This window comes from Micromonospora sp. R311 (assembly GCF_056780015.1).
In genome coordinates, this window is record NZ_JBSWCE010000041.1 from 1 (window position 1) to 55546 (window position 55546).

The following is a 55546-nucleotide window of genomic DNA, read 5'->3' on the forward strand; positions in this document are numbered from 1 at the left end:
CCGCGACGTCTTCGCCACCTACGGCATCTAACAAACCATGATCAAACCGGACACACCCGAACAACGCCGGGGCCGTGGGTATACGCCCACCGGAGGAGTTTCGTCCACCAGTTTCGCCTCGCCCTCGCGGACTACGAGGCCCTCGACCGAGCGGAGCAGTTTCTGAGGGATGCGGGTATCGAGACCACCCGCTGCTCCTTTGGACAAGTCCGCCCCAACCGCCGGGCGATGGAAGCCATCCGCGCGTCGACGAAACAAAAGGTGGATGCCGTCACGGAGTTGATCCAGTGGCCGCTGAAACCCACGGACGACTGGCGGCGAGGGTTCCTCGCCGGCATCTTCGATGCCGAGGGCAGCTGCAGTCGCGGCATCCTGAGAATCGCGAACTGCAACGATCAGATCCTCACCCACACAATGGAGGCGCTGTATGCCTTCGGCTTTGCAGCCGCCCTTGAGGACCGGGAACGGACGAACCGGCTGCGCTATGCCCGTCTGACCGGTGGCCTCGCAGAACGGCTGCGTTTCTTCCACCTGACCGATCCCGCGATCAGTCGGAAGCGGTCGATCGAGGGAAGGGCACTGAAGTGCCAGGCGGCGTTGCGGGTGGTAAGCGTCGAGCCGCTCGGGTTGGAGCTGCCGCTGTGGGACATCACCACCGGCACCGGCGACTTCATCGCCAACGGCGTGGTGAGCCACAACTGCTTCGCCCGCAACACCCACACCTATCTCGACCTCGACGCGGGGGCGGACTTCGACCGGAAGGTGATCGTCAAGGTCAACGCCGGTGAGCTGGTCCGGCGGGAGCTGGCCGCGCCGCGCTGGCGGGGCGCGCACATCGCGATGGGCACCAACGTCGACTGCTACCAGCGGGCCGAGGGGCGCTACCGGCTGATGCCGCAGATCATCGCGGCGCTGCGGGACTTCGCCAACCCGTTCTCGATCCTCACCAAGGGCACGCTGATCCTGCGGGACCTGCCCCTGCTGCGGCAGGCCGCCGAGGTGACCCGGGTCGGTGTCTCCTACTCGGTCGGCTCCGTCGACGAGCGGCTCTGGCGGGCCGTGGAGCCGGGCACGCCCAGCCCGCGCCGCCGGCTGGACGCGGTCCGGGCGCTCACCGACGCGGGCTTCGAGGTGGGCGTGCTGATGGCGCCGATCCTGCCCGGGCTCAGCGACGACGACGAGTCGATCGAGGCGACCGTCTCGGCGATCGCCGCGGCGGGCGCGGCCAGCGTCACCCCACTGGCGCTGCACCTGCGCCCCGGCGCCCGCGAGTGGTACGCCCGCTGGCTCGGGCGGGAGTTCCCGCACCTGGTCCCCCGCTACCGCGAGCTCTACCGCTCCGGCGCCTACGCGCCCCAGTCCTATCAGCGGGAACTGACCGCGCGGGTGCGGATCGCGGCCCGGCGGCACGGCCTGCACCGGGCCGAGCGCGGCGACAACCGCCGCCTGCCCGACCCGCCCCCGGCCGCCGAGCAACTGACCCTGCTGTGAGGCGCCACCTGTTGCCGGCCGCGCGGCGACGGCCCCGTCCCCGGCAGAGTTAGAGTCGGCGGGTGCGCTCCGCTCAGCAGATCCTCGCCGACTCCGCCGTGATCGCCGTCGTGGGCGCGTCCCGCGACCCCCGCAAGGCCGCGCACGGCGTGCCGTTGCAGATGCAGCGGTACGGCTGGCGGATCATCCCGGTCAACCCGACCGTCGACGAACTCTTCGGCGAGCGGGCCTACCGTTCGCTCTCCGACATCCCGCACCCGGTCGACCTGGTCGACGTGTTCCGGCCGGCCGAGGACGCCGTCGAGGTGGTCCGGGAGGCGGTGGCGATCGGCGCGCCGGCGGTCTGGTTGCAGCTCGGCATCGTCTCGCCGGAGGCGCGGCGGATCGCCGAGGAGGCCGGCGTCGACTACGTCGAGGACCGCTGCCTGATCGTGGAACGGGCCGCCGCCGGCCTCACCCGGCTGAGCTGAGCAGGCGGCGGGGCCGCCCACCGTCAGAGCTTGTACTCCTTGAGCAGGCCGCGGGAGATGATGGTCTTCTGGATCTCCGAGGTGCCCTCGCCGATGAGCAGGAACGGGGCCTCCCGCATCAGCCGCTCGATCTCGTACTCCTTGGAGTAGCCGTAGCCGCCGTGGATGCGGAACGCCTCCTGCACCACCTCGGCGCAGTACTCCGAGGCGAGCAGCTTGGCCATGCCGGCCTCGACGTCGTTGCGCTGGCCGGCGTCCTTGAGCCGGGCGGCGTTGACCATCAGGGCGTGCGCCGCCTCGATCTTCGTGCCCATCTCGGCGAGCTTGAACGCGACCGCCTGGTGCTTGGCGAGCGGCTGGCCGAAGGTGCGGCGCTGCTGGGCGTACGCGACGGCGAGTTCGAAGGCCCGGATGGAGATACCGCAGGCGCGGGCGGCCACGTTGACCCGGCCGACCTCGATGCCGTCCATCATCTGGTAGAAGCCGCGGCCGACCTTCTCCTCGCCGCCGAGCACGGCCGAGGCGGGCACGGTCACCCCGTCGAGGACCATCTCGGTGGTCTCGACGCCCTTGTAGCCCATCTTGTCGATCTTGCCGGGGATGGTCAGGCCGGGCGCGGTCTCGCCGAAGCCGGGCTCCTTCTCCAGCAGGAAGGTGCTCATGTTGCCGTAGACCGAGTCCGCGCCGGTGTCGGTCTTGACCAGGGTGGCCACCACCGACGAGTAGGCCCCGTTGGTCAGCCACATCTTCTGGCCGTTGAGGACGTAGTTGTCGCCGTCCCGGACCGCCTTCGACTTGATCGCCGAGACGTCCGACCCGCACTCCGGCTCGGACATGGAGAAGGCGCCGCGCACCTCGCCGGTGGCCATCCTCGGCAGCAGCCGGGCCTTCTGCTCGGCCGAGCCGTGCTGGGAGACCAGGTACGCCACGATGAAGTGGGTGTTGACGATGCCGGAGATCGACATCCAGCCCCGGGACAGTTCCTCGACCACCAGGGCGTAGGTCAGCAGGGACTCGCCCAGGCCGCCGTACTCCTCGGCGATGGTCAGGCCGAACAGCCCCATCTCGCGCATCCCGTCGAGGATGTCGGTCGGGTACTCGTCGGCGTGCTCGAGCCGCTGGGCGTGCGGGATGATCTCCTTGTCGGCGAACTCCCGGACGGTTTCCAGGATCGACCGCTGCTCGTCGGTCAGGCCGGGCGTCTGGGCGAGTCGAGCCATCTCAGCCTCCGGGGGGATCGGCGCCTTACTCATGGGTAACTGAACGCTCGGTCAGTATCGGCCGCGCGGCCGGCGACGCCAAGGTGACCAGTCCACACAACCGCTGTGAAAAGGTTCACCGCTACCGGTAGCGTCCGGCAAGAGGGGCGCGATCCGCCACCGGCAGGAGGAGGTCATCCGTGAGCCAGCCACCGCCGCCGGGCCCGCCGGATCCGGACCGGCCGCCCTCGCCCTGGGAGCCACCGCCCGGGCAGGAGCCGTCGTCGGGCTACGGGCCACCGTCGTACGAGCAGCAGCCGGCGTACGGACAGCCGTCGTACGAGCAGCCCGGCCAACCACCGCACGCGCCGCAGTGGGGGCAGCAGCCCCCGTACGCCCCGCAGGGGCCCTACGGCCAGTACGGCCCGCCGTCCCCCGGCGGACCCCGCCCGGGTGGCGGCACGAACGTGCTGGCCATCCTCTCGCTGGTCTTCGCGTTCGTGTTCGCGCCCGCCGGCATCGTCCTCGGTCACCTGGCCAAGCGGCAGCTGCGCACCAGCGGCGAGGATGGCGACCAGCTGGCCACCTGGGGGCTGATCCTCAGCTACGTCTTCACCGGGCTGGGCCTGCTCATCTGCTGCGGCTGGATCGCGCTGGTCGCCTTCGCCGGCATCGACGGCACCACCTACTGACGGAACTGCGCCTCGCGGACGCTGTTCCCGCCGTCCACCACCAGCATCTGGCCGGTGATGTAGGAGGCGGCCGGCGAGCAGAGGAACGCGATCGCCGCGGCCACCTCGTCCGGCGTGCCGGGCCGGCCCACCGGCGTACCGAGGCCCTGCTTGATCTCGGCCATGGTGGACGCCGCGGTGTAGATGGTGCCGGGCGCGACCGCGTTCACGGTCACCCCGTCGGCGATCATCTCCATCGCCAGCGCCCGGGTCAGCCCGACCACGCCCGCCTTGGCCGCCGCGTACGCCGCCTCGGTGGGCAGCGCGTTGACCGGCCCGGACGTCGCGGCGAGGTTCACGATCCGCCCCCAGCCGCGCTCGGCCATCCCGCCGATGAACGCCCGGCTGCACAGGAACGCGGTGGTCAGGTTGCGGTCGATCTCGCCGCGCCACTCGTCGTAGCTCAGCTGGGCGACCGGGCGCAGCACCTCGGGACTGGCCCGGCTGGCCAGACCGGCGTTGTTGACCAGCACCTCCACGTCGCCGAGCTGCTCCGCCACGGCGTCGGCGAGCGCGCCGACCTCCGCCTCGTCGGTGAGGTCGGCGACGAACCCGGTCACCCCCAGCTCACTGGCCCGTTCGTGGATGCGCCGGGTGGTGGAGACGATGGCCACCCGCGCGCCCAGGTCGGCGAGCCGGCGCGCGGTCGCGTACCCGATGCCGTCCGCGCTGCCGGCCCCGGTCACCAGGGCGACCCGCCCGTCGAGCCGCATGGTCACCGGCTCCGGCAGCGGCGCCGGTTCGTCCTGTCCGGGGGTGGCGGCAACGGCCGCCCGGCTGCGTCGGGCCAGGCCGGGACGGCTCACGTCCCGTCTCGGTCGGCTGCCGGAGCGATCCGCCGCTCGCGCGTCAAACACCATGCCAGGATCCTGCCCGGTCGCGGTCCCCCGGGCAACGCGGCACCCGGTGCGGACCACGCGGTTTGCCCACCGGTGACTACCCTGACGGCGCACCCGCACCCTACGGAGTAGACGAATGACTTATCCCCCGCCGTCCGGCGGCTGGCACGACCCGGCGTGGTCGGGCCAGCAGTCGGGCCCACCGGCCGATCCGACCCTGCCGATCAGCGGTCAGCCCGTGCCCACCCAACCCGCCGCCGCCGAGCCGTATCCGGGCGGCGACCCGTACGCCGCGATGAAGTCGCCCGGCCAGCCCGGCGACCCGTACGCCGCCCCCGGCTACCCGCCGCCCGCCTACCCGGGCTACGGCTACGGCTACCCGCCCCAGCAGAAGACCAACGGCCTGGCGATCGCCGCCCTGGTGCTCTCCCTGGTCGGCGTCGCGTCCTGCATCACCGCTCCGGTCGGGGCCATCATGGGGCACGTCGCCCAGAAGCAGATCCGGCAGACCGGCGAGGGCGGCGAGGGCATGGCGAAGGCCGCCATCATCGTCGGCTGGATCCTCACCGGCCTGCTGGTGCTGCTGATCCTCTTCTACGTGGTGGCCATCGTCTTCGCCATCACCCAGGCCGACTCCGGCAGCAGCAGCTACTGAAGACGCACCGTGCCGCCCCGGTGTGGCCGGGGCGGCACGGGAAGAACCAGTTCCTACTCCGCCGGCGGGGTGAAGCTGGACGTCCGGGACATCCCGGCCGCCCGCCCCTTGGCGGCGATCACCAGCGCCATCTTCCGGGACGCCTCGTCGATCATCTCGTCGCCGAGCATCACGGCGCCCAGCCTGCCGCCCGCCTCCGAGGTGTAGTGCTCGTACGCGTCGAGGATCAGCTCGGCGTGGTCGTAGTCGGCCTGGGCCGGCGAGTAGACCTCGTTCGCGGCGTCGATCTGCCCCGGGTGCAGCACCCACTTGCCGTCGAAGCCCAGCGCGGCCGAGCGCTTGGCCACCTCGCGGAACCCGTCCACGTCGCGGATCTGCAGGAACGGGCCGTCGATCGCCTGCTTGTCGTGCATCCGCGCGGCCATCAGGATCCGCATCAGGATGTAGTGGTAGGGGTCGCCCGGGTAGTCCGGGATCAGCGCGCCGACCACCAGCGACTTCATGTTGATCGAGGCCATGAAGTCGGCCGGGCCGAAGATGATGGTCTCGACCCGGGGCGAGGCGGCGGCGATCGCGTCGACGTTGACCAGGCCGGCGGCGTTCTCGATCTGCGCCTCGATGCCGATCCGGCCGACCTGGAGGCCGAGGGTCTTCTCCAGCTGGGTGAGCGTCAGGTCGAGCCACTGCACCTGGGCCGCGTTCTGCACCTTCGGCAGCATGATGCAGTCGAGGTTGGCGCCGGCCCCCTCGACGACGTCGACGACGTCGCGGTAGGTCCACGGGGTGGTGAGGTCGTTGACCCGGACCACCCGGGTCTTGCCGGACCAGTCGCCCTCGTTGAGCGCGGCCACGATGTTCTTCCGGGCGTCCGGCTTGGCCAGCGGGGCGACCGCGTCCTCCAGGTCGAGGAAGACCTGGTCGGCCGGGAGGCCCTGGGCCTTGCCGAGCATCTTGACGCTGGAGCCGGGTACGGCGAGGCAGGACCGGCGGGGTCGCCCAACTGCGGCCATCGATTGCGCTCCTTCCAGCGTGCGGCGGGCACGCCGACGCCAGCTGACGAGAATCCGGGAACTTAACGATCCCAAAGGTCTTTGTGACGCCACGGTAACCTCGCGCCATGACCGGGGTGAATGGACCTGTGGAAGATGTCACTGGGCGCCGACTCGTGGTGGTGACCGGCGCCAGTTCGGGCATCGGGCTGGCGGCCGCGGTGGACCTGGCGCGCCGCGGTGACCAGGTGGTACTGGTCGGACGCGACCCGGCGCGGTTGCAGCTGGCGGCCGAGCAGGTGCGGGAGACCTCCGGGGAACGGCCCGAGCTGTTCCGGGCCGACTTCGCGGTGCTCGACGACGTCCGCCGGCTGGCCGGGAAGCTGCGGGCCGCGTACGACCGGATCGACGTGCTGGCCAACAACGCCGGCGCGATCGTGCTCCAGCCGCTCACCACGGTGGACGGGTTCGAACTGTCGATCCAGGCCAACCACCTGGCCCCGTTCCTGCTCAGCAACCTGCTGCGGGACCGGGTCGGCCGGATGGTGGTGACCGCCTCCGGCGCGCACCGCAGCGGCGCCCTGAACCCGGACGACCTGAACGCCCCGCTGCGCCGCTACCGGCCGATGACCGCGTACGGCACCAGCAAGCAGGCGAACATCCTGTTCACCGCCGAGGCGGCCCGGCGCTGGCCGCAGCTGCGGTCGTACTGCTTCCACCCCGGCATCGTGCGCACCCGGTTCGGCACCGACAGCCGGCTGGTCGCGCTGGGCATGCGGGTGCTGCCGTTCCGCAGCCCGGAGAAGGGCGCGGAGACGCTGGTCTGGCTGGCCAATCAGGACCCGACCCGGCTGCGCGACGGCGGCTACTACGCCGACCGGCAACTGCGCCGGCCGCTGCGCAAGGCGGCCGACCCCGGACTGGCCGCCCGGCTCTGGACGGCCAGCGCCAAGGCGGTCGGCATCGCCGAGTAGCAGCGCGCCGGGCCGCCGGCGGCCCTGCCATACTCCGCCGCATGACGACGGGGAACGACACCGCGACCACACCGCCCACCGGCCCCGACGGACCGGCCGGGCAGGACGGCCGCCGGCCGGGCTCGGGCGACACGTTGACGGTGCTCGCGACGGCCGACCCGGAACTGGCCGGCCGGCTGGACCGGGAACTCACCGCGTTCAACAACCGGGCGACCGGCGCGCACGACGAGGCGGAACTCAACGTCCGGGTCAGCGCCGCCGACGGCGACCTGGTGGCGGGGTTGACCGGCTGGACCTGGGGCGGCTGCGCCGGGATCACCATGGTCTGGGTACGCGAGGACCGCCGGGCCGAGGGCTGGGGCGGCCGGCTGCTGCGGGCGTTCGAACAGGAGGCCCGCCGGCGGGGCTGCACGGAGGTCTCGGTCTCGTCGTTCTCGTTCCAGGCGCCCGATTTCTACCGCCGCAACGGCTACCTGGACACCGGACGCCGGGAGGGCATCCCGGGCGGTCACGTCGACCACCACTTCTGGAAGTCACTGGTCACCGACCCGGCCGCCGCGGTGCGCCTGGTGGCACTGGTGGAGTTCCCCGGCGACGCGGTCGAGGCCGGCCAGCGGTACGAGGACGCGGTGCTCGGCCTGCTCGGGCGGCACGGCGGGCGGGTGGAGCGCCGGTTGCGCACCGGCGACGGGGGCACCGAGGTGCACCTGATCCGGTTCGACACCCGCGACGGCTACGACGCCTTCCTGGCCGACCCGGAGCGGGCGGGCCTGCGTGCGGCCCTCGGCGAGGCCGCCCCGACCACCCGCGTGCTCGAGGTGCGGGAGGTCTAGCGGCCGGTGCCCGCCCGGCGCGGGACGCGGCTGCCGGGGCGGGGCCGTCCGGGCGGGTCAGTCGGACAGCGGGGTGGCGTCCGCGGGGAGGGCGGTGGGCACGGGCGGGGTGCGGCGGGCGCGGGCGCCGCCGAGCACCACCACGGCGACGCCGACCAGCAGCAGCGCGAGCCCGGGCAGCGCGGTGGCGCGGGGCAGTTGCCCCAGCCAGGCCCAGCCGATCAGCGCCGCGCCCGGAGCCTCCAGCAGGACCAGCACGCTGATCGTGGTGGCCGAGACCCGCCGCAGCGCGTAGTTGAACATCGAGTGGCCGAGCAGTTGGGCGCCCGCGACCAGAGCCAGGATCGCCAGCCAGGTGCCGGTGTCGAAGCCGCCCAGCGGCACCCCGCCGACCAGGCAGACCACCAGCAGGATCAGCGTGCAGACGCCGTAGCAGACGGTGGTGTACGTGGTGGTGCTGACGGTGGCCCGGGCCCGCTCGCCGAACGCGGTGTACACGGCGGCGAACACCCCGCCGGCCACCGCGAGCAGGTCACCGGCGAAGGCCCGGCCGGAGGCGGCGAAGTCCGCCCCGCTGGCCAGCACCGCCCCGCCGACCGCCACCCCGATCCCGGCCCAGACCACCGGCGGCAGCCGCCGGCCCTGCCCCCGGGCGATCAGCCCCTGCCAGACCGGCTGGGTGGCCCCGAGCGCCGTCGCGGCGGCCACCGAGGTGAGCTGGGCGCTGGGCATCCAGGTGGCGAAGTGGGCGGCCAGCGCGACGCCGGAGAGCACGCAGGCCCAACCGGCGCGCCGGCCGGCGCCGACGGTCAGCGACCTCAGTTCCGCCCGGCGGCGGGTCAGCGACACCGGACCGAGCACGGCGACCGAGAGCAGGTTGCGCCAGAACGCGACGGCCAGGGCGGGCGCGGCCGCGAACGCGACGAGCGGCGCGGACGACGACACGGCGACCACGGCGAGGGCGAGCGCGCCGGTGGTCAGCGGGTCGAGCGGCGGGCGGTGTTCGGAGGGCACGGGGGGCAATCCTCACACGATCCGGGCCACCACGGACGGTCAGCACTCGGTTACGATCATGCGCGTTCCGCCGGCGACCCCCTCGACCGCCCGGAGGCGCTCCCCCATGCCGACCTACCAGGCGGTGCTCTTCGACTTCTTCGGCACGCTCACCCGCTCGGTGCAGCGCGGCGCGGCCCACCGGTGCACCGCCGACCTGCTCGGCTGCCCGGCCGACACGCTGGTCGAGGTGCTCGACCGCACCTTCTACCAGCGCGCCAGCGGGCGGCTCGGCAACGCCGAGGCGACCCTGCGCTGGGTCTGCGAGCAGGCCGGCGTACACCCGTCGGACGGTGCGGTGCGGGCCGCGGTGGCCTCCCGGCACCGGGCGGTACGCGCGGACACCCGGCTGCGCGACGACGCGGCGCCGGTGCTGGCCGCGCTGCGCCAGTCGGGGCTGCGGACCGGCCTGATCAGCGACTGCACCCACGAACTGCCGGCGTTCCTGCCGCAACTGGCGATCGCCCCGCTGCTCGACGTGCGCGTCTTCTCGGTGCAGGTCGGCTGCTGCAAGCCCGACCCGACGCTCTACCTGGCGGCGTGCCGCCGGCTCGGCCTGGCGCCGGCGGACTGCCTCTACGTCGGCGACGGCGGCAGCCAGGAACTGACCGGCGCGGAACGGGCCGGGATGACCGCGGTGCGGCTGGCCGCGCCGGACCTGGCCGAGCACATGGTGTTCAACGCCGACACCTGGGAGGGGCCGGTGCTGCGCTCGCTGAGCGAGGTGCTCGACCTGGTCGACCCGGCGGCGGTGCCGGCGTGACCCAGCGGCCGTGACCGGATGACCGGGCTCGGGCGCGGGTTCAGCGGCGGCGGACGCGGTGCAGCCGGAACGGCTTGCGGGTCGCCCGGACCACCGCCGCCGCCCGGGGCTCCTCGGCCAGCGACCCGGCGGGCAGCCCGGGCCCGGCGACCGGCTCCCCGGCCGGGGTCAGCCGGCTCAGCGCGCAGCCCTCGGCGGCCCAGCGGGCGATCTGGTCGGCGGCGCTGCCCCGGCCGTTCAACCGCTTGCCGGCGACCGACGGCGCCGCGGTCTCCCAGGTCTCGCTGCCCGGCGCCACCCGCTCCACCCGGGCCGGCCAGGTGACGATCCGGCCGCCGTGGTCGCCGCGCAGCGTCACCCACGCCTCGGTCGCCTCGGCCAGCCCCGGCGCGGACTGCTCACCCGGCCCGCTCACCAGGAAGAGCGCGCCCTCCAGCGGTACGCACCAGAGCGCGAGCGCCGGGCCGCCGGGCACGGTGACCCAGGCCACCGAAGCCTTCTTCATCGCCTCGTCGACCAGGGGCGTGCTGCTGCGCTCGTGCTCGTCGGTCACACCGGCATCCTCCCGTACCCGGCCGGTCGGCGTCAGCCGACGAACGGCGGCACCATGATCTCGCCCCGGGCCACCGGCATCACCTGGCCGGCGACGGTGGCGCCGACGGCCACGCCACCGGCGGCCGTCACCGTGCAGGCCAGCGCGGACGGGCGCTTGATCTCCAGGCCCTGGAGCACGTCGTACGACGAGCGGCCCTCGCCGGGCAGCAGGCCGCTGGCGACCAGCCAGACCCCGAGACCGAGCGCGGCCGACCCGGTGGCCGGGTCCTCCGGCACGCCGAGCCCCGGCACGAAGACCCGGGCGTGCGCGGTTTCTGAGTCGGCGTCCCAGGAGAAGACGCTGACGTGCTCCACCCCGTACCGCTGTGCCGCCGCCGCGTTCACCCGGGCGCGGGCCACCGCGTCCGGACGCACCGGCAGGTAGGGGAACTCCAGCCCGCAGCCGGCCACCCGGGGCGGCGGGCCGAGGTGGTCGTCCGCGCGGAGCCCGGCCATCTCCAGCAGCGGCTCCGGGTCGAGCTCGGGGCCGAGGGTGGGGGTGCCGCCGGTCAGCGTGGCCCCGGTCGCGGTCACCTCGATCGGCAGCACCCCGGCGCCACATTCCTGGGTGACCTGCCCCACACCGAACATGCCCCGGCGGCTGGCCGTCACCGCCGCGCCGACGCTCGGGTGCCCGGCGAACGGCAGTTCCTCGGCCGGGGTGAAGATCCGGGCGCGGTAGGTGGCGCCGACCTGGGTGGGCGGAAGCACGAACACCGTCTCGGAGAGGTTGAACTCCAGCGCGAGCGCCTGCATCTGCTCGGTGGCCAGCCCTTCGGCGCCGAACACCACGGCCAGCGGGTTGCCGGCGAACGGGCGGTCGGTGAAGACGTCCACGATCTCGTAGGCCAAGGTCGACATGTTGATAAACACTAGGCGCTTAGGCTGGTGCCCGTGAGCACGCCGACCCGGGTCTACATCGCTCGTCTTGCCGGCGTCGCCGTCTTCGATCCCAACGGCGACCAGGTGGGGCGGGTACGCGACGCCGTGGCCCGGTTGCGCCCGACCCAGCGCCCGCCCGAGGTGGTGGGCCTGGTCGCCGAGATGCCGATGCGCCGGCGGATCTTCCTCTCCATCAACCGGATCACCTCGATCGACGGGGACGCGGTGGTGCTCGGCACCGGCACGCTCAACCTGCGCCGCTTCGAGAAGCGCCCGAACGAGCTGCTGGTGCTCCAGGAACTGCTCGACCGGCGGGTGCAGATGGACCCGAGCGGCCAGGCCGGCACGGTGGTGGACGTGGCGATGGAGTGCAGCCGCGGCGGCGAGTGGTCGCTGACCCGGGTGGCCGTACGCGAGCAGACCGGCCGGTTGAGCCGTCGCGGCCACCTGCACCAGGTGGAGTGGGAGCGGGTCCGCGGGTTGAGCGGCATCGCCGACACCCGGGGCACCGCCAACCTGCTCTCCGTGCTGGAGGACATGCGCCCCGCCGACCTGGCCAACGCGTTGCAGGACCTGCCCGACGCGCGGCGCAACGAGATCGCCGCCGCCCTGGACGACGAGCGGCTGGCCGACGTGCTCAGCGAACTGCCCGAGCACGACCAGGTGGAGATCCTGGCCGCGCTGGACCGGGAACGGGCCGCCGACGTGCTGGAGGAGATGGACCCGGACGACGCCGCCGACCTGCTCAGCGAGCTCTCCCCGCCCGAGCAGGACGTGCTGCTCGACCTGATGCAGCCGGACGAGGCGGATCCCGTCCGCCAGCTGCTGAAGTACACCCCGGGCACGGCGGGCAGCGTGATGACCTCGGAGCCGGTGATCCTGCCTCCGGACGCCACGGTGGCCGAGGCCCTGGCCCGGATCCGCGAACCGCAGCTCTCCCCGGCAATCGCCGCGCAGGTCTTCGTGACCCGCGCGCCGATGACCACGCCGACCGGCCGCTACCTCGGGATGGTGCACTTCCAGCGGCTGCTCCGGGAACCGCCGGCCGACCTGCTCGGCGGGGTGGTGGTCAACGACATCGACCCGCTGCGGCCGACCACCCCGCTGCCGGAGATCACCCGTCGGATGGCCACCTACGACCTGGTCGCCATGCCGGTGATCGACCGGAACAACCGGCTGGTCGGCGCGGTCACCGTCGACGACGTGCTGGACCATTCACTGCCCCGGGACTGGCGCGAGCGCGACCCGGTGACCGCGCCGGCCACCTCCAACGCGGTGCTGGACGAGGCGGATGGTTGAGCGACGGCCGGAGCGCCTGGACCAGCCGCGCGAGTCCCGGGGCCTGAAGCTGCCCCGGTTCGACCCGGAGGCCTTCGGCCGGTGGTCCGAGGCGATCGCCCGGGGCATGGGGACCGCGCACTTCATCGTCTACATGACGGTGGTGATCACCAGTTGGTTCCTCTGGAACACGCTGGCCCCGGCGAACCTGCGCTTCGACCCGTACACCTTCACCTTCCTGACCCTGATGCTGTCGTTGCAGGCCAGCTACGCCGCCCCGCTGATTCTGCTGGCGCAGAACCGGCAGGCGGACCGGGACCGGTTGGCGCTGGAGGAGGACCGCCGCCGGGCGGCGCTGCAGAAGGCCGACACCGAGTACCTGGCCCGGGAGATCGCCGCGCTGCGGATCGCGATGGGCGAGGTGGCCACCCGGGACTTCCTCCGCTCCGAGCTGGCCCGGCTGGCCGAGGAGCTGGACGAGGCGGGGCAGCGGCGGCAGCGGCTGGAGCGCCGCCAGCAGGAGCGGGCCGCCCAGCGGCCGGCCGGCGGTGGCGACGGCCTGGACGAGCCCCGCGACGAGCTGGACGGCGACTGGGCCCGGGACGGCCGCCCGGAGGGGTGAGCGGCCGGTCGGCACGCCCGGCGCCCGACCCCGGGACGTCAGAACGCCGCGCGCCTCAAGGGGCCAGGCGAGCGGCGTTCGCCTCGATCGTCCCACTTCGTGCGGTACGCGTCCAGACCCCGGCGGCGCCGGTGGGCGTCATCGAATCGCTCACACCGACCCCCGCTGACGGCGGCGAGGGATCGCTCCCGACGTAGCATTGCGGGCATGTCAGCACCCGTCAGCACCGTCTCCGACGCGGTCCAGGCCGCGCTGGCCACCGTCAACGACCCGGAGATCCGCCGGCCGATCACCGACCTCGGCATGGTCCGCTCCGCCACGGTCGGCGACGACGGTGTGGTCCGGGTCGAGCTGCTGCTCACCGTCGCCGGCTGCCCCATGCGGGACACCCTGAACACCGACATCACGGCGGCGGTCGGCGCGGTGCCCGGCGTGACCGGCGTGGAGATCGAATTCGGCGTGATGACCCCCGAGCAGCGCCAGGGGCTGCAGGCGAAGCTGCGCGGCGGGGGCGCCACCCAGGAGCCGGTCATCCCGTTCGCCCAGCCCGGCTCCCGCACCCGGGTCTACGCGGTCGCCAGCGGCAAGGGCGGCGTCGGCAAGTCCAGCGTGACGGTCAACCTGGCCGCGGCGCTGGCCGCCCGCGGGCTCTCCGTCGGCGTGGTCGACGCGGACATCTACGGCCACTCGGTGCCCCGGATGCTCGGCGCCGACGGCCGGCCCACCCGCGTCGAGGACATGATCATGCCGCCGCAGTCGCACGGCGTGAAGGTGATCTCGATCGGCATGTTCACCGCCGGCAACGCCGCCGTGGTGTGGCGCGGCCCGATGCTGCACCGGGCGCTCCAGCAGTTCCTCGCCGACGTCTACTGGGGCGACCTCGACGTGCTCCTGCTCGACCTGCCCCCGGGCACCGGCGACGTGGCCATCTCGCTGGCCCAGCTGCTGCCCAACTCCGAGATCCTGGTGGTCACCACGCCGCAGGCCGCGGCCGCCGAGGTGGCCGAGCGGGCCGGCGCGATCGCCCTGCAGACCCACCAGCGGGTGGTCGGCGTCATCGAGAACATGTCCTGGCTGGAGCTGCCGGACGGCTCCCGGATGGAGATCTTCGGCGCCGGTGGCGGCGCGACCGTCGCCGAGTCGCTGAGCCGGACGATCGGCGCCCAGGTGCCGCTGCTCGGCCAGATCCCGCTGGACACCCGGGTCCGGGAGGCCGGCGACGAGGGCAACCCGATCGTGCTGGCCGAGCCGGAGTCGCCGGCCGCGGTCGCACTGGGCCAGGTCGCCGACCGGCTCGCCGTCCGGCGCGAGTCGCTGCTCGGCAAGCCGCTGGGCCTCAAGCCCGCCGGCCGCTGACCCACCCGCCGACGCCGGGCGCTTCAGGGGGTCGGCCGGGGTACCGGGGCGTGCGGTGGAGCTGATGTTCCGAACGACTCAGCTCCACAGCAGCCGAGCGGCATCTGCCCGGACGCGTCGGCCGTCCCGGTTCGCGCGCTGCCGGCGGCTCAGGTGGCGTCGTCGTAGCTGACCCGCGGGGCGGGGGCCGGGGCGTTGCCGGTGGCGGTGGCCGGCCGGCTGCCGTTCGACCGGAGGTCGGTGGCGTTGGCCACGTCCTTCAGCTCGTCGTGCACGCCGGTGACGTCCGCCCGCAGGTTGTCGTAGACGCCCTGCAGCGGCTTCCGGATCGCCTGCTCGTCCTCCTCGCTGAGCAGATGCTTGCGGATGAACGCCTTGGGGTGCAGATCCTCCAGCTGGATGTCGGTGCCCAGCTCCTTGCTCAGGTCGGTGGTGGCGTTGCGGGCCATGTTGCGCAGGTTGCGCACCATCCGCAGACCGTCTGTGATCACCGCGGGCAGCCGGTCGCCGAAGATCAGCAGCGCCAGGAGCAGCAGCCCACCGATCTCCCACATGTTCAGGTTGTCGAGCACTGCGGGCCCCCTCTCGGCGTCAGCAGCAAGACTACGCACGCCGGGCGCCGGACCGGGAGGGGGTGACCGCCCGCTACTTCGCGTCTGCGGCGAGGGTCACGGAGGCGTTCAGCCGGTCCGAGCCGCGCCGGTACTCCACGGTCACCACCGAGCCGGGCGCGAACTTGCGGACCAGGGCGATCAGGTCGGTCGGTTCGGTCATCGGCCGCCCGTTCAGCTTCAAAATCACGTCGCCGGCCTTGAGCCCGGCGCCGGCCGCCGGCCCGGACGGCTCCACGGTCACCAGCCGTACCCCGCCGCCGCTGGCCGCGCCGGGGCCGCCCACCTGGGCGCCGATCACCGTACGCCGGGCCTTGCCGGTGCCGATGATGTCCTGGGTGATCCGCTTCGCCTGGTTGATCGGGATGGCGAAGGCGAGGCCGATGTTGCCCGCCTCCTGCCCGTCGGCGACCAGCGACTTGATGGTCGAGTTCACCCCGACCACCCGGCCGGCGCCGTCCACCAGCGGGCCGCCCGAGTTGCCGTGGTTGACCGCCGCGTCGGTCTGGATGGCCGCGTAGTAGCGCACCGGGCCGCCCGGCTCACCCGCCTGCATGGTCCGGTCGAGCGCGCTGACGATGCCCGCGGTGACCGTGTTCGCCAACGAGAGCGGCGAGCCGATGGCCAGCACGGGGTCGCCCACGGCGAGCGACTCGGAGTCGCCGAACTCCACCGGCCGCAGCCCGGTGCGGGCGACCTTGATCACCGCGATGTCGGACTCCGGATCCTGCCCGACCACGGTGGCCGGGGACGAACTGCCGTCGTTGAAGATCACCGAAGCCTTGCCGCTCCCGCCCGCGACCACGTGGTCGTTGGTGATCACGTGGCCGTCCGCGCTGGCGATGAAGCCGGAACCCTCGCTCGTGCCGCCGAGGCTGCTCACCCGCACGGTCACCACGCTGGGCAGCACCCGTTCGGCGACGCCGGCCAGCGACTCGGGCTTGCGCTGGGCCAGCCCCGGCGGCTGCGGGTCGGCGCCGAGCACCGTACCCGGGCCGGCGCCGCCACGGACCGCGAAGGCGTAGCCGAGCGCGCCGCCGAGGCTGCCCGCGAGCAGCGCGGTGATCAGCGGGATGAGCAGCAGTTGCCGCAGTGCCGGCCGGCCCGGGGCGTCCGGGTCGGTCACCGGTTCCGGTTCCGTGCCGGGGCTCGGCGCGGCCGGGAGCACCACCGCCACCGGGGCGGCCGGGTCACGCCACGGATCGGCGAGCGCGTCGGACCACCAGGGCGAGGTGGTGCCGGTGCCGTGCGGTGCCGTCGGCGCAGGCGGCGGATACGCCGGCGCCGGCGGTCCCGCCGGCGTCGGGCTCCCTCCGGGCTGGCGCCAGTCCCAGCCGTCGGTCACGTCGGTCCTCCCAGTCGTCCCCGGATCCCGCGTGCGACGACCCGGCGACGGGTCGGGCCCGGTCGCGACCGGCGGGATACCGTCTCCAGGATTGCACGGATGCCACGGGTGGAGTCAGCGGTTGCCCCCCGTGATCGTCGGCGGCGGGACGCGCGGCTGCGTCCGTTCGGGGCCGCCTCTACGCTCACAGTGCCAACCCGCCCCCCGCACCACTCGCGCCGCCCGGAGGTGTCCCATCGCCACGGTCGCCGGTTCCGGCAGTTCGACGGCCCAGGCTCTGCAGTTCGCCGAGTCGTACGTCACCGAGGATCTCGTGCTGCGCACCGCCCGCAGCCTGGCCCGCGAGGTCGGTCTCGACGCGGTGACGCCCGGCGCGGGCGCCGCGCTGCGGCTGCTCGCCGCCGCCGGCAACGCCCGGGCGGTGGTGGAGATCGGCACCGGCACCGGGGTCAGCGGGGTGTGGCTGCTGCGCGGCATGCGCGCCGACGGCGTCCTCACCACCATCGACGTCGAGGTGGAGCACCAGCGGATCGCCCGGCGGATCTTCGCCGAGGCGGGCTTCGCCGCGGGCCGGACCCGGATCATCACCGGCCGGGCGCTGGACGTGCTGCCCCGGCTGGCCGACGGCGCGTACGACCTGGTCTTCGTGGACGCCGAGTCGACCGGCTTCAACGCCTGCGTGGACGCCGCGCTGCGGCTGCTCCGCCCGGGCGGGGTGCTCGCGCTCAACGGCACGCTGGCCGGCGGCCGGATCGGCGACCCGGCCGCCCGGGACGTGGAGACGGTGACCATCCGGGAGACGATCAAGGCGATCCGCGAGTCGGAGCACTGGATCCCGGCGCTGCTGCCGCTCGGGCACGGGCTGCTCGCCGCGGTGAAGTGCTGACCGGCGGCGAGCACGCGGCCCGCCGGGGGCGGGCGCCGTCCGCCGGTCAGCCCAGCGTGTCCAGCCAGCGCAGCAGCGAGCGTACGCCCCAGCCGGTCGCGCCCCTGGTCAGCTCCGCGTCGTCGCCGTCCGCCCAGGACGGCGCGGACATGTCCACGTGCAGCCAACGGTCGCGCAGCTCGCCGGTGAACTCGCGCAGGTAGAGCGCGGCCACCACCGAGCCGGCGCCCTGGTTCGGTGCGCTGTACAGGTCGGCGAGCTCGCTGCCGAGGTACTCGACGTAGTCCGCCGGCAGCGGCATCCGCCAGGCGGCCTCGCCGGCCGCGGCCACCGCGGCCAGCACGCCGGCGGCCAGGTCGTCGTTCTCGCTGTAGAGGGCGCCGGTGCGCTTGCCGAGCGCCACCGCGTTGGCTCCGGTCAGGGTGGCCAGGTCGACCAGCAGGTCCGGCTGGAGTTCGCGGACCGCGTAGGCGATCGCGTCGGCGAGCACCAGCCGCCCCTCGGCGTCGGAGTTGGTGGTCTCGCTGGTCGTCCCGCCGTAGTGGCGGACGACGTCGCCCGGGCGGAACGCCGCGCCGCTGACCATGTTCTCGGCCAGCGGGGCGAGCGTGGTGACCCGCACCGGCAGCCGCAGCACCGCCGCGCCGAGGGTGGCCGCGACCACCGCCGCCGCACCGGCCATGTCCTTGCGCATCAGCTTCATCGCCGGCACCGGCTTGATCGAGATGCCGCCGGTGTCGAAGGTGATGCCCTTGCCGACCAGCACCACGTGGGTGCGGGCGTCGGCCGGCCGCCAGTCCAGCTCGACCAGGCGCGGACCGTGGGCGGAGCCGCCGCCCACCGCGAGGAGGCCGCCGAAGCCCTCGGCGGCCAGCTCGGTCGGCTCGCGCACCCGCAGGTGCAGGTCCGGCACGCCGGCGGCGCGCGCGGCCACCTGCCCGGCGAACCACTCCGGGTTCTTCACCGAGGAGGGGGTGTTGGTCAGGTCGCGGGCCCACCGGGTCATCCGGGCGGTGGTCCGGGCCGTCTCGACCACGGCCAGGTACGCATCCGGATCGGCCACCAGCAGGTCGGCCCCGGCGAGCGCGGGCGCGTCGCCGGCGTCGGTCAGCCGGAACCGGTACGAGGCCAGCAGCAGCCCCTCGGCGAGGCCCCGGACGGCGGCCGGGGACGCGTCCGCCGGCAGCGCGATCGTGACGTGCGTCTCATCGGCGGCGGCGCGGGCCACCGCGGCGCCGGCCCGCCGCCAGCTCGCCTCGTCCCCGTCGCCGACGCCGACCAGGAGCAGCAGCCCCGGGTTCCGTCCCGGGCGGAACTGGGCCCGGACCTCACCGGCCCGGCCGGTCAGCCGGGCGGCCGGCGCCAGCGCGGCGGCCTCCTCGGCCACGCCGTCGGGCAGCGCCACCGCGGTCGGTACGGGCACGGCCGGAGTCTCGCCGCCCGCCCCCTCCCCGGCCGGTCGAAGGGGCAGGACGAGGGTGTCGAGCCGGTCAGGCTCGGCGACCAGACGGATGGCGAGCACGCGGGACCGTACCTCCAGGAAAGGGATCGCGGAGCGGGGGTGACCCCACGGCGGCTCCGCGCGGTGAAGCCCTGAGCCACCGGCAGGGCCGGTGGCTCAGGGTATGACGAACCGTCCGGGCGGCGGCTGCCGCCCAAACCGCTCCTCGCTCAGCCGGCGGCCGCCTTCAGCGCGTCACCGAGCGCGTTGGCCTCGTCGGGAGTCATCTCGACGACGAGCCGGCCACCGCCCTCCAGCGGGACCCGCATGACGATGCCCCGGCCCTCCTTGGTGACTTCCAGCGGACCGTCGCCCGTCCGCGGCTTCATCGCCGCCATGTTGTCTCCCCTCAGACCTACACCAGGGTCGGTGGGTTGCCCCACAGCCACTTCGTCATGACCACCCGCAACCTACGCGGGGGTGTCGACTGACGATTTTCCCTGATGAACACCGCCGGACCCAAACCGAAGCAGTATTGATGTAACAGCATCTAGCTTATCTTGAGAAGGCCTGTCACAATGTGCGGTCATGCAGGCACGGTCGGCACTCTTCGACCTGTACGGCGACTACCTCCGGCCGAGGGGTGGCCGGGCACCGGTTGCCGCCCTGGTCAAGCTACTGGCGCCGCTCGGGATCGCCCCGCCCGCCGTGCGGACGGCGGTGTCCCGGATGGTGCGTCAGGGCTGGCTCGACCCGTGCCGGCTCACCTCCGGACCGGGATATTCGATCACACCGAAGGCCGCCCGCCGGCTCGACGAGGCGGCCGCCCGGATCTACCGCACCGGCCGGTTCAGCTGGGACGGGCGGTTCGACCTGCTCGTGCTGGATGCGCCCGCCGCCCGCCGGGAACGCCAGCGGCTCGCCGCCAACCTGCGCTTCCTCGGCTACGGCACGCTCGACGAGCAGACCTGGGTGGCCACCCGCCCGGCCGACGACGTCGACCTGCTGCTCGCCGAGGCGGGCGTCCGGTTCGAGCGGTTCACCGCCGCGCACGCCTCGGGCACCCCCGGGGCGATGGGCGTGGTGCGCCGCGCCTGGGACCTCGCCGAGATCGGTCGGGCCTACGAGCAGTTCGTCGCCGAGCAGCGCCCGCTGCTGGCCGGGGTGACCGTGCGCAGCGGCGACGAGGAGGCGTACGCCGCCCGGTTCCGGCTGGTGCACGCGTGGCGTACCTTTCTGTTCCGGGACCCGCAGCTGCCGCCGGCGCTGCTGCCCGAACGCTGGCCCGGCACCGCCGCGGCCAGCTTCTTCGACCGGCACGCGGCACGGCTCCGGCCGGCCGCGGACCGGTACGTCGAGCAGTGCCTCGACGCCGGCAACCGCATCGTCCGACAGAAGGGTCGTTAGAGACGTGACCGAGCCGCTGCTGGTCGACCGCACCGACGCCGTCGTGACCCTGACCCTCAACCGTCCGACCGCGATGAACGCGCTCGACGTGGCGCTCAAGGAGGCGCTCCGGGACACCCTGGCCGAGCTGGAGAACGACCGGTCCTGCCGGGCCGTGGTGCTGGCCGGCGCGGGCGGGTCGTTCAGCGCCGGGCAGGACCTGCGCGAGCACGTCCGGACGCTGGAGTCGGGCGACGGCAAGCCGCTGGACACCGTCCGGGCGCACTACAACCCCATCGCCGCCCGGCTGGCCAACCTGCCGAAGCCGGTGGTCGCCGCGGTGCGCGGGATGGCCGCCGGGGCGGGCGCCTCGCTCGCCTTCCTGGCCGACCTGCGGATCGGCGGGCCGTCGACCAGCTTCCTGATGGCCTTCGCCAAGGTGGGGCTCGCCGCCGACACCGGCGCCTCCTGGACGCTGCCCCGGCTGGTCGGCCACGCCAAGGCGGTGGAGCTGCTGATGCTGGCCGAGCCGGTCCGCGCCGAGGAGGCCTGCCGGCTCGGGCTGCTCAACCGCCTGGTCGACGACGACGAGCAGGTGCTGCCGACCGCTCAGGAGCTGGCCGCCCGGCTGGCCGCCGGCCCGACCGTCGCGTACGGGGCGATCAAGCGGCAGCTCTCCATCGCCGACGCGGGCACCCTCGCCGACGCGCTGGCCGCCGAGGCGCAGGCCCAGTCGATCTGCGGGGCCACCGACGACCACCGCGCGGCCACCCTCGCCTTCGTCAACAAGCAGAAGCCGGCCTTCGAGGGCCACTGACCCGCCCCGGGCGGGTCAGTCGTCCTCCTCCGGATCCTGGTTGGCCTCGGCGCCGAGCACGAACGCCTGCATGGCCAGCTCGTCGCCGGACGGCGAGACGAAGGCGGGCAGCTCGCGCGGGCCCAGCTCCTGCACGTACGCCCAGAACAGCCGGACCGCCTCGGCCGGTGACTCGGCCTCGATCGGCAGGTCGAGGCTGACCAGCCAGGAGCGCCGCTCCTTCGGCGGACCGAGCCGGTCGACCAGCTGCCGGAAGACCGCCGGGTCCAGCGCGCTGACCGGCCCGTCGAGCGCCAGCGCGTCGGCCGGCACCGGCTCGTCGAAGGCCCGCCGGGTGTACGCCACCACCAGCTCCGCCGGACCCCGGTCGGAGAGCGGGTCGTCCGGGTCCTCCGGCGCCTCGCCGGTGGGCGCGACCACCCGGCCCAGCGCCACCAGCCGCGGCGGCTCGTCGGCCAGCACCGCGACCTGGTCGCCCGGGCGGGGACGGGCGGCGCCGTCGAGGCCGGTCAGCTCCAGCGTGTCGTGGTGGACGAGCCGCTCGGCGTCGTAGCGCCCGGCCGGCAGCAGCACCGCCCAGACGCCGGTGCCGCCGGCGTGGCCCGTCCCGTTCACCCGGTGCGCGGTGTCGGTCGTCATGCTCTCATCCCATCACGCCGCGTCGGGCGTCACGACGTGGCAGCCCGTGAGGTGGTCGTCGACCATTCCGGTGGCCTGCATCAGCGCGTACGCAGTGGTCGGGCCGACGAACCGGAAGCCACGCTTCTTGAGCGCCTTGGCCATCGCGGTGGACTCGGCGGTCAGCGCCGGCACCTGCGCGAACGACGCGGGCCGGCTGGCCCGGGGCGGTGGCGCGTACGACCAGAGCAGCTTGCCGAGCCCCTCCGGCAGGTCCAGCGCGGCGCGCGCGTTGGCGATCGCGGCCTCGATCTTGGCGCGGTTGCGGACGATGCCGGCGTCGGCCAGCAACCGGGTCACGTCGGCCTCGCCGTAGCCGGCCACGGTGGGGATGTGGAAGCCGTCGAAGGCGAGCCGGAAGTTGGCCCGCTTGCGCAGGATGGTCAGCCAGGACAGGCCGGACTGGAACGCCTCCAGCGTCATCCGCTCGTAGAGCGCGTCGTCGCCGTGCAGCGGCCGGCCCCACTCCGTGTCGTGGTAGACGGCGTAGTCGGGGGTGCTCGCCCCCCAGGCGCAGCGCGGCAGCCCGTCGGCGCCGATCACCAGGTCACTCACGGCGTACACGGTAGGCCAATCCCCCGACACACCCATTGCCTCCGGCCCGGCCGGCTGCCTATGGTGCCGGTTACCGATCGGTAGGTGTGCGCCGTCACACCCGCACCGGTGGGCGTACGCACGGCACCGGCAGCGGGAGGCGGCACCATGAAGGAGTTCCCGGACATCATCGCCTGGTCGATCCCGGCCTTCCTGCTGCTCGTCGTGCTGGAACGGGTCTCCTACCTGCTGCACCGCGACGACGACGAGGTGGGCTACGGGGGCGCCGACACCGCCACCAGCCTGGCGATGGGGCTGGGCAGCGTCTTCACCGACCTGCTCTGGAAGGTCCCGATCGCCGCCGCGTACGCGCTGCTCTACGCGCTCACCCCGCTGCGGGTCAGCGAGGCGTGGTGGAGCTGGCCGCTGATCCTGCTCGCGCAGGACTTCTGCTACTACTGGTCGCACCGGAGCCACCACGTGGTCCGGTTCCTCTGGGCCTCGCACGTGGTGCACCACTCGTCCCAGCGGTTCAACCTCTCCACCGCGCTGCGCCAGCCGTGGACCGGGCTGACCAGCTGGGTCTTCTACATCCCGTTGATCCTCGCCGGGGTGCACCCGGCGGTGCTGGCCTTCGCCGGCTCGGTCAACCTGCTGTACCAGTTCTGGATCCACACCGAGCGGATCGACAAGCTGCCCCGCTGGTACGAGGCGGTGTTCAACACCCCGTCGCACCACCGGGTGCACCACGCCTCGCAGGGCAGCTACCTGGACCGCAACTACGGCGGCATCCTGATCGTCTGGGACCGGTTGTTCGGCTCGTTCGCCCCGGAGCGGGAGCGCTGCGTCTACGGGCTGACCAAGAACATCGACACCTACAACCCGCTCCGGGTGGCCTTCCACGAGTACGCCTCGATCGCCCGCGACCTGCGCGCCGCGGCGAGCTGGCGGCACCGGGCCGGGGTGCTGTTCCGCTCACCGGGCTGGCGGCCCGAGGCCGCACCCGCACCGGCCGCCACGGCGCCGCCCACCCCGGTCACCACCCGCTGAACCAGCCGGCTACCCCGGGCCGGGTGGGCGGGGATCAGGGCAGGCGCCCCTGCTCGACCAGCCGGGCGAACCGCTTCAGCGCCTGGGTCAGGCCGAACTTGGAGCCGGGCCAGAGCACCGGCCGGGCCACCCGGCCGGCCGTACCGCCCGGCAGGTGGAACCACTCGTGCCAGACCACCTGGGTGCGGTCCCGTGCCAGCTGGGTGCAGCGCAGCACGCCGGGGCCGCGCAGCAGCCGCCCGCAGTGCACCACCCGCACCTCGTACGGCGGGTCCACCTGGACCACCCGCATCTCGTCCCGGAGCACGGCCGGGCCCAGCGTGGTGACCGCCTCGACGAGGCTGCCCTCGCCGCCGTCGCCCTCGACCACCCGGACGGTGGTGAACGGGATCCACTCGGACTGCCGCTCCCACGCGGTCAGCGCCGCGAAGACCCGGTCGGCCGGGGCGTTGACGATCACCGTGGCGGTCACCTCGCCGGCGCCCGGCTGGGCCGCCTCGCGCAGATCGTCGGTTCCTTCGGAGCCGCTCACACCGGCTCCGACCGGGCCACCGGCCCGTGCCGGCCGTCCTCCGGCTCGCCCGGCACGTCCTCGGCCTCGGCGGGTGGCCGATGTTCCGGCCCGGCCCCGTTCCCGGTCGCCGGCGCGCCCTCGGCACCCGGCGTGTCACCGGCCGCCGTCCCCGCTGCGGTCCCGGCCGGCTCGGCGGCGGACCCGGTGGGCGTCGTCGGCCGGGCGAAGGCATCCAGCCCGGTCGCGGGCCGGGCGGTGGCGTCGGACCCGGTCGCGGTCCGCGCGAAGGCGTCCCGCCCGGTCGCCGCCGGCTCGGCGAACACCACGGGCTCGGAGACCGCGGGCCCGGCGGAGACGGTCGGACCGGTGGCGCCGGCTGCCGGCGGAGCGGGCGTGGCCGGACCGCCGGTGCCGGCGGCCTGCTCGCGGGCCCGGCGCAGCGCGTCGGCGTCGGCGATCCGCCCCTCGCGCAACGCGGTCACCTCCGCCTCCAGCACCCCGATCAGCTCGGACTTGTAGCCGATGTCGTAGGCCGCCCGGCGCATCGCCTGGTCGACCTGGGCCATCCGGTAGCCCCGCAGCGCGGTGTCGAACCGGACCTCGCCGACGTCCGCCTCGCGCAGCGGACGGGCGCCCGGCAGCGGCACCGCCCGGCCGTCCGGCTCGGCCGGCACGAGGCCGGGATCCCGGCCGGTGACCAGCACCGTCACCCCGAACACCACCGCCGCGACGGTCAGCGCCACGACCAGCAGGAGCAGAACCTGACCCATGCACAGATCGTGGCATGTCGAACGGGCCGGAGCGACCCCACCACCCACCCCGTGGCCGGATGTCTCCGGTCCGGCCCGCCGACCTGCGCCGACCGCCGCCCGACCAGCCGGGCGGTGCGCACCCGGTCGCCCGGAGCACCACGGCCCGACCGCGCTCGCCGGGCGGCGGCGTCCCCGCCGGTGGCACCGCCCGTCCGGGCGGTCGGAGGTGGCGGCCGGCGACCGGATAGCGTCGTGAGCGGCCGACGACAGGCGGTCGGTGGTGGATCTCGGGAGGCGGCATGGCCGGAGCGCTTCGGCTCGGTACGCGGACGTTCGACCCCGCCGAGCTGGTGGTGATGGCGATCGTCAACCGGACGCCGGACTCGTTCTTCGACCGGGGCGCCACGTTCGCCGCCGAAAGCGCGCTGCGCGCCGTGGAGCGGGCGGTCGAGGAGGGCGCCGGGATCATCGACATCGGCGGGGTCAAGGCCGGGCCGGGAGCCGAGGTCGACGTGGCCGAGGAGATCCGCCGCACGGTGGACACCATCGCCGCCGTCCGGGCCGCGTTCCCGGAGGTGGTGATCTCGATCGACACCTGGCGGGCCGAGGTGGCGACGGAGGCGGTGGCGGCCGGGGCCGACCTGCTCAACGACACCTGGTCCGGCGCCGACCCGGCGCTGGCCCGGGTGGCCGCCGAGACCGGCGCCGGGCTGGTCTGCTCGCACGCCGGCGGGCTGGCGCCGCGGACCAGGCCGCACCGCGCGGCCTTCGACGACGTGGTGGCCGACGTGGTCGCGACGGTGACCGGGCTCGCCGAGCGCGCGGTCGCGCTGGGCGTACGCCGGGACGGCATCCTGATCGACCCGGCGCACGACTTCGGCAAGAACACCCGCCACTCGCTGGAGATCACCCGCCGGTTGGACGAGCTCTCCGGCACCGGCTGGCCGCTGCTGGTCGCGCTCTCGAACAAGGACTTCATCGGCGAGACGCTGGACCTGCCGGTGGCCGAGCGGCTGGAGGGCACCCTGGCGGCGACCGCGGTGTCCGCCTGGCTGGGCGCCCGGGTGTTCCGGGCCCACCAGGTACGCCCGACCCGCCGGGTGCTGGACATGGTCGCCTCGATCCGGGGTGACCGGCCGCCGACGGCGACCCGGCGCGGGCTCGCCTGACCTGCTCCGGGCCGGGCGTCCGGGCACCGGTCACCCACCCCGATGACGCTTCCGGCGCCGGTCGCCCGCTGCCGACCGTCGGTCGGCGCAGCCGGTTGGGCACCATCGCCGGCCGCCGCCCGGGTCAGGTCCAGCGCAGGATGTTCCTCCGCCACGCGTAGAGGATGCCGAGCGCCAGCACCGCCACGAAGATCGCCATCTCGACCACGGTGACCAGCCCGAACCCCGGCCGGTCGAAGACGACCGCCCACGGGAAGAGGAAGACCGACTCCACGGCGAACAGCACGTACAGGTACGCGTACACGTAGTACCGGATCTGCATCTGGGCCCAGTCGCCGCCGACCGGATCGAGCCCGCACTCGTAGCTGGCCCGCTTGCCCGGGGGATCAGCCGGACGGGCAGGACGTAACACCCGGTTGGCCGAGAACGCCATGACAAAGAAGAGGACGCTGACGAGCAGCAGCAGCCCGAGCGTCGCGTACGAGCCCAGGTAACCGGTCACGCCGGCAGCCTACCGTTCCGCCCGGGGCGGTCGTTTCGGACACGTTACGAATTTGTTTTCTGGTGGGACTAGTGCTCTGGGGCAAATGTCACGAATATTAGATTCTCACCCCTGGTCACCGGAGGACAGATGCCCCGCGCAGACGTATCGCCCGCTCGGCGGGCGCGTGGCCGGCGCGTCACGCCGCTGTCGGCGATCCCGCTCGCGCTCGCACTGGCGATCCCCGTCCTGCCCGGCTGGGCGACGGCCGCCGCACCGACCGTCGCCCGGGTCACCACTGCCGGCACGGTGCCGGCGGACGAACCGGACGAGCAGACTCCGACCGCCGACCCGACCGACACCGGGTCGGCGCCCACGACCGCCCCGCCCACCAGCCCGGAGACCACGCCTCCGGCATCACCGACCGCCGATCCGGACCCCTCCGCCACCGATTCCGGGAGCCCGGCCCCGACCACCGGACCGCCGACCACCACAGCGCCCCCGCCGCCCGCTCCGCTACCGCCGGTCCGGCCGTCCGCGCCCGGTCCCGGCGCCCCACCGACCAGCCCGCTCGGCGTCCGGGTCGACACCGACGACCTGGCACTCTCCGGCGGGTACTGGAACTCGGCCAGCACGGTGACCACCCTGCGGGTCAGCGTCACCAACACCGGCACCGCGCGGGAGCGGATCCGGCTCAGGTACACCCTGCCCGCCGGGCTGACCGACGCGGGCACGGTCGGCTGTGTCGCCACCGGCGGCGGCGAGCACCGCTGTGGAGAGTGGACGACCGCGCCCGGCGCGCGGTTCAGCACCCGACTGAAGATCCGGGTCAATGGCACCGCCTGGCGGAAGATGCCGCTCAGCGGCTCGGTCCGGGTCACCGCGACCGCGCCCGGCACGGCTGGCTCGGTCAGCGACAACGAGGGCTTCGCGGTGCTCTTCCCGCCCGGCCCACCGGCGCCCGGCATCGCGTTGCACGCCGACGAGGTCGCCTTCGACATCAGCGGCGAGGCGAGCCAACTCGCCGTCCGGCTCGGCAACACCGGCCGGGTGGACGCCACCGGCCGGGTCGAGGTGGTCCTGCCGGACGGCGTGAGCGTGCCGACCCCACCGGCCGGCTGCACCGCCGTCGCGGCGAACCGGACCCGGTGTGCGGCCGGCTCGGTGCCGGCGGGGCGTACCGCCGAGCTGCGGCTGCCGGTGGTCGCGACGCCGGAGGCCCAGCGCGCGGCCCCGCTCGCCGGCGCGGTGGTCGGGCAGCTCGACCCGCGCAACGGCCGGACCCGGCAGGTGCAGATGAGCTTCCGGATCACCGCGGCGGCCGCCCTGGCCACGCCGGTGGCCTCGTCCCCCGCGCCCACCGGCTCGCAGGGCGTGGTGGCCGCCACCGCCCCGGTGCTCGACCGCGACGGCGGGTTGAGCTCGGTGCAGCGGACCGCGATCCTGCTGATCGCGGTCTCCACGCTGGTGGTGGTGCTCGCCCTCGCGCTGGCCACCACCTCGCTGCGCCGGCGGATGACCGCTCCGGTCCCGGACCCGACGGCCCGGCCCGCGATCCCGGAGTGACCGGCCGCGACGGAGCCGGTGGGCCGGGCGGCGACCGGTGATCTGGATTACGGCGGGCAGGGCGAAACGCCGCAGTACAGGGCAAAGTACGGCCATTTCCGGTCCCAGTCGGCGGACCTCCGGGGAGGTTGCCCGGGTGATCCGACGTAGTCTCTGAGATGAGGAACGACAGCGGGCCGGACCAGCCACGGACGGCCGGTGCGGCGGTGCGTCAAGGAGGTCACGTGGCCGGGCAAGGCGAGGTCACCATCATGTTCAGCCGCCCGCGCGGCCGTGCTGAGCGAAGCGAGGTGCAGGCGTGACCAAGCAGATCCGCCAACTGGACCGGGTGGTCATCCGGTTCGCCGGCGACTCGGGTGACGGCATGCAGTTGACCGGCGACCGGTTCACCTCGGAGACGGCGCAACTCGGCAACGACATCTCCACGCTGCCGAACTTCCCCGCCGAGATCCGGGCCCCTGCCGGCACCCTGCCCGGCGTGTCGAGCTTCCAGGTGCACTTCGCCGACTACGACATCCTGACCCCGGGTGACGCGCCGAACGTGCTGGTCGCGATGAACCCGGCGGCGTTGAAGGCCAACCTGGCCGATCTGCCCCGCGGCGCGGACATCATCGTCAACACCGACGAGTTCACCAAGCGCAACCTGGCCAAGGTGGGCTACCAGGTCAGCCCGCTGGAGGACGACTCGCTCGCCGGCTACGTGGTGCATCCGGTGGCGTTGACGTCGATGACCATCGGCGCGCTCGCCGACCAGGAGGTGTCCAAGAAGGACGCCGAGCGGGCGAAGAACATGTTCGCCCTGGGTCTGCTGTCGTGGATGTACTCGCGGCCGTACGAGTCGACGCTGCGGTTCCTGGAGCGGAAGTTCGCGGCGCGGCCGGAGTTGGTCGCGGCGAACATCGCCGCCTTCCGGGCCGGCTGGAACTTCGGTGAGACGACCGAGGACTTCGCCGTCCGATACGAGGTCAAGCCGGCGAAGATGCCGCCGGGCACGTACCGCAACATCACCGGCAACGCCGCCCTCTCGCTCGGCCTGGTCGCCGCCGGCGTCCGCTCCGGGCTGCCGGTCTTCCTCGGCGCCTACCCGATCACCCCGGCCTCGGACATCCTGCACGAGTTGAGCAAGCACAAGCGCTTCGGCGTGCTCACCATGCAGGCCGAGGACGAGATCGCGGCGGTCGGCGCGGCGCTGGGCGCCTCCTACGGCGGCGCCCTCGGTGTCACCACCACCAGCGGCCCCGGCGTGGCCCTGAAGAGCGAGACCATCTCCCTCGCCGTGGCGCTGGAACTGCCCCTGGTCATCGTCGACGTGCAGCGCGCCGGCCCGTCGACCGGTATGCCGACCAAGACCGAGCAGGCCGACCTCAACATGGCGCTCTACGGCCGCCACGGCGAGGCGCCGGTGGCGGTGATCGCGCCGAAGTCGCCGGCGGACTGCTTCTACGCGGCCCTGGAGGCGGCCCGGATCGCGCTCACCTACCGGACTCCGGTGATCCTGCTGTCCGACAACTACGTCGCCAACGGCTCGGAGCCGTGGCTGCTGCCCGACGTGGAGGCGCTGCCGGATCTGCGGGTCGAGTTCGCCACCGAGCCCAACGGCGAGGACGGCACCACCTTCCTGCCGTACCTGCGGGACCCGGAGACCCTGGCCCGGCCGTGGGCGATCCCCGGCACCCCCGGCCTGGAGCACCGGATCGGCGGGTTGGAGAAGGCCGACAAGACCGGCGACATCTCCTACGACCCGGCCAACCACGACTTCATGGTCCGCACCCGGGCGGCGCGGATCGAGGCGATCCCGGTGCCCGCCGTCGAGGTCGAGGACCCCGAGGGCGACGCCCGGGTCCTGGTGCTCGGCTGGGGCTCGACGTACGGGCCGATCGGCGCCGCCTGCCGGGCCCTGCGCCAGCGCGGGCTGTCGGTCGCGCAGGCGCACCTGCGGCACCTGGCCCCGATGCCGGCCAACCTCGAGACGGTGCTGCGCTCGTACGACCGGGTGGTCATCCCCGAGATGAACCTCGGCCAGCTGGCGCACGTGATCCGGGCGAAGTACCTGGTCGACGCGATCGGCTACAACCAGGTCCGCGGCCTGCCGTTCACCGCCGCGGAGCTGGAGACGATGCTGGAAGAGGTCCTGAAGAATGTCTGAGCCCATCGCGCTGAAGCTCACCGCCAAGGACTTCAAGTCCGACCAGGAAGTGCGCTGGTGCCCCGGCTGCGGCGACTACGCGATCCTCGCCGCCGTGCAGCAGTTCATGCCCGAGCTGAACATCCCCCGCGAGCGGATCGTGTTCGTCTCCGGCATCGGCTGCTCGTCCCGCTTCCCGTACTACATGAACACCTACGGGATGCACTCCATCCACGGCCGCGCCCCGGCGATCGCCACCGGCCTGTCGGCCACCCGGCCGGACCTCTCGGTGTGGGTGGTCACCGGCGACGGCGACGCCCTGTCCATCGGCGGCAACCACCTCATCCACGCGCTGCGCCGCAACGTCAACCTCAAGATCCTGCTGTTCAACAACCGGATCTACGGGCTGACCAAGGGGCAGTACTCGCCCACCTCCGAGGTCGGCAAGGTCACCAAGTCGACGCCGGTCGGGTCCGCCGACGCCCCGTTCAACCCGATCTCCCTCGCCCTCGGCGCGGAGGCCACTTTCGTCGGCCGGACCATCGACTCCGACCGCAAGCACCTGCAGTCGGTGCTGCGGGCGGCGGCCGAGCACCAGGGGTCGGCGTTCGTGGAGATCTACCAGAACTGCAACATCTTCAACGACGGCGCCTTCGACCAGCTCAAGGAGCCGGCCACCCGGGACGACTACCTGATCCGGCTGGAGCACGGGCAGCCGATCACGTTCGGCAAGGACGGCCAGTACTGCGTCGTCCACCCGCCCGGCGGGTTCGGCCTGGAGGTGCGGGAGACCGCGGCCACCAGCCCCGACGAGATCGTCGTCCACGACGCCACGGTCACCGACCCGGCGTACGCGTTCGCGCTGTCCCGGCTGCCCGGCCTCGACCTGCGCAACACCCCCATCGGGGTGTTCCGCTCGGTGGACCGCCCCTCCTACGACAGCGTCGTTCAGGAGCAGCTCGCCACCGCGAGGGCGAAGGTCACCGACACCCCGGAGCAGCAACTCGCCGGCCTGCTCGCCAGCGGCGACACCTGGACGATCCTCTGATCCACGACTGAGCGCACGGTACAGGGCGGTCGCCCCCGCGAGGGGGACGACCGCCCTGTCCGGTTGTCCGGGTGACCCCTCAGCCGACCGAGGCCGGCACCCAGAGCCCGTCGATGGCGCGCTCGGCCGCCGCCAGGCTCTCCTCGTGCAGCCCGACCAGCTCGGCCATGGCCGGGACCACCGGGGCGAGGGTGAGCTCGGCGGTGATGAAACGCGGCTCCAGGCCGGTCTGCGAGATGCCGTGGGGAAGCCAGGGCTCGGCGTGGTCCCAACCCTCCCGGGGAGTGCCGGTGCCGTAGCCGCCGCCGCGGCTGGCCAGCACGATGAACTCGCGGTCGCCCAGCAGACCGGCGCCGGTCTCCGGGTCGTACGCGATGCCGGGCGCGATGAGGTGGTCGACCCAGGTCTTCACGCTGCTCGGGGCGGCGTAGTTGTACAGCGGGAGCCCGAGCAGGACCGTGTCGGCCCGCTTGACCTCGTCGACCAGCCGTTCGGTCAGCTCCCACGACGCGCGCTGCGCCGGGGTGTGCTGGTCGGCCGGCACCATCCGGGCCAACCCACCCGCCTCGTCCAGGTGCGGCAGCGGCTCCCTGCCCAGGTCCCGGTAGGCCACCGTGCCACCCGGATGGGCGGCCCGCCAGGCGGCGGCCGCGCGGGCGGTGAGCCGCCGGCTGACCGAGTGCTCCCCCCGGATGCTCGAGTCGATGTGCAACAGGTGCGGCATTTGGCTAACCCTCCACAGATCATTTATGTAGCGCCAACCATTTATAGCAGACCGATGTTTCACGCGCCGGGTAAACTGGGTCACATGCCAGCCGCGCCGGTCGACCAGTCGGAGCACCGCTCCGGAGCACTGCTCGAGCACCTGGCCCGGCGGATGCGGCTGCGGTCGGAGTCGGTACTGGCGCCACTCGGCCTGCGCCCCCGACACCTGGTCGCCCTCACCGTGCTGCGCGACCAGGGCGGCATCAGCCAGCAGGGGCTCGCCAGCACGCTCCAGATCGACGGCACCAACGTCGTCGGGCTGCTCAACGACCTGGAGGCCGCCGGCCTGGTCGAGCGGCGGCGCTCACCCGAGGACCGCCGCCGGCACGTGGTGGAACTCACCGAAACCGGTGCGAAACGCCTCAACGCGGCGGAATGCGCCATGGCGAGCGCCGAGGACGAGGTGCTCGGCGCACTGGACCCCGCCGAGCGGGAGACGCTCTACGAACTGCTCCGGCGGGCGGCCAGCGGGACGACGCCCAGTTGCGCCGCCGCGGCGGCCGCGTGCGAGCCGGAGTCCGACAGCCAGTGCTGAGCATCGGGCGGGCCGACGCGCGGTCCGCCCGGTGTCGACACCGGCGGCGCGCCGGGCGGGCGGTCAGGCGGTGGGAGCCGACTGGGGACGGTCGTCGCGGACGTGGACCAGCATGTCGCCGGTCTCGATCACCGCACCGGCCCGGTCCGCCAGGGTCACCACCTTGCCCCGCCGGACCAGGGCGATGACCAGCGAATCCAGCTCCCGGGGCGAGCGGCCGACCTCGTGGCGCTCGGCCGAGCGCATGGCCAGCGCCATCCCCTGCCCGGGCGTGAGCAGATCCTCCACCACGTCGATCAGCGGCGGGGCGGAGGTGGAGAGCCCCAGCAGCCGGCCGGCGGTCGCCGACGAGACGATCACGTGGTGCGCGCCGCTCTGCTTCAGCAGCGGGGCGTTCTCGGCCTCCCGGGCGGCGGCGATGATCCGCACCTGACCGGCGGTGAGCTGGCGTACGGTCAACGCCACCAGGACCGACGCGTCGTCGCTGTCGGTCGCGATGATGACCGCCTTGGCGTGCCGGACGTGCGCCTCGTTGAGCACCGACGAACGGGTCGCCGAACCCTCGATCGCCACCAGCCCGGCCGAGGTGGCCTGCCGCAGTGCGGCGCCGTTGCGCTCCACCACCACGATCCGCGACTTGTCCAGACCGTTCTCCAGCAGGGCGGAGACCGCACTACGGCCCTTGGTGCCGTAGCCGCAGATGATGACGTGGTCCTTCACGGTTCTCCTCCACCGCGACAGCCGACGGCCGGTGCGGTACTGCTCGGTCAGGACTTCCAGCGTGGTGCCGACCAGGATGATCAGGAAGATCACCCGGGCGGGGGTGATGTACAGGACGTTGATCAGCCGCGCGCTCTGGCTGACCGGGGTGATGTCGCCGTAGCCGGTGGTGGAGAGCGACACCACCACGTAGTAGAAGCAGTCGAGGAGGGTCAGCCCGTCCTCGTTGACGTCCCGGTAGCCGTCCCGGTCGAGGTAGACCACGGCGACGGTGGCGAAGACCAGCCCGATCGCCCCGGCCAGCCGCAGACTCAACGCGCTCAGCGGCCCCCGCCGCTGCGCCGGAAAATGGATCACCGCAGGACCTGCTCCGACTCCGCCGACGCGTGCACGCCCACAACATAGCGGCTACGCCGTCCCCCGGCCGGCCGGGCTCGCGATCCGCACCAGCAGCGCGCCAGCGGTAAGCATCTCGTCACATCCACCGACGTCATCCCGGGTGAGACTCGGCGTACAGATCGTCCTGACGAGGGAGACCCGGGATGCGGACCCGTAGAGCACTGGCCGTCGGTGGCGCGGTTCTCGCCACGCTGCTGGTCGGCACGACTCCGGCCCTGGCGGGACGGCCGGACACCAGGCCGGGGCCGATCGAGGCGACCAGAAGGCCGAAGCCAGCTACGTCACCGGAACCCACGGTGTCGCCGACGCCGCCCCCGACGACTCCCGCACCCCTGCCCACGGCCGCCCGCACCGTCGTCGTGCTGCCGTCGCTCGACGGGCTCAGTGCGTCCGCGTCGGACATGAACGGGCAGGGGGTGGTGGTTGGTTCCGCCCGGCTGGCCACCGGGTACTGGCACGCGGTGCGCTGGGTGGACGGTCGCATCGAGGACCTGGGCACCCTCGGCGGCTCGAACAGCCAGGCGGAGGCCATCGACGAGCAGGGCCGGATCGTCGGAACGAGCCAGGACGCCCAGGGCAACAGCCACGCAGTCGCCTGGGTGAACGGGAAGATCCAGGACCTCGGCCTGACCGGCGGCTTGTTCTCCATCGCGTACGACACCGCCGGCACGCGGGTTGTCGGGGTCTACCACGTCACCGACAGCTTCTCCGGCCGCCGGCCGTTCGTCCGCACCGGCGACACCGAGATCACCATCGACGTGCCCCCGGGAGCCAGCGCGAGCGCCGTGAACGACGCCGGCATGGTGGCCGGCACCCACGGCTGGCAGGACTGGGACGATCCGGCGCCCGACGAGCACCGGGCGTTCGTCTGGCAGGACGGGGTCACCCGGTCGCTCGGCACACTCGGCGGCGCCACCAGCGTGGCGAACGGCATCAACGACCTCGGCCACGTGGTCGGCACCAGTTCCACGGCGACGGGCGAGCCCGGCGCGTTCTTCTGGGACGGCTCGGCCATGCGCCGGCTGGCCACCACCGCCTTCTCCCCCACGGCGCAGGCGGTCAACGACTCGGACGTGGTGGTGGGCACGGACGGGCGCGCGGGACGGGCGATGGTGTGGCCCGACCCGTCGACGCCGTCCCAACTGCTGCCGCTGCCCGAGGGGGCGGTGGGCAGCCGGGCGATCAATGTCAACGACACGGGTCTGATCGTCGGCGCGGCGGACCATCTCTCGCCGAGCTGGCACTCCCGGGCGGTCGTCTGGCGCTGAGCCGACCGGCCCGGCCGGTCGCCCGCCCGCCGTCGCCCACCGGACCGGATGCCGCCCACGGGGAGCCCGGCGGCCCGACCGCGTCGGCACGCGGCGCCCCCCAGGCGGCATGATGGGAAGCGTCTCGAGACAACGACCGCGAGGAGGCCCACATGTCGCTGCTGCGACGGGTGATCGGCGGGGTGCTGCGCCGGGTACGGCTACGGCAGGGCCGTACGCTGCGGGAGGTCGCCCAGGCGGCCGGCGTCTCGCTGCCGTACCTCTCCGAGGTGGAACGCGGGCGTAAGGAGGCCTCCTCCGAGGTGCTGGCAGCGGTCTGCCGGGCGCTCGGGATCAACCTCTCCGACCTGCTCGAGGAGGCCCGCGACGAGCTTCGCCGGGTCGAGCGGCGGGTGCCGTCCGGGGTGGCGCTGGCCCGGCTGGAGCGGGTACCGGCCACTCGGGACGAGACGAGCCCGCGCCTGCGGATCGGCTTCCACGCCGATGGCGAAGCGCCACGGGTGCGCGCGACGACCGGGCTCGGCGACGATCCGGTCACCGGTCCGGGCGAGCGCTGGCTCGAGGACGCCCGCAGTCCGCGCCACCCGGTGAGCGGCACGGTCGAGGTCACCGGCACGGCGCTCGGCCCGATCGGCCGGCACGTCGGGGCCGGCGGCACGGCTGTCGGGCGCGTGCTGCACGCCGGCGGGGCGACCCTGGGAACGGGCGCTCCGCCGTCGCTCGGCTGGGTGGGCCACGGAGCGCTGGGAAGCGGATCCGGCCTGCGGGTGCGCTTGATCGCCCCCGGGCCGGCCCGCCGCCCCGGTCCGCGTACCGACAGGATGCTGGCCCGGCGGCGGGCCCGGGCGGGCCGGCGGCGGCTGACCCCCGCCTAGCCCGGCCGGGTTCTGCCCACGGCGGATCTGCCGCGGGCAGAAACGCTGGGCTCCGCCCGCGGTGCGCCGGAGGCTGGAAGCGCCGGTCCCCCGGGCGGTTCCGCCGCCCGCCGGCACGGTGGAAGGCGGACGCGATGATCGAGAGCGGCATACGGATGCTGGACGGCGGGCGGCCGACCTTCGGCGACCAGGTCTTCGAGCGGCTGCTGAAGGAACGGATCGTCTTCCTCGGCACCGAGGTGACCGATGCGTCGGCGAACCAGATCTGCGCCCAGATCCTGCTGCTCGCCGCCGAGGACGCCGAGCGGGACATCTACCTCTACATCAACTCGCCGGGCGGCTCGGTGAGCGCCGGCATGGCCGTCTACGACACCATGCGGTACGTCCGCAACGACGTAGCCACCCTGGCGCTCGGCTTCGCCGGCTCGATGGGGCAGTTCCTGCTCTGCGCCGGTGCGGCCGGTAAGCGCTTCGCGCTGCCGCACTCGCGGATCATGATGCACCAGCCGTCCGGCGGGATGGGCGGCACCGCCGCGGACATCACCATCCAGGCCGAGAACATGCTGCACGTGAAGCGGACCATGCAGGAGCTGATCGCCGGGCACAGCGGGCGCACCCTGGAGGAGATCCAGCGGGACTGGGACCGGGACCGTTGGTTCACCGCCGAGCAGGCCCGCGAGTACGGCCTGATCGACCGGGTGCTCACCACGGCCGAGCAGCTCCCGGCGGGCTGACGGCCCCGGGCCGCGACGGGGGCGGCCCGGGTATGCCGCGCGGCGGCGGCCGGCGATGGTCCCGCCGGCCGCCGTCGCGTGCCCCGTCGGCGGGCCGGCGCAGCCGGCCCGCGATCCCGTCAGGGCAGGTCGACGAAGTCGTCCAGGAAGTCCCGGGCGCTGTCGCTGTCCAGCCGGTAGGTGACGTTGGTGGCATAGCAGGGGGCGTCGCCGGTGATCGTGGTCGACGCCAGGATCCGCTGCCCGCCGAGGGTGACGAAGTTCGGGCCGCCGGAGTCGCCGTAGCAGGCGCCGCCGTAGTCCCGGCTCTCGTTCATCGCCAGGCGCACCCAGGTCTTGTTGAGCGCGTCGAAGCCGACCTCGGCCTTCATCCGCACCCCGCCGCCCGGGTGCACGTGCCCGCCCGGCTCGCGCTGGGCCTCGGCGGTGCCGTAACCCATGACCTCCCAGCGGGCCGCGTCGAGCGCGCGGGAGCCGAGCGCGTCGAGCTGCCCGGCACCGGGCAGGGCCGCCGGGGTGAAGTCCCACCGTCGGTCCAGCTCCGCCGCCTGGGCAGCGTCGAAGGTGACCACGGAGATGTCGTGCGAGTCCGCGGAGTTGCCCGGGTAGTCCGGGTGGACGTGTTCGGTGCCCTCGACCGCGACGGCGACGGCCACCTGCGCCGGGCTGAGCCCGGCTGCCTTGGCGGCGGCCAGCGCGCCCTCGACGTCCTGGGCGAGCGAGACGTAGAACCGGGCGCCCGGGGCCCAGTCGGTGGTGCAGTGCGACGCGGTCAGGAAGACGTCGCGGTCGATCATGGTGCCGGAGCAGTACCAGTCGACGACATCCGGCGTGCCGGGGTCGCCGTCGCGGTCCCACTGCACGATCAGGGCGCCGACCTCGGTGCGTTCCGGGGCGGGCAGGGCGTTGTAGGTGTTGATCGCCGACGCGGGCGTGGCGGCGGCGAGGGCGGCGCCGAGCGCCGCGGTGGTCAGGGTGGCGAAGAGTGCGGTACGACGCACGCGATCCTCCGTCGGGTGGAGCGAACCGGCGGGAACCGGCACGACGCCGGACACGCCCCCTCGATCGCGTCCGACACCGACTGTGGGATTGTCATCACGTGCCGATCCCCTGATAGGGCGGAGCCTATGCCGGGTGGGAACCACGCGCGCGGGCTCGCGGCGCAGCGTATTGGCGGCAATCTTCGTTACACCGATCGCCGGTCTCCAGCCGCACCGCTGTCCGGCCGGACCGTCACCGGACGTCGTAGCGGGCCCGGGCCGCCTTCACCTCGTCCAGATGCGTGGTGGCCCAGCTCTCCAGCCCGGCGACCAGGTCGAGCAGGCTGCGGCCGAGGTCGGTCAGCGCGTAGTCGACCCGGGGCGGCACGCTGGCGTGCACGGTCCGGGTGACCAGCCCGTCCCGTTCCAGCCCGCGCAGCGTCTGGGTGAGCATCTTCTGGCTGATCCCCTCGATCCGCTGCGCCAGTTCGCCGTAGCGCTTGGTGCCGTCGGCGAGGACGAGCACCACCAGGACGCTCCACCGGTCACCGATCCGGTCCAGCACCTGCCGGCTGCCGCAGTCGCGGGCGTAGACGTTCGGCTGCACGCCACCACTCTCCATTGGTATGCCACGCACTTCAAGGTGCCTACTCTCCAACGGGAAGTGACGGTCCGGTGTTCCCGTTGACGCTGACGACCGACACCTTTCCGCGCAAGGGAGTGCCCATGTCCATCGTCGTCACCGGAGCCACCGGCCACCTCGGCCGCCTGATCGTCGAGTCGCTGCTCCGCCGCGGGGTGCCGGCCGGGGAGGTGGTGGCGCTCGGCCGGGACACCGACCGGCTGGCCGACCTGGCCGACCGGGGCGTGACCGTACGGCGGGCCGACTACAACGACGTCGAATCGCTGCGCGCCGCGTTCGCCGGCGCGGAGAAGCTGGCGTTCGTCTCCGGCACCGAGATCGGCCGCCGGGTCGAACAGGCCCGCAACGTGGTCACCGCGGCCGAGGAGGCCGGCGTCCGGCTGATCGCCTACACCAGCGCCCCCAGGGCGGACACCTCCAGCCTGGTCCTGGCCGTCGACCACCGGGGTACCGAGCAGGTGATCGCGGCCTCCGGCCTGCCGTACGTGTTCCTGCGCAACAGCTGGTACTTCGAGAACTACCTCCCGCAGATCCCGGCGTACCTGGAGCACGGGATCGCCGGCGCGGCCGGGGACGGCCGGATCAGCGGCGCGGCCCGCGCCGACTACGCCGAGGCCGTCGCCGCGGTGCTCACCACCGAGGGCCACGCCGGCCGGGTGTACGAGCTGGGTGGCGCGGGGTTCACCATGACCGAGCTGGCCGAGGAGCTGTCCCGGCAGACCGGCCGGCACGTCGGCTACACCGACCTGCCGGTGGAGAAGTACGTCGAGGTGCTCGTCGACGCCGGCCTGCCCCGGGAGTACGCCGAGCTCCTCGCCGACGACGACCGGGCCGCCGCCGCGGGCGAGCTGCACGTGGCGGGCGACGACCTGGCCCGGCTGATCGGCCGCGAGCCGACCACGCTGGCCGAGGCGATCCGGGCCGCGCTCTGACCTGACGCGCACCGCCGCCCCGCCAGCGCCGATCGGCTGGCGGGGCGGCCGGGCGGGGCGCCGCCGACGGGCCGGGCGACGACCGACGCGCCGCCCGTGGCCGTCGTCCCGGCCCGGTAGCGTGCCGGGATGATCGAACCCGACTTCCTGCGCGACACCCGCACGTCCTACGACACCGTGGCCACCAGCTACGCCGAGCATCTCCAGGACGAACTGGCGAGCAAGCCGTGGGACCGGGCCGTCCTCACCGGATTCGCCGAGCTGGTACGCGCCGGCGGCAACGGACCCGTCGCCGACGTCGGCTGCGGTCCCGGCCGGATCGCCGGCCACCTGCACGGGCTCGGGTTGGACGTCTTCGGCGTCGACCTGTCCCCGCAGATGATCGAGACGGCCCGCGCGACGCACCCCGGGCTGCGCTTCGCGGTGGGCTCGATGACCGACCTGGACGTGCCGGACGCGACCCTCGGCGGCATCGTGGCCTGGTACTCGACCATCCACCTCCCGGACGACCTGCTCCCGGCCACCTTCGCGGGGTTCCGCCGGGCGCTGGCGCCCGGCGGTCACCTGCTGCTGGCGTTCCAGGTCGGCGACGAGCCGTTGCACCTGACCGAGGCGCTCGGTCACCCGGTCTCGCTGACCTTCCGGCGCCGGCGGCCGGATCGGGTCGCCGAACTGCTGACCGAGGCCGGGTTGGAGACGCGGGTGCGGTTGGTGCGCGAACCCGAGATGTTCGCGGGCCGCATGGAGCGCACGCCGCAGGCGTACCTGCTGGCCCGCCGGCCGGCGGAATAGCCCGGCGTCGCCGCCCACCGCCGTCCGGTCAGTCCGAAACCGTCAGCACCACCTTGCCCAGTGCCCGGCGCCCCTCCAGGTCGGCGTGCGCGGTAGCCGCGTCGGCCAGTGGATACGTCGACACCCGCGGCCGCCACCAGCCCCGGCCGGCGAGTTCCAGCGACCGGGCGGCGAGCCCCGGGATGCCGCCGGGCAGGGCCCGCATCCGGTGCCCCAGCCAGCCGACGGTGAGGCCGCGCTCGATCAGGTCCGCGGTGTCCACCTTGGTCGCCTCGCCGGACGACCAGCCGAACATCATGAACCGGCCGCCCGGGCGCAGCAGCTCGAGGGCGGCCCGCCCCACCGCGCCGCCCACCCCGTCCCAGACCAGGGTCGGGCCGCCGACCTGCTCCCGGACCCGGTCGGGCCAGTCGGGCAGCCCGTAGTCGACCACGAGGTGGGCCCCCAGGTCGTGCAGCGCCGCCGTCCGCTCGTTCCCCCGCGCCGCCGCCACCACCGTGGCACCGGTCGACCGGGCGGCCTGCACCAGCAGCCAACCCATGCCCCCGGCCGCCGAGGGCACGAGGACGACGTCGTCCGCGCTCGGACGCTCCAGCTCGAAGACCCCGAGGGCGGTCCGGCCGGTACCGACCACGGCCACCGCCTCGGGGAAGTTCAGCCGCTCCGGTACGGCGAACAGCGACTCGACCGCGGTGACCGCCTGCTCGGCGTACCCGCCCGGCACCATGCCCAGGTGGGCGACGACCCGCCGGCCGAGCCAGGACTCGCCGACGCCCGCGCCCACCGCGTCCACCACGCCGGCGACCTCCCGGCCCGGGATGGTGGGCAGCTCCGGTAGCGGCAGGGGCCCGCCGGCCTCCCCCCGCCGCAACGTCGTGTCCAGCAGGTGCACCCCGCTGGCCCGGACGGCGATCCGCACCTGGCCGGCGCCGGGTGACAGGTCCGGCAGGTCGTCGAGGACCAGGTTGCCGGGCGGACCGAACTCGTGAAGCTGAATGGCACGCATGAGACGATCCGACAACCTCAAGGCCGGTTGAGGTCAACCCCGGACGACCGTTGCCCGGGTCACTGTGCGGCCAGCCGTGCCCCCACCACATCCGGGGGCCACCGGCCGGCGGGTCGCGCTCTCATTGAAAGAGCCTGCCGGGCCTTCTGGCCGCGGTCGGCCTGCTGATCAAGGCATCCCCGCGTCTCCGGCGCACCACGATCGTGTTCGCCCTCTTCCGCAGCCCCTTCAGGATCCTGTCCTTCACCGCAGGCCTCCCTTTCCGCCCATGTCAGATCAGCCGTGGCGATTCCACACCCAACGGGTCGGCTCGGCCCGGCGCGGTAGCGGCGCGGGCGTCTTCCGACTTGTTCCTTCGTTATCGCCAACCGGGTACCCGACGGGCCATCAGGCATTCGTCGAGCCGCCCGCCGAGCCGCGGAGCTGGGTGGCGTCGCACGACCTGGGCGGCGGCCGGCTGGACGGGCCGGGATGCACGGATGTCCCCTGGGGGACGGAGGATCGGTGATTGAGGTGCTGACCTGGTGCCCCCGGCAGGATTCGAACCTGCGACACACGGTTTAGGAAACCGATGCTCTATCCCCTGAGCTACGAGGGCGCGATGGCCCAGCTTACCTGCCAGCGGATAGCCACGAGCGCCCAGGAGTGCCCACCCGTGCTTACCGCTGGCAGCCGCCGTTGCTCCGACCGGTGGAGCACACACCGAGCATCCGATCATCGCCCGGCAACGCCTGGTACCCACCGCTGCCCGACAATGACCAGAGCTACCCGGGCCCGCCCATGACTCACCGAGCACATTCCGAGCGCTACCACCGGTTCCGCTCGTTCAGGCGGCGGGGGCGCGACAGGTTGCCGGCCCGTGCGGCGAGGCACGTCAACGGCCAATCACGCCGGCGTCGCGAACCTTCTGACGCTTCCGTCGGCGCACGTGCATGGGCGGGACGGCCTCCTGGTCGGATCCCGCCCATCGGCGTATCCCTTCTCCGCTCAGCGGTAGCTGCTACACCTGGAACATCGGCGGCTACCGTGTCGGCGCGAACGCGTCCGGCGCCGGTACGCGGCACACGGTGGGTGGTCTGACCGACCACGCCTTCCGGCTGGTGTCGCTGCTCGAGGCGGGCCGTAACGCGGACTGGCCGTGGCTGACCGCCGCGGCGGTTGGGTAGGCGTGTCGCGCGGGGTAGCGGGAAGCCCGGAGGGCCGCCGCAGAACGCCAGACAGTTGACCGGTGAGCGAGCCAGACAGTTGACCGGTGAGATGGTGGGCCGACAGCCGGCCGGCCGCGCGGGCTGGCATCCCGCGCGGCGTAGGTAGGAGAGCACTCAGGCCGCCTCGGCGAGCTGACGGCGGTCACGGGGCTGCGGTTGCTGCCTCCGGCGAGGGCTCCGGCTCCTTGCCATCCATAGGTGAGTATCGGGATGGCAACCCGCTCTGCAGGCGCGGGTTCGCATCCCAGCCCGGCTCTTCAACGGCACGGGTGTTGCGAGCGTCAGTGATGATCGGCGGGTGACAAGACTGTCGGTAGGCTTGGGTCCCCCGAGCCGCTGCACCTCTGGTGTAGGGCAACACGTCGACCCACAACCTGGAGCACCGACCACGTGAGCGCGCTCAGCAACTTCGTGTGGGGCATCGCCGATGTCTTGCGAGGCCCGTACAAGCCGAACCAGTACGGCAGCGTGATCCTGCCGTTCACGATCCTGCGCCGGCTCGAGTGCGTGATGGAGCCGCACCGCGAGGTCATGACGGCGGTGGTCCAGGAGGCAGCCGATGGCGGGTACGGCGCGATGTGGATCGCGAACCAGCTGCGCCGCCGTACCCGCACGGATGAGAGCGCGGGCCTGTCGTTCTGGAACACCTCCGCGTACACCCTCAAGAAGGCGCTCGAGGATCCGGACAACCTCGCGGCGAACCTGATCGACTACGTCAATGGCTTCAGTGCGGACATCGACGTCTTCAAGAACTTCGGGTTCGAGGCGCAGATCAAGGAGCTCGACGAGCACAACCGCCTCGGCCTGGTCACCCGCGGGTTCGCCGAGATCGACCTGCACCCGGACAAGGCGGACAACGCCGCGATGGGTGATCTGTTCGAGAACCTGATCTACAAGTTCGCTGAGGCCTCGAACGAGCAGGCCGGTGACTTCTACACCCCGCGCGATGCGATCCGCCTCCTGGTTGACCTCGTTTTTGCCGAGGACCCCGAGGCCCTGCGCGCCCCCGGCGTTTCCCGCAGCGTCTACGACCCGACGGCGGGCACCGGCGGCATGCTCTCGGTCGCCGAAGAGCACCTGCTGGCGATGAACCCGAAGGCGAACCTGAACCTGTTCGCCCAGGAGATCAACAAGCACTCCTACGCGATCTGCAAGTCCGACCTGCTCCTAAAGGGGCAGGACGTGTCTAACGTCCGCCTGGGCGACACCCTCGCCGAGGACAAGTTCGCCGACCGTGGCTTCGACTTCATTCTGTCCAACCCGCCTTTCGGGCAGGACTGGAAGGCCTCGGAGAAGCAGGTCCGCCGCGAGCACGAGGCCGCCAACGGGCGCTTCGCCCCAGGCCTGCCCGGGATCGGCGACGGCGCCATGCTGTTCCTGCTTCACGTTGCTTCCAAGATGCGTGACGTCGACGAGCACGGCCGTGGTGGTCGGGCGGGCATCGTGCTGAACGGTTCCCCGCTGTTCAACGGCGGCGCCGGTTCCGGCCCGTCCGACATTCGCGGGCACCTGCTGGAGAACGACCTCGTCGAGGCCATCGTCGCCCTGCCGACCGACATGTTTTACAACACCGGCATCGCGACCTACCTGTGGATCCTGGATAACACCAAGCAGCCCGAGCGCAAGGGCAAGGTCCAGCTCATCGACGCCACCGGGTTCGCCACCAAGATGCGCAAGTCGCTGGGCAACAAGCGGGTCGAGATCAGCGAGGCCGACCGCGCCAAGGTCTTGCAGGCCTACGCCACGATGGCGAACTCCGATATCTCCAAGGTTTTCGACGCCCTCGACTTCGCCTACTGGTCAGTCACCGTTGAACGCCCCCTGCGCCTGAACTTCGCCTGCACGCCCGAGCGCATCGAGGCCGTGGCCGAGCACAGGCAGCTGAGCAAGATCGACGGCCTGGTCACCTCGCTCGGGGCCTTCGGCACCGAGCTGTACCGCAATCGCGCGGACTTCCTGCGCGACCTCGGCAAACACCTCGGGGCCGCCAGCGTCCGCCTCACCCCAGCGCAGCGCAAGACCCTGTGGCAGACCCTCGGCGAGCGCGACGACGACGCCGACATCTGCACTGACTCCAAGGGCAACCCCGAGCCCGACACCGGACTACGCGACACCGAGATCGTGCCCTTCGGCTGGGGCAGCCACCCCAAGGCGCACGACGCAATGGAAGAAACGATCGCCGCGTACTTCGACGCCGAGGTCAAGCCCCACGTCCCCGACGCCTGGATCGACGAGTCAAAGACCAACGTCGGCTACGAAATCCCGTTCAGCCGCCACTTTTACCAGTACCTCCCGCCGAGGCCTCTCGCGGAGATCGATGCCGATCTGGAAAAGGTCGTCGCAGAGATCCTTGACATGCTCAAGCAGGTTGAAGCATGACCGATATGCTTCCGATCAAGCGGCTGGCTCAAGTCACGCTCGGGAAGATGGTTCAGCCGGAGCCGAAGTCAGTCAACGAGGTCGAAGCACCATACGTGCGGGCGGCTCATGTTCAGCCTGACGGACGGTTTATTGAGCTTCCCGAGCAGCGAATGTGGTTCACCCCAACAGAACTGCGTGCACTCGAACTCCGACGCGGTGACGTGATCGTCGTTGAGGGCGGTGCAGGTTATGGCCGGTCCGCGATGCTAACTGAGGATCTGTCCGGCTGGGGGTTCCAAAACTCGATCATCCGACTACGGGCGCGCGACGGCCTGGCCCACGGGAAGTTTATTGACTACGCGCTCCAGAGCGCGCTCCGCCGCGGTCACGTTGGTCTGGTTGCGAGTACCGCAACGATTCCCCACTTCACGGCAGAGAAGGTCGGTAGGTTCGAGGTTCCCGCGCCGTTGGCCGATGAGCAACAGCGGATTGCCGAGTATCTCGACCGCGAGATGGCCCAGATCGACGCCCTGATCGCTAAGCAGGAGCAGTTGATTGGGACCCTGCGTGAGCGCCGACAGGCTGTCCTGGACACAGAGTTCGAAGCGCTCGGGGCGAAGCGTGTGCAACTTCGACGTGGGATCCGCTTCCTCACCAGCGGATCGCGCGGGTGGGGCGACTACTACGCCGACGAAGGCGAGCGGTTTCTCAGGATCGGAAACCTGCCGCGCACCAATTTGACCCTGAGGGGAGATATCCAGTACGTCGAACTCCCTTCAGGCGTTACGGAGGGATCACGCACGCGGTTGAGGGGCGACGACCTCCTCTTCTCAATCACTGCCTACCTCGGGTCGGTAGCGGTGGTCACTGACGAGTGGGTAGGAGCGTATGTGAGCCAGCATGTCGCACTGTGCCGGCTCACCCCTTCGATGTTCGACTCGCAGTTCGTTGGCTACTTCATGCTCACGACTGAGGGGCAGGACCAGCTCAAGCTGGGCGCGGCAGGCGGTACGAAGGTCCAGCTTGCACTCGACGACATCAAGGCCTTGAGCGTCCCGCTCGTGCCCCTGGGCGCACAGGGAAAAATCGTGGCATCCATCGAGGCACAGGTGTCAAGAATTGATGCTCTGATCGCGAAGGCTGAGGAGTTCATCGGCCTGGCGCGGGAGCGCCGTGCCGCTCTGATCACGGAGGCTGTGACGGGCAAGATCGACGTGTCGACGGGCAAAGCGCGCGAGGGGGCATAGGCGGATGGTGGACGCGACGCGTGAGGAGGCGTTCGAGGTCGAGATCGCCGAGTACTTGGCTGCACACGGCTGGTTGTACTCGCCGAACGCGGACGGCTACGACCGCGAGCGTGCCTTGTTTCCGGCGGATGTGTTCGCGTGGCTGGAGGAAACCCAGCTGGAGGAGTTCGCGAAGGTCGTGTCGGTCGGTGCGACGTCGGAGGCGAAGCAGCGGACGCACCTGCTGGACACCCTGGTCAAGCGGCTGGACGCGAAGATGGAGAACGGCGGCGGCACTCTGAACGTGCTGCGCCGGCCCTTGTCGCACATCAATGCGAAGTTCCGGATGTGCCAGTTCGCTCCGGCGTCGTCCCTTAACCCCAAGACGGTGGCGGACTACGCAGCGGCGCGGCTGCGGGTGATGCGTCAGGTGACGTACTCGCCCGACGGTGGTGGCGGGCGGATCGACCTGGTGTTCTTCGTGAACGGCCTGCCGGTGGCGACGCTCGAGTTGAAGACGTACTTCAAGCAGCAGGCACGGTCGGCCGTCGAGCAGTACCGCAAGGACCGCGACCCCAAGGGGCAGCCGCTGCTGGCGTTCGGGCGGACGCTCGTGCACTTCGCGCTGGATGACGACGAGGTCTGGATGACCACGCGCCTGGCCGGGCTCAAGACGTTGTTCCTGCAGTTCAACCGCGGCACCGCCGATGGTGGGAAAGGGAACCCTCCGGTGCCGGGTGGCGCGGCGACGTCGTACTTGTGGGAGCGGGTGCTGCAGCGTGACTCGTGGCTGAACATCCTGGGTTCGCTGATGTTCTTGCGGCACGAGGAGGACACCGATCCAATCACGGGGCGTACCTCGAAGAAGTCGACCCTGATCTTCCCGCGGTTCCACCAGTGGGAGGCGGTCACCGAGCTTGTGGCGACGGTTGGCTGGGAGGGGCCAGGGGCGCGGTATCTGGTGCAGCACTCGGCCGGGTCGGGCAAGACGAACACGATCGCGTGGACGGCGCACCGCCTGGCACGTCTGCACACCGCCGAGAACGAGAAGATGTTCGACAAGGTGCTGGTGATCAGCGACCGGAAGGTGCTGGACCGGCAACTGCAGGACGCAGTGCGGCAGGTCGACAACACCTCGGACCTGGTGACCACGATCGACGCGGCTGAGGTGCGGCGGGCGGGCGGATCGAAGTCGAAGGCGCTGGCCGCTGCCTTGTCCGGGAAGTCGTTGATCGTGATCGTCACGATCCAGACGTTCCCGTTCGTGATGGACCTGATGACCGGTGACTTGGCCGGGAAGAACTTCGCGGTGATCGTGGACGAGGCGCATACCTCGCAGTCGGGCGCGACGGCGGCGGACCTGCGCAAGGTCCTGACTGCGGGCGGCGTTGAGGTTGCCGAGGACGAAGAGATCTCGGCCGAGGACGTGCTCAACGCGAAGATCACTGCAATGACGTCGGCTCGGGCGAACCCGCAGAACGTGTCCTACCTGGCCTTCACGGCGACGCCGAAGTCGAAGACGCTGACGTTGTTCGGGCGTAAAGACCAGGCCGATCCCAATGGGCCGCCGCGGGCGTTCCACCTGTACACGATGCGGCAGGCGATCGAGGAGGGGTTCATCCTCGACGTGCTGCGCGGATATCAGACGTACAAGACAGCGTTCGAGATCGAGCAGCGTGCCCGTGACGGCGTGCGCACGCTGACCGGTGGTGAGGACGCGGCCCTGGTGGACTCGAAGGCCGCATCGCGCGGGATCATGCGGTTCGTCAAGCTGTCCGAGGCGAACATCGGGCAGAAGGTCGAGATCATCGTCGAACATTTCCTGGCGAACGTGGCGCACCTGCTGGAGGGGCACGCGAAGGCGATGGTCGTGACCGACGGGCGGGTCCCCGCGGTGCGGTACAAGCGCGTAATCGACAAGTACATCGCCGAGAAAAAGTACCCGCTGAAGACGCTCGTGGCGTTCTCCGGGGCGGTGAACGATCCGGAGTTTGGGATCGAGGGCGCGACGGAGTCGTCGATGAACCCGGGGCTGGGGTCGGACCTGGCCGCGGAGTTCCGTCGGGCGGACTACCGGGTGATGATCGTGGCCGACAAGTTCCAGACCGGGTTCGACCAGCCGCTGCTGTGCGCAATGTACGTGGACAAGAGGCTCCCGGACGTGCACGCCGTGCAAACCTTGTCCCGACTAAACCGCACCTACCGCACTCCACGCGGGGAGCGGAAAGACAATACGTTCGTGCTGGACTTCGTCAACGACCCCGCCGACATCCAGGCTGCGTTCGAGCCGTACTACACCGAGGTCGTCGTCGAGAGGGAGACCGACCCAAACATCGTGCATGAGATCGGGGCCAAGCTCGCCGAGGCCGACATCTACTTGCGGTCGGAGGTGGACGAATTCGCCTCAGCATGGTTCTCGGGCGGGTCCCACACCGAGTTGGCGGCGGCGGTGAAGCCGGCCAAGGACCGTTTTGCGGCTCGTTACGAGGCTGCGCGTTCCCGTGATGATCGAGCGGAGCGGGAGCGGCTCGAGTTGTTCCGCAAGGACGCGGGAACATTCGTGCGGATGTATGACTTCATGTCCCAAGTCATCGACTACGGAGACACCGACCTCGAGAAACTGTGCGTGTACTTGCGCCAGCTGGTGCGGGTGATCGACGTCGACCGGGTCGCCACCGATGTGGACCTGTCCGATCTCGTGCTTAAGCGCGTTAAGCAGATCGACCGCGGCAAGGCGTCGATCACGCTCGGGTCCGTTGATGCGTCCTTACCGCCGATCTCTGGCGCCGGGTCTGGAGGAGTGAACCAGGACCCACAACTGGTTCGGCTGGTCGAAGTCATCGCGCGCATCAACGACCTGTTCGGCGGTGAATTCGGGCCTGCGGAGATTGAGGGATTCGTGAAGCCGGTCGCGGCTAAGGCCGAGCAAGCGCCTGGGATCGCCGACCAGATCGACAACAATGCCAAGGACCAGTTTCTCGACTCACGGGATCTGCGGGAGTCGATCGTTGACGCCGCGTTCGAAATAGAGTCGGCGGTTGGGAAGCTCTCCGGCGCGGCGATGGGCGATGACGCGCGGGCGGAGAAGCTGGTCCGGATCATCGGCGAGTTCATGTGGGAGAGCAGGCGCGAACGGAGCGCGTGAGTACCTTCCCGGGCCGCCGTCGTTGTCAGGACTACCGGCGTGGGCCGACGCGGCTGAGGACGGCCCGTTCAGCGGGAGTGGGGCACCCACACGTACACCCAAGGCGGACCCCTGCCTGCCTGGGACTCCAACTCGTACACGCCGGCGACGTCCGCGTCCAGCAGCTCGCCGCCGTACTCGACCCACAGCCATGACTGGTCAATCGTCTCGGGCGGTAGGCCGTCGTCGTTAACGGGCACCAGGAGGTTCCGGCCGTCGACCGGACCACCGACGGCCGGAACGTCAACGCGCTCCCACACTCTCTGATCATCAGCCGCCCGCCGCGCGGCCAGGCGTGTTTCCGCCGAACCAGCGCGAGCCTTGGCCGGACACCGTCCGGAGCGACATGCTCGCCGTCGGCAAGACCTTCACCTTCAAGAACAACAGCGTGAACGCCACGGTGCAGGTGCTTCGTTGTCACTGTGCTGTCTCGGCAGCGATTCGTGTCGGTTCGTGCTGACCAGTGGTTTCGTGTCTCGCCTGGGCTGGGCCGTGGCCCGAGGGGCGACGTGTGGGGTGAAAAACCATGTCCATGGCGGACAATCTCGTGGATCTTTGTCGCCAGGGGGCTCGGGTGGCAGGTCGCCCCGGCCCTGGGCCAGTGAGCTGCGACGCGAATCCGCGACCGACTCACCGTCGCGCCGGCCGGATGTTGATCGGTACGATAGAGCAATGTTGGACGCCTAGAGGACTGGGGGATGGGCATGGCGCGCGCGGACCTGCTCCTAGACCTTGTCGAGGCGGAGCGGCGTGGTGACCGTGCTCGGTTCCGAGTCTTGGTCGAGGCCGTCATTGCCGAGGAGCGTGCCAACCAGCACCATCTCCTCGCGGATCGCCTGTCTGAGATCATCACCACGACCGGTCAGGGTCTCTCCCGCGATGATCGCGCCTCGAGCGTGCGTGATCTAATGCAGGAGATAGTCCCGCACCGTCGCCTCAATGAACTAGAGCTTGCCCCAGTCGTCGGGCGCGTTGTCGCGGAACTCATCGAGGAGCAAAAACGCTCTGAACTTCTGCGCAGCTACGGCATCGATCCTCGAAATCGGCTGCTGCTGTCCGGCCCTCCAGGCAACGGAAAGACCAGCGTCGCCGAGGCCATCGCCACCGAACTTATGCTGCCGTTCTACGTCATCCGCTACGAGGGTGTGGTTTCCAGCTTCCTTGGTGAGACCGCATCACGTCTGGACAGCGCATTCGAGTTCGCCCGCACGCGCCGGTGTGTCTTATTCTTCGATGAACTCGACACGATCGCCAAAGAGCGGTCTGATGAGCACGAGACCGGCGAGATTAAGCGTGTGGTGTCCACGCTGCTACTCCAGATCGACCGTCTGCCGGCTCACGTCATCCTGGTTGGCGCCACTAACCACGGCGAGCTACTTGACCGCGCCGCTTGGCGTAGGTTCCAAGTGCGCGCGGAACTAGCTCCCCCCAGCCGCGCGCAGGCGACCCAATTCTTGGAGAAACTCGCCGCCCGGCTCGGCGGTGATCTTGGATTCGCGCCACGCACCCTGGCTGAAAAACTAGCGGGAGCGAGCTTCGCCGAGCTTGAAGAGTTCGCTCTCGATGTCCGGCGGCGCGCAGTCCTCGAACTACCCGATGCGGACCTGCGCCGAATCGTGCAAGAACGACTTGAGCACAGGCGTAGTCAGGCCGCTGAGTGAGCGGCGAGCGCCGCCCGCTTCTGGCCCTGGGGGCTCCCGAGGTCGGTGACCGGCACCCACAGTCCCCGTCAGTGCCGCCCACCGTTTCCAGTCCTGGTGCAGCTCGGCAGGGCGAGCGCCTGGCACCGCAGTTCCGCGCGCTCGTCGACGCCTTTGACAACCGGCGCGCCCAGCTTGCCGATGGACACGTGGACGAGGTCGACCCTGAACTCGTTCTTGTTTTCGATCTTGCCGGAAGCGTGAAGGACTTCCGCAACGCCGTCAACCGGATCGAAGGGCTGGAGTTCCTGTCTGAGTTTCTGGACGAAGACACCGAACCGGACGACGACTTCCATATGGTCAGCCGGCAGAGCGGACGGACTGGCGACAAGGTTCAGCATTCGCTGTATCTCGTCATGTCAAATGCGGAAGCAGCAGGCCAGCTCGTCCGCCTCTTCGAGCAGTGGCAGGCGAACCCGTCAATGAGCTTCGAGCATGGTTTAGGCAAGTTCCGCACCGCATTCGAGCAACTGCGTGCCATCCGCCGTTGGGGTGCCGCCGATCGCGTACGTGACACCGGCCTCATCGAGGAATGGCGAGAACGACTAGAGTTCGTGGGCCAGTCTCTCAGCCCGGTCCTGGTGGAAATCGAGCTGTGGTACCGCCGCGACGCCGAACAACGGACGGCCGCCGAAGCCCACCTGAACGAGATTGTCATTGCCGCCGGCGGCCACGTCAAAGACCGAGCCCAGATTGATGCCATCGCCTACCACGCGTTCCTAGTCGATCTGCCCGTCCAACAGGTCGAAGCGGTCCTTCAGCACGGTGTCGAGGCGATTCAACTGCTCACTACCGACGAGATCATGTTCGTCAGTCCCTACACCCCGATGAGCGTCGCACCACCGACCCTCGACCCACCGGCGGCGCAGGCCTTGCCTGCACCCGAACGTGTAGAGGGATTGCCACGAGTCGCATTGCTGGACGGGTTGCCGTTTGTCAACCACGATGCAATCGCCGGGCGACTCACAGTCGACGACCCAGACGGGCTAGGGCAGGACTACTCGGTGGCATCGCGACATCACGGCACAGCGATGGCCTCGCTCATCATCCACGGAGACCTCTCCGCTCCAGGCGCACCGTTAGATCGACCCCTCTATGTGCGGCCCATCATGCGACCACACGCTTTCGCCATCGGTTACGAACAGGTCGTCGATAACAAGCTGCTCACCGACCTGCTCCACCGTGCGGTCCGCCGCATCGTCGAGGGCGAGGGCCACCGAGCCGCCAGCGCGCCGAGCGTTCGCATCGTGAACCTCTCGATCGGAGCGGAGTCACGCGCCCTCGTCCGCCGCATGAGCCCGGTCGGTAGGCTCCTGGACTGGCTCGCCATCGAGTACAACCTGCTCTTCGTCGTCAGCGCCGGCAACCATCGGCACCCACTGATCATCCCGGCGGAAGCGGCCGACGATATCGAGGCGGCACGGACGCAAGCGCTCAAGGCTGCACGTAGCACCAGCCGTCAGCGTGGCATCCTCCCACCAGGTGACGCGCTGAATGCCCTGACCGTTGGGGCCATCCACGATGATGCGGCAGGTGAGCTCGATCTCCCCGATACGGTCTGGGACGTCACAGAACCCGGCATGCCAGCTCTCTACGGCGCCGTCGGGCCAGGCGTTGGCCGATCCATCAAGCCCGACCTGCACCACGTCGGAGGCCGCGCGCTCTACTCCAAGCCCGTCCGTCCACCCGGAGCAACGACTGTCGAGCTTGGACTCGCCGCCACCGCCGCGACAGGCCCCGGCACCCAAGTCGCAGCGCCAGGTCGCGCGGGAGCCACTCACACGACTGCCTTCACCTACGGCACCAGCAATGCGACCGCCCTGGTCACCCGAGAAGCGAGCCATATCCTCGACATCCTCGAATCGGGCGCGGACGCCAACGACGATCCGTCCTTCCCCGACGCGCTCTACCACCCCGTGCTCGCCAAAGCGCTCCTCGTCCACGCCAGCTCCTGGGCTGAGCCAGGCCGTCGACTTCGGCAAGCCCTGAATCCCGACCCCCAGCGCGCACGGCGCGAGCTGACCGCGTTACTCGGGTACGGAGTACTGGACGTCGCTCGGTTGGGAGCAGCCGCCACCAATCGAGCCGTCCTGATTGCCGGCGCATCGATCGGACGCGAGCAACGTCATACCTACAGCATCCCGATGCCGCCGTCACTGCGTTCGAAGGCCGCATGGCATCGAGTCACCGCGACCCTCGCATACATGGCACCCACCGCTGGGCACCTAACCAGATATCGCGCCGCCAAGGTGTTCTTCGAGACGCCTGAGCAGACGATGACTGGAGGCAGCCGAGTCGAGGCAGATCATCACGCTGTCCGTCGTGGCAGCTGTCAGCACGAGATAATCGAGGGCAGCCGTGCGATGGTCTTCGGAACGAACGATTCACTCCCGATCCACGTGGAGTGCATGAACGACGCCCAGACGCTGAGGGCGAGACAGACAGTCCGGTATGGACTCGTCGTTTCCATCGAGACCGCAGTCGAGACCTCGGCGACCATTCACGACGAAGTCCGCGCCCAGCTCCGAAGTCGGGTCCGTGCTCAGGCGCGCGGACGGGTGCAGGGTTGATGTCCCGACCTTATCGAGTCGCTGTTCCGAGGACCAGAAGGATCTCCGCCGGCACCCAGCATCGCAGGAACTACGATCCCTTCGGGCAACAAGGGTAGGTCAGCTCCGTTCACCGTTCAGCTGTACAATGGCGCCGGCGGAACCGAGGAGCGCAGCCCAAGCCGGAACGTCCCCCATGTCGAACTGCATGCTGCGAGCGTATCGGGCTCTGCAACTCTCACGAGCGGCAGCGATGCAACCATTTTTGTCGTTCCGAGCGCGCCAGGTCCGGGTGCTGCTCCTGCCGCCTTCTTGGGGCGCAGTGGAACCTATTCGCGCCACTGACCGGCGGTGCTGGCCCGCAGCAAGGCGATCGGCCATGCGCGGGGTCCCCGGCTCCGACTCGAACTCCCACCGCAGCACCGTGCCCGTCTCGGCGTCGCTGGCGCGGGCGCCGCCAGGGCGGGCTGGCGTTTGCTGCGGGCATCCGGACGGGCAGATCACTCGCAGCGGTCCTCGGCGCCTCACGTGAAGCAGGTCCAGGAGATCGGGGTGCGGTCATCGCAGCCACCCCAGGAACCGGCGGTGAAGTAGACCAGCGGGGGCCCAGCCCATGTCCTGGCTCGCAACGACCATGCAGGAGCCCATGTACAGGGCGAGGGAGATGGGAGCGCGTTCGAACTCGGCTCGCAGCTCGTGGCGTCGTGTGCGGCAGGGCCAGGGGGCACCGCATCCGGCGCAGGTCCAGATTGGCAGAACGGGTCCATGCGTGGTCATGGCGCCTCACCGGGCCGGTGCCCTCGCCTGATCGGTATGCGGTGTCTCGACCGGCAGGGCAGCCCACCGCCGCAGCGGCGGTCTAGCTTGATTTTGCTCCGTGACCACACCGGCCGGTGTCTACGTTCCGGGGTCAGGGTGTAGGAGACGATCTGCTCAGCCGGCATGGTCTCTGATTGCCGCCGGCGGGTCTCCTGGAAGAAGGTCATGTCGCGCTCCTCCTGCTGGTGGTTTCCTGCTTTCGGCTCCTGGCAACGCTTTCGGGGCCGAGCTTGGCTGGCCGTTCGCGCGGAGCTCGACCGGCGCGGAATCGCCCGACGGTTATGGACGTGGATTTCCCGGTTCGCGCATCGCGATCTGCTTGGCCGACTGTCTGCCGGGCGGCCGGGTGCATTCCGGGCAGCTGAGGGACGCTCCGCAGGCGCGGCACCATTGCAGCGAGCGCTTGAAGGTGAGCAGCCCGGCGAGGAATCCGAGCACAAGCGCTGCGCTGATGGCCGCGATCGAGGTCAGGTTCATGGCGTGCCTTCCGGACGCCGGTGTCGGCATCGTTGATTCGGTCCCGTGCTGGGCGGGCGCAGCTGTGCCACCCGCATGAGGTGGGCGGGGTAGTGATGTGGTATCGACGGACGTCAGGTGGCCCACGGGGCCGATTGCGGAGCCTCTGCTGGACGGAAACCGCTCGGCAGGGCGTAGGTGGGCAGCGGGTCACCGATGATGCGCAGCATCATGCGGTTGCCGTTGAACCGGGTTCTGCCGTGGAGCCAGCGATCGTTGAGCAGGATGTAGCCGTGGCCCTCACGTAGGTCAATTGGAATGGTGTGCTGATGGACAAGCGCGCGAAGTCGGTCGATAGAGGGCATGAGCATCGGCGCGAAGCGCGCAAGCTCGTCGAGGCGCAGCCGGACGGCTATCCGGCCCTCGGTCGTCTGTTCGAAGACCGCCCCGAGGTGGCCGGATCCTCCGCCGAAGTACGCGGATCGGGGCTGGGACAGCGCCGCGAGCATGGCGGGTTCGGTGCGGGCGATCTCGTCGTAGAGGTCGCGTCCGTCGACCAGATGACTGCGTCCGCCGGTCTGCGCCGGTCGAAGACAAGCCAGCATCAGGACGCGCGGTGGCCGGCATACGGCTGATCCTTCGGTGTGGGGCCAGAGCTCGCGGTCGGTGAAGCCCGCCACGCTGGTTTTTCCGTCGTTGGGCGCTGGCCGCTGGGCGATGGCGGTTACTCCGTCGGAGTCGCTGTCGCGGTGCGTGCGGACTCTGATCAATGACCGGGCTGTACAGAGCAGATCGTCGCGCTCGGCTCCGCCGTGGAAGATCGTGATGCCGTGCGTGGCGAGGCCACTCAGGATGCGAGCCGCGCTGCCCGGGTCGCATAGGTCGACGTGGGGCAGGTCATCGACGTCCCGCATCTGGTCACCTCCGGCGAATCGCGTTGTCGGCGTTCACCATGGCTGCACCTACCGCTTGGTTCAAGTGACGGATTGTCAACGCCGAGGCGCCCGATGTTGAGCAATGACCGTGCTACGTTCCGGACGGTCCAGGTCCAGCGCCAGTGGAGGGAAGCCGGTCGATGAGTTACCAGCCGCACGTGTTCCCTGTCTCCGTCAAGGGCGTCGTAGTTCGCAACGGCCGGGTGCTGTTGCTACGCAACGAGCGCGACGAGTGGGAGCTGCCGGGCGGAAAGCTGGATCTCGGCGAGGAGCCGGCGGGGTGCGTGGCCCGGGAGATCGCTGAGGAGGTCGGCTGGCAGGTCACCG

54 protein-coding genes and 1 tRNA gene (1 of these 55 cut by a window edge) are annotated in these 55546 nt (G+C 71.5%); 30 read left to right on the forward strand and 25 right to left on the reverse strand.

The window, feature by feature from the left end:
- Positions 1-261 precede the first annotated feature (261 nt).
- Together AC1WTP_RS28235 and AC1WTP_RS28240 are read left to right on the forward strand one after the other, a co-directional pair.
- Complete coding sequence (locus AC1WTP_RS28235; protein WP_481652281.1) at positions 262-1491, forward strand: radical SAM protein; 1230 nt, start codon at positions 262-264, stop codon at positions 1489-1491.
- A 62-nt stretch (positions 1492-1553) separates the two neighbouring features.
- Complete coding sequence (locus AC1WTP_RS28240) at positions 1554-1961, forward strand: CoA-binding protein (protein ID WP_481652282.1); 408 nt, start codon at positions 1554-1556, stop codon at positions 1959-1961.
- A 23-nt stretch (positions 1962-1984) separates the two neighbouring features.
- Here AC1WTP_RS28240 and AC1WTP_RS28245 read toward each other — a convergent pair whose 3' ends face one another.
- Complete coding sequence (locus tag AC1WTP_RS28245; RefSeq protein WP_481652283.1) at positions 1985-3181, reverse strand: acyl-CoA dehydrogenase family protein; 1197 nt, start codon at positions 3179-3181, stop codon at positions 1985-1987.
- 179 nt (positions 3182-3360) lie between these two features.
- On the opposite strand from AC1WTP_RS28245, the gene AC1WTP_RS28250 reads away from it, so the two are divergent.
- The gene (locus AC1WTP_RS28250) at positions 3361-3852 is read left to right on the forward strand and encodes a DUF4190 domain-containing protein (RefSeq protein ID WP_481652284.1); all 492 of its coding nucleotides are present in this window, start codon (positions 3361-3363) and stop codon (positions 3850-3852) included.
- Here AC1WTP_RS28250 and AC1WTP_RS28255 read toward each other — a convergent pair.
- A complete protein-coding gene (locus AC1WTP_RS28255) occupies positions 3846-4682 on the reverse strand; it encodes an SDR family NAD(P)-dependent oxidoreductase (protein ID WP_481652342.1) in 837 nt (278 codons plus the stop codon). The two genes, AC1WTP_RS28250 and AC1WTP_RS28255, sit on opposite strands and share 7 nt — an antisense overlap.
- 184 nt (positions 4683-4866) lie before the next feature.
- Between AC1WTP_RS28255 and AC1WTP_RS28260 the strand changes: the two genes are divergently transcribed.
- On the forward strand, positions 4867-5385 hold the full coding sequence (locus AC1WTP_RS28260; RefSeq protein ID WP_481652285.1) for a DUF4190 domain-containing protein: 519 nt from the start codon (positions 4867-4869) through the stop codon (positions 5383-5385).
- Between the two features lie 53 nt (positions 5386-5438).
- On the opposite strand, the gene AC1WTP_RS28265 is transcribed toward AC1WTP_RS28260, so the two are convergent.
- On the reverse strand, positions 5439-6395 hold the full coding sequence (locus tag AC1WTP_RS28265; protein WP_481652286.1) for an HpcH/HpaI aldolase/citrate lyase family protein: 957 nt from the start codon (positions 6393-6395) through the stop codon (positions 5439-5441).
- Between the two features lie 128 nt (positions 6396-6523).
- Between AC1WTP_RS28265 and AC1WTP_RS28270 the strand changes: the two genes are divergently transcribed.
- Together AC1WTP_RS28270 and AC1WTP_RS28275 are read left to right on the forward strand one after the other, a co-directional pair.
- Entirely contained in the window at positions 6524-7348 is an 825-nt protein-coding gene (locus tag AC1WTP_RS28270) for an SDR family NAD(P)-dependent oxidoreductase (protein ID WP_481652287.1), read from the forward strand.
- A gap of 41 nt (positions 7349-7389) precedes the next feature.
- Positions 7390-8181 carry a GNAT family N-acetyltransferase gene (locus tag AC1WTP_RS28275; protein ID WP_481652288.1) on the forward strand — a complete coding sequence of 264 codons (792 nt, stop codon included), beginning with the start codon at positions 7390-7392 and terminating at the stop codon, positions 8179-8181.
- 57 nt (positions 8182-8238) lie between these two features.
- Here AC1WTP_RS28275 and AC1WTP_RS28280 read toward each other — a convergent pair whose 3' ends face one another.
- The gene (locus AC1WTP_RS28280; protein WP_481652289.1) at positions 8239-9204 is read right to left on the reverse strand and encodes a DMT family transporter; all 966 of its coding nucleotides are present in this window, start codon (positions 9202-9204) and stop codon (positions 8239-8241) included.
- A 97-nt stretch (positions 9205-9301) separates the two neighbouring features.
- Here AC1WTP_RS28280 and AC1WTP_RS28285 point away from each other — a divergent pair, with 97 nt between their 5' ends.
- The gene (locus tag AC1WTP_RS28285) at positions 9302-9997 is read left to right on the forward strand and encodes an HAD family hydrolase (RefSeq protein WP_481652290.1); all 696 of its coding nucleotides are present in this window, start codon (positions 9302-9304) and stop codon (positions 9995-9997) included.
- 40 nt (positions 9998-10037) lie between these two features.
- Here the strand turns inward: AC1WTP_RS28285 and AC1WTP_RS28290 are convergent, their stop codons facing one another.
- Positions 10038-10502, reverse strand: a complete 465-nt coding sequence (locus AC1WTP_RS28290) for a hypothetical protein (RefSeq protein WP_481652343.1) — start codon at positions 10500-10502, stop codon at positions 10038-10040.
- Positions 10503-10582: 80 nt separating this feature from the next.
- Entirely contained in the window at positions 10583-11452 is an 870-nt protein-coding gene (locus AC1WTP_RS28295; protein ID WP_481652291.1) for a PhzF family phenazine biosynthesis protein, read from the reverse strand.
- A gap of 33 nt (positions 11453-11485) precedes the next feature.
- Between AC1WTP_RS28295 and AC1WTP_RS28300 the strand changes: the two genes are divergently transcribed.
- The 3 genes from AC1WTP_RS28300 (at position 11486) to AC1WTP_RS28310 (ending at position 14729) form a co-directional block, all read left to right on the forward strand.
- On the forward strand, positions 11486-12772 hold the full coding sequence (locus AC1WTP_RS28300; RefSeq protein ID WP_481652292.1) for a magnesium transporter MgtE N-terminal domain-containing protein: 1287 nt from the start codon (positions 11486-11488) through the stop codon (positions 12770-12772).
- Positions 12765-13373 carry a DUF1003 domain-containing protein gene (locus tag AC1WTP_RS28305; RefSeq protein ID WP_481652293.1) on the forward strand — a complete coding sequence of 203 codons (609 nt, stop codon included), beginning with the start codon at positions 12765-12767 and terminating at the stop codon, positions 13371-13373. The genes AC1WTP_RS28300 and AC1WTP_RS28305 overlap by 8 nt, the downstream gene beginning before the upstream one ends.
- 207 nt (positions 13374-13580) lie before the next feature.
- Positions 13581-14729: an Mrp/NBP35 family ATP-binding protein gene (locus tag AC1WTP_RS28310; protein WP_481652294.1), complete on the forward strand. Its 1149-nt coding sequence runs from the start codon at positions 13581-13583 to the stop codon at positions 14727-14729.
- Between the two features lie 149 nt (positions 14730-14878).
- Here the strand turns inward: AC1WTP_RS28310 and AC1WTP_RS28315 are convergent, their stop codons facing one another.
- Both AC1WTP_RS28315 and AC1WTP_RS28320 read right to left on the reverse strand, forming a co-directional pair.
- Entirely contained in the window at positions 14879-15301 is a 423-nt protein-coding gene (locus tag AC1WTP_RS28315) for a twin-arginine translocase TatA/TatE family subunit (RefSeq protein ID WP_481652295.1), read from the reverse strand.
- A gap of 73 nt (positions 15302-15374) precedes the next feature.
- Positions 15375-16685 (reverse strand): S1C family serine protease, encoded by a 1311-nt coding sequence (locus AC1WTP_RS28320; RefSeq protein WP_481652296.1) that lies wholly within the window; start codon positions 16683-16685, stop codon positions 15375-15377.
- A 313-nt stretch (positions 16686-16998) separates the two neighbouring features.
- On the opposite strand from AC1WTP_RS28320, the gene AC1WTP_RS28325 reads away from it, so the two are divergent.
- A complete protein-coding gene (locus tag AC1WTP_RS28325) occupies positions 16999-17571 on the forward strand; it encodes an O-methyltransferase (protein ID WP_481652297.1) in 573 nt (190 codons plus the stop codon).
- A 46-nt stretch (positions 17572-17617) separates the two neighbouring features.
- Here AC1WTP_RS28325 and AC1WTP_RS28330 read toward each other — a convergent pair whose 3' ends face one another.
- Positions 17618-19093 (reverse strand): leucyl aminopeptidase family protein, encoded by a 1476-nt coding sequence (locus tag AC1WTP_RS28330; protein WP_481652298.1) that lies wholly within the window; start codon positions 19091-19093, stop codon positions 17618-17620.
- 149 nt (positions 19094-19242) lie between these two features.
- Positions 19243-19410 (reverse strand): DUF3117 domain-containing protein, encoded by a 168-nt coding sequence (locus AC1WTP_RS28335; protein WP_007455245.1) that lies wholly within the window; start codon positions 19408-19410, stop codon positions 19243-19245.
- A 190-nt stretch (positions 19411-19600) separates the two neighbouring features.
- Between AC1WTP_RS28335 and AC1WTP_RS28340 the strand changes: the two genes are divergently transcribed.
- A complete protein-coding gene (locus AC1WTP_RS28340; RefSeq protein ID WP_481652299.1) occupies positions 19601-20419 on the forward strand; it encodes a PaaX family transcriptional regulator in 819 nt (272 codons plus the stop codon).
- A 4-nt stretch (positions 20420-20423) separates the two neighbouring features.
- Positions 20424-21215 carry an enoyl-CoA hydratase/isomerase family protein gene (locus AC1WTP_RS28345; RefSeq protein WP_481652300.1) on the forward strand — a complete coding sequence of 264 codons (792 nt, stop codon included), beginning with the start codon at positions 20424-20426 and terminating at the stop codon, positions 21213-21215.
- Positions 21216-21230: 15 nt separating this feature from the next.
- On the opposite strand, the gene AC1WTP_RS28350 is transcribed toward AC1WTP_RS28345, so the two are convergent.
- Both AC1WTP_RS28350 and AC1WTP_RS28355 read right to left on the reverse strand, forming a co-directional pair.
- Positions 21231-21854 carry a hypothetical protein gene (locus AC1WTP_RS28350; RefSeq protein ID WP_481652301.1) on the reverse strand — a complete coding sequence of 208 codons (624 nt, stop codon included), beginning with the start codon at positions 21852-21854 and terminating at the stop codon, positions 21231-21233.
- Positions 21855-21866: 12 nt separating this feature from the next.
- Positions 21867-22448 carry a DNA-3-methyladenine glycosylase I gene (locus AC1WTP_RS28355; protein WP_481652302.1) on the reverse strand — a complete coding sequence of 194 codons (582 nt, stop codon included), beginning with the start codon at positions 22446-22448 and terminating at the stop codon, positions 21867-21869.
- Positions 22449-22595: 147 nt separating this feature from the next.
- Between AC1WTP_RS28355 and AC1WTP_RS28360 the strand changes: the two genes are divergently transcribed.
- Positions 22596-23477 carry a sterol desaturase family protein gene (locus AC1WTP_RS28360; RefSeq protein WP_481652303.1) on the forward strand — a complete coding sequence of 294 codons (882 nt, stop codon included), beginning with the start codon at positions 22596-22598 and terminating at the stop codon, positions 23475-23477.
- Between the two features lie 34 nt (positions 23478-23511).
- Here AC1WTP_RS28360 and AC1WTP_RS28365 read toward each other — a convergent pair whose 3' ends face one another.
- Both AC1WTP_RS28365 and AC1WTP_RS28370 read right to left on the reverse strand, forming a co-directional pair.
- Positions 23512-24009, reverse strand: a complete 498-nt coding sequence (locus AC1WTP_RS28365; RefSeq protein WP_481652304.1) for an SRPBCC family protein — start codon at positions 24007-24009, stop codon at positions 23512-23514.
- A complete protein-coding gene (locus AC1WTP_RS28370; RefSeq protein ID WP_481652305.1) occupies positions 24006-24761 on the reverse strand; it encodes a DivIVA domain-containing protein in 756 nt (251 codons plus the stop codon). The genes AC1WTP_RS28365 and AC1WTP_RS28370 overlap by 4 nt, the downstream gene beginning before the upstream one ends.
- 281 nt (positions 24762-25042) lie before the next feature.
- Between AC1WTP_RS28370 and folP the strand changes: the two genes are divergently transcribed.
- Positions 25043-25912, forward strand: coding sequence for a dihydropteroate synthase (gene folP / locus AC1WTP_RS28375; protein WP_481652306.1), 870 nt, complete (start codon positions 25043-25045; stop codon positions 25910-25912).
- Positions 25913-26036: 124 nt separating this feature from the next.
- On the opposite strand, the gene ndhC is transcribed toward folP, so the two are convergent.
- Positions 26037-26414, reverse strand: a complete 378-nt coding sequence (gene ndhC, locus AC1WTP_RS28380) for an NADH-quinone oxidoreductase subunit A (protein WP_481652307.1) — start codon at positions 26412-26414, stop codon at positions 26037-26039.
- A gap of 129 nt (positions 26415-26543) precedes the next feature.
- On the opposite strand from ndhC, the gene AC1WTP_RS28385 reads away from it, so the two are divergent.
- The 3 genes from AC1WTP_RS28385 to AC1WTP_RS28395 all read left to right on the forward strand — a co-directional run bounded on the left by AC1WTP_RS28385 (position 26544) and on the right by AC1WTP_RS28395 (position 31132).
- Entirely contained in the window at positions 26544-27959 is a 1416-nt protein-coding gene (locus AC1WTP_RS28385) for a hypothetical protein (RefSeq protein WP_481652308.1), read from the forward strand.
- 298 nt (positions 27960-28257) lie between these two features.
- Positions 28258-30105 carry a 2-oxoacid:acceptor oxidoreductase subunit alpha gene (locus tag AC1WTP_RS28390; RefSeq protein WP_481652309.1) on the forward strand — a complete coding sequence of 616 codons (1848 nt, stop codon included), beginning with the start codon at positions 28258-28260 and terminating at the stop codon, positions 30103-30105.
- A complete protein-coding gene (locus AC1WTP_RS28395; protein ID WP_481652310.1) occupies positions 30098-31132 on the forward strand; it encodes a 2-oxoacid:ferredoxin oxidoreductase subunit beta in 1035 nt (344 codons plus the stop codon). Before AC1WTP_RS28390 ends, AC1WTP_RS28395 begins: the two co-directional genes overlap by 8 nt.
- 79 nt (positions 31133-31211) lie before the next feature.
- Here AC1WTP_RS28395 and AC1WTP_RS28400 read toward each other — a convergent pair whose 3' ends face one another.
- On the reverse strand, positions 31212-31856 hold the full coding sequence (locus AC1WTP_RS28400) for an FMN-dependent NADH-azoreductase (protein WP_481652311.1): 645 nt from the start codon (positions 31854-31856) through the stop codon (positions 31212-31214).
- Positions 31857-31940: 84 nt separating this feature from the next.
- Between AC1WTP_RS28400 and AC1WTP_RS28405 the strand changes: the two genes are divergently transcribed.
- Positions 31941-32432, forward strand: a complete 492-nt coding sequence (locus AC1WTP_RS28405; protein ID WP_481652312.1) for a MarR family winged helix-turn-helix transcriptional regulator — start codon at positions 31941-31943, stop codon at positions 32430-32432.
- Positions 32433-32495: 63 nt separating this feature from the next.
- Here AC1WTP_RS28405 and AC1WTP_RS28410 read toward each other — a convergent pair whose 3' ends face one another.
- Positions 32496-33509: a potassium channel family protein gene (locus tag AC1WTP_RS28410; protein WP_481652313.1), complete on the reverse strand. Its 1014-nt coding sequence runs from the start codon at positions 33507-33509 to the stop codon at positions 32496-32498.
- A 185-nt stretch (positions 33510-33694) separates the two neighbouring features.
- On the opposite strand from AC1WTP_RS28410, the gene AC1WTP_RS28415 reads away from it, so the two are divergent.
- The 3 genes from AC1WTP_RS28415 (at position 33695) to AC1WTP_RS28425 (ending at position 36428) form a co-directional block, all read left to right on the forward strand.
- Positions 33695-34819, forward strand: coding sequence for a hypothetical protein (locus tag AC1WTP_RS28415; protein ID WP_481652314.1), 1125 nt, complete (start codon positions 33695-33697; stop codon positions 34817-34819).
- A gap of 152 nt (positions 34820-34971) precedes the next feature.
- Entirely contained in the window at positions 34972-35694 is a 723-nt protein-coding gene (locus AC1WTP_RS28420; RefSeq protein WP_481652315.1) for a helix-turn-helix domain-containing protein, read from the forward strand.
- 134 nt (positions 35695-35828) lie between these two features.
- Entirely contained in the window at positions 35829-36428 is a 600-nt protein-coding gene (locus AC1WTP_RS28425; protein WP_481652316.1) for a ClpP family protease, read from the forward strand.
- Between the two features lie 119 nt (positions 36429-36547).
- Here the strand turns inward: AC1WTP_RS28425 and AC1WTP_RS28430 are convergent, their stop codons facing one another.
- Together AC1WTP_RS28430 and AC1WTP_RS28435 are read right to left on the reverse strand one after the other, a co-directional pair.
- Complete coding sequence (locus AC1WTP_RS28430; RefSeq protein WP_481652317.1) at positions 36548-37429, reverse strand: trypsin-like serine protease; 882 nt, start codon at positions 37427-37429, stop codon at positions 36548-36550.
- 232 nt (positions 37430-37661) lie between these two features.
- Positions 37662-38030, reverse strand: coding sequence for a winged helix-turn-helix transcriptional regulator (locus tag AC1WTP_RS28435; RefSeq protein ID WP_481652344.1), 369 nt, complete (start codon positions 38028-38030; stop codon positions 37662-37664).
- A 104-nt stretch (positions 38031-38134) separates the two neighbouring features.
- On the opposite strand from AC1WTP_RS28435, the gene AC1WTP_RS28440 reads away from it, so the two are divergent.
- A complete protein-coding gene (locus tag AC1WTP_RS28440) occupies positions 38135-38983 on the forward strand; it encodes an SDR family oxidoreductase (protein ID WP_481652318.1) in 849 nt (282 codons plus the stop codon).
- A 129-nt stretch (positions 38984-39112) separates the two neighbouring features.
- Positions 39113-39775 (forward strand): class I SAM-dependent DNA methyltransferase, encoded by a 663-nt coding sequence (locus AC1WTP_RS28445; protein WP_481652319.1) that lies wholly within the window; start codon positions 39113-39115, stop codon positions 39773-39775.
- Positions 39776-39803: 28 nt separating this feature from the next.
- Here AC1WTP_RS28445 and AC1WTP_RS28450 read toward each other — a convergent pair whose 3' ends face one another.
- The gene (locus AC1WTP_RS28450; RefSeq protein WP_481652320.1) at positions 39804-40781 is read right to left on the reverse strand and encodes a zinc-binding dehydrogenase; all 978 of its coding nucleotides are present in this window, start codon (positions 40779-40781) and stop codon (positions 39804-39806) included.
- Between the two features lie 522 nt (positions 40782-41303).
- A tRNA-Arg gene (locus tag AC1WTP_RS28455) sits at positions 41304-41379 on the reverse strand.
- A gap of 1000 nt (positions 41380-42379) precedes the next feature.
- On the opposite strand from AC1WTP_RS28455, the gene AC1WTP_RS28460 reads away from it, so the two are divergent.
- The 3 genes from AC1WTP_RS28460 to AC1WTP_RS28470 are packed head-to-tail and all read left to right on the forward strand — an operon-like array spanning position 42380 to position 48721.
- Positions 42380-44368, forward strand: a complete 1989-nt coding sequence (locus AC1WTP_RS28460; RefSeq protein WP_481652321.1) for a type I restriction-modification system subunit M — start codon at positions 42380-42382, stop codon at positions 44366-44368.
- A complete protein-coding gene (locus tag AC1WTP_RS28465) occupies positions 44365-45597 on the forward strand; it encodes a restriction endonuclease subunit S (RefSeq protein ID WP_481652322.1) in 1233 nt (410 codons plus the stop codon). Before AC1WTP_RS28460 ends, AC1WTP_RS28465 begins: the two co-directional genes overlap by 4 nt.
- Before the next feature lie 4 nt (positions 45598-45601).
- On the forward strand, positions 45602-48721 hold the full coding sequence (locus tag AC1WTP_RS28470; RefSeq protein ID WP_481652323.1) for a type I restriction endonuclease subunit R: 3120 nt from the start codon (positions 45602-45604) through the stop codon (positions 48719-48721).
- Between the two features lie 68 nt (positions 48722-48789).
- Here AC1WTP_RS28470 and AC1WTP_RS28475 read toward each other — a convergent pair whose 3' ends face one another.
- Together AC1WTP_RS28475 and AC1WTP_RS28480 are read right to left on the reverse strand one after the other, a co-directional pair.
- A complete protein-coding gene (locus tag AC1WTP_RS28475) occupies positions 48790-49020 on the reverse strand; it encodes a hypothetical protein (protein WP_481652324.1) in 231 nt (76 codons plus the stop codon).
- A 10-nt stretch (positions 49021-49030) separates the two neighbouring features.
- Positions 49031-49159 carry a hypothetical protein gene (locus AC1WTP_RS28480; RefSeq protein ID WP_481652325.1) on the reverse strand — a complete coding sequence of 43 codons (129 nt, stop codon included), beginning with the start codon at positions 49157-49159 and terminating at the stop codon, positions 49031-49033.
- A 299-nt stretch (positions 49160-49458) separates the two neighbouring features.
- Here AC1WTP_RS28480 and AC1WTP_RS28485 point away from each other — a divergent pair, with 299 nt between their 5' ends.
- Both AC1WTP_RS28485 and AC1WTP_RS28490 read left to right on the forward strand, forming a co-directional pair.
- Positions 49459-50421: an AAA family ATPase gene (locus AC1WTP_RS28485; protein ID WP_481652326.1), complete on the forward strand. Its 963-nt coding sequence runs from the start codon at positions 49459-49461 to the stop codon at positions 50419-50421.
- A gap of 71 nt (positions 50422-50492) precedes the next feature.
- Positions 50493-53030 (forward strand): S8 family peptidase, encoded by a 2538-nt coding sequence (locus AC1WTP_RS28490; RefSeq protein ID WP_481652327.1) that lies wholly within the window; start codon positions 50493-50495, stop codon positions 53028-53030.
- A gap of 1077 nt (positions 53031-54107) precedes the next feature.
- Here AC1WTP_RS28490 and AC1WTP_RS28495 read toward each other — a convergent pair.
- Together AC1WTP_RS28495 and AC1WTP_RS28500 are read right to left on the reverse strand one after the other, a co-directional pair.
- A complete protein-coding gene (locus tag AC1WTP_RS28495) occupies positions 54108-54305 on the reverse strand; it encodes a hypothetical protein (RefSeq protein WP_481652328.1) in 198 nt (65 codons plus the stop codon).
- Between the two features lie 113 nt (positions 54306-54418).
- The gene (locus AC1WTP_RS28500) at positions 54419-55198 is read right to left on the reverse strand and encodes a TauD/TfdA family dioxygenase (RefSeq protein ID WP_481652329.1); all 780 of its coding nucleotides are present in this window, start codon (positions 55196-55198) and stop codon (positions 54419-54421) included.
- Between the two features lie 161 nt (positions 55199-55359).
- On the opposite strand from AC1WTP_RS28500, the gene AC1WTP_RS28505 reads away from it, so the two are divergent.
- On the forward strand, positions 55360-55546 hold the 5' end (the start) of the coding sequence (locus AC1WTP_RS28505) for an NUDIX hydrolase (RefSeq protein ID WP_481652330.1). 227 nt of this gene lie beyond the right edge of the window; only the first 187 of its 414 coding nucleotides appear in the window; it begins with the start codon at positions 55360-55362; its stop codon lies beyond the right edge, outside the window.

Excerpts from the sequence above, each read along its gene's own strand:
- AC1WTP_RS28290 (WP_481652343.1), bottom strand. The coding sequence starts at position 10,502 with ATGAAGAAGGCTTCGGTGGCCTGGGTCACCGTGCCCGGCGGCCCGGCG.
- AC1WTP_RS28275 (WP_481652288.1), top strand. The coding sequence starts at position 7,390 with ATGACGACGGGGAACGACACCGCGACCACACCGCCCACCGGCCCCGAC.
- AC1WTP_RS28350 (WP_481652301.1), bottom strand. The coding sequence starts at position 21,854 with ATGACGACCGACACCGCGCACCGGGTGAACGGGACGGGCCACGCCGGC.
- AC1WTP_RS28260 (WP_481652285.1), top strand. The coding sequence starts at position 4,867 with ATGACTTATCCCCCGCCGTCCGGCGGCTGGCACGACCCGGCGTGGTCG.
- AC1WTP_RS28435 (WP_481652344.1), bottom strand. The coding sequence starts at position 38,030 with ATGGAGAGTGGTGGCGTGCAGCCGAACGTCTACGCCCGCGACTGCGGC.
- folP (WP_481652306.1), top strand. The coding sequence starts at position 25,043 with ATGGCCGGAGCGCTTCGGCTCGGTACGCGGACGTTCGACCCCGCCGAG.
- AC1WTP_RS28335 (WP_007455245.1), bottom strand. The coding sequence starts at position 19,410 with ATGGCGGCGATGAAGCCGCGGACGGGCGACGGTCCGCTGGAAGTCACC.
- AC1WTP_RS28400 (WP_481652311.1), bottom strand. The coding sequence starts at position 31,856 with ATGCCGCACCTGTTGCACATCGACTCGAGCATCCGGGGGGAGCACTCG.
- AC1WTP_RS28495 (WP_481652328.1), bottom strand. The coding sequence starts at position 54,305 with ATGAACCTGACCTCGATCGCGGCCATCAGCGCAGCGCTTGTGCTCGGA.
- AC1WTP_RS28295 (WP_481652291.1), bottom strand. The coding sequence starts at position 11,452 with ATGTCGACCTTGGCCTACGAGATCGTGGACGTCTTCACCGACCGCCCG.
- AC1WTP_RS28465 (WP_481652322.1), top strand. The coding sequence starts at position 44,365 with ATGACCGATATGCTTCCGATCAAGCGGCTGGCTCAAGTCACGCTCGGG.
- AC1WTP_RS28360 (WP_481652303.1), top strand. The coding sequence starts at position 22,596 with ATGAAGGAGTTCCCGGACATCATCGCCTGGTCGATCCCGGCCTTCCTG.
- AC1WTP_RS28395 (WP_481652310.1), top strand. The coding sequence starts at position 30,098 with ATGTCTGAGCCCATCGCGCTGAAGCTCACCGCCAAGGACTTCAAGTCC.
- AC1WTP_RS28485 (WP_481652326.1), top strand. The coding sequence starts at position 49,459 with ATGGGCATGGCGCGCGCGGACCTGCTCCTAGACCTTGTCGAGGCGGAG.
- AC1WTP_RS28305 (WP_481652293.1), top strand. The coding sequence starts at position 12,765 with ATGGTTGAGCGACGGCCGGAGCGCCTGGACCAGCCGCGCGAGTCCCGG.
- AC1WTP_RS28340 (WP_481652299.1), top strand. The coding sequence starts at position 19,601 with ATGCAGGCACGGTCGGCACTCTTCGACCTGTACGGCGACTACCTCCGG.
- AC1WTP_RS28310 (WP_481652294.1), top strand. The coding sequence starts at position 13,581 with ATGTCAGCACCCGTCAGCACCGTCTCCGACGCGGTCCAGGCCGCGCTG.
- AC1WTP_RS28415 (WP_481652314.1), top strand. The coding sequence starts at position 33,695 with ATGCGGACCCGTAGAGCACTGGCCGTCGGTGGCGCGGTTCTCGCCACG.
- AC1WTP_RS28420 (WP_481652315.1), top strand. The coding sequence starts at position 34,972 with ATGTCGCTGCTGCGACGGGTGATCGGCGGGGTGCTGCGCCGGGTACGG.
- AC1WTP_RS28385 (WP_481652308.1), top strand. The coding sequence starts at position 26,544 with ATGCCCCGCGCAGACGTATCGCCCGCTCGGCGGGCGCGTGGCCGGCGC.
- AC1WTP_RS28425 (WP_481652316.1), top strand. The coding sequence starts at position 35,829 with ATGATCGAGAGCGGCATACGGATGCTGGACGGCGGGCGGCCGACCTTC.
- AC1WTP_RS28445 (WP_481652319.1), top strand. The coding sequence starts at position 39,113 with ATGATCGAACCCGACTTCCTGCGCGACACCCGCACGTCCTACGACACC.
- AC1WTP_RS28470 (WP_481652323.1), top strand. The coding sequence starts at position 45,602 with ATGGTGGACGCGACGCGTGAGGAGGCGTTCGAGGTCGAGATCGCCGAG.
- AC1WTP_RS28500 (WP_481652329.1), bottom strand. The coding sequence starts at position 55,198 with ATGCGGGACGTCGATGACCTGCCCCACGTCGACCTATGCGACCCGGGC.
- AC1WTP_RS28370 (WP_481652305.1), bottom strand. The coding sequence starts at position 24,761 with ATGGGTCAGGTTCTGCTCCTGCTGGTCGTGGCGCTGACCGTCGCGGCG.
- AC1WTP_RS28285 (WP_481652290.1), top strand. The coding sequence starts at position 9,302 with ATGCCGACCTACCAGGCGGTGCTCTTCGACTTCTTCGGCACGCTCACC.
- AC1WTP_RS28245 (WP_481652283.1), bottom strand. The coding sequence starts at position 3,181 with ATGGCTCGACTCGCCCAGACGCCCGGCCTGACCGACGAGCAGCGGTCG.
- AC1WTP_RS28405 (WP_481652312.1), top strand. The coding sequence starts at position 31,941 with ATGCCAGCCGCGCCGGTCGACCAGTCGGAGCACCGCTCCGGAGCACTG.
- AC1WTP_RS28450 (WP_481652320.1), bottom strand. The coding sequence starts at position 40,781 with ATGCGTGCCATTCAGCTTCACGAGTTCGGTCCGCCCGGCAACCTGGTC.
- AC1WTP_RS28440 (WP_481652318.1), top strand. The coding sequence starts at position 38,135 with ATGTCCATCGTCGTCACCGGAGCCACCGGCCACCTCGGCCGCCTGATC.
- AC1WTP_RS28265 (WP_481652286.1), bottom strand. The coding sequence starts at position 6,395 with ATGGCCGCAGTTGGGCGACCCCGCCGGTCCTGCCTCGCCGTACCCGGC.